The organism is Undibacterium sp., assembly GCF_030683615.1.
GTDB classification, from domain to species: domain Bacteria; phylum Pseudomonadota; class Gammaproteobacteria; order Burkholderiales; family Burkholderiaceae_D; genus Undibacterium; species Undibacterium umbellatum.
Window position 1 is genome coordinate 1 of sequence record NZ_JAUXQE010000021.1, and the last position, 57,671, is coordinate 57,671.

The following is a 57,671-nucleotide window of genomic DNA, read 5'->3' on the forward strand; positions in this document are numbered from 1 at the left end:
TATCGCCTTCCAGACCAATATCCTGGCCTTGAATGCGGCAGTGGAGGCCGCCAGGGCAGGTGAGCAGGGCCGCGGCTTTGCCGTGGTGGCGGCAGAAGTGCGCAACCTGGCGCAGCGTAGTGCCAGTGCTGCGAAAGAAATCAAATCGCTCATCAGTGATTCAGTAGACAAAGTCGATCAGGGTAGTAAGCTGGTAGATGAGGCTGGCAAGACCATGGATGAAATTGTCACCAGTGTCCAGCATGTGGCCGACATCATGAGCGAGATCACCGCAGCCAGCCAGGAACAAAGTTCAGGTATAGAACAAGTGAACCTGGCGATTACGCAAATGGATGAAATGACGCAACAGAATGCAGCCCTGGTTGAACAGGCGGCGGCTGCGGCAGAAAGCATGGAAGAACAGGCTGTCGCACTGGCCCAGGCAGTAAGCGTGTTCAAGCTGAACATTGCTGGAGGGCATGTCTCACACCAGTCAAAACCAGTGGTCAGCAAAGCAGTGAGCAAACCTGCTGCACCTGCCAGATCTGAGCTAAAAGCATTGCCAAGAGCAGCACCAGCAGGTACTTCTGGTGCTGGTGCCAGAGCTAGTAAGCCCGCAGTCGATGCAGGAAAGCAAGACGACTGGGAAGAGTTTTGACAGCTGCAGGATGATGGTAATTATGCAAAATTGGTGTTTGACTCATATTGCTAAGACTTGCATCAGCTTATTAAAGTGTTGTGAATCACGGATTTAGTTTAACTTAATTAACAGCAAATATTTTTTAGTCTGGCAAAATGCCTGTGTAGATATTGGTTGTCTGGATTTTTATTTGAAATCAGCTTTCGTCTCTGAAACAGGATGGGGAAAGTTTAGGAAAGCATTGAATGACAAAATCCATCGATAAAACCAGGTCGGATACTTCAAAAGAGTTTTCATTTAACTCAAGAGATTTTGACCGTGTCAGAGACTTGATTTATAAAAGAGCCGGCATTTCATTGGCTGATAGTAAGCAGGAAATGGTGTATAGCCGCTTGGCGCGTCGTTTGCGGGCGACGGGCATCAGTTCGTTTTCTGAATATCTTGATGGTTTGGAAAGTCATCAAATTGAGTCTGAATGGGAGGCGTTTACGAATGCGTTGACAACCAATCTGACTTCGTTTTTCAGGGAAGAGCATCATTTCCCTATCCTTGCTGAACATATTGCAAAAAAGCATGAAACAGTAAATATCTGGTGCTCAGCCAGTTCGACAGGGGAGGAGCCTTACTCTATTGCCATGACGCTTTGTGAGGCATTTGGAACGCTGCGTCCCCCTGCCCATATTATTGCAACGGATATAGATACCAATGTGCTCGAAACAGCCTCGCGAGGGGTCTATAACTTGGATCGCATAGAGAAATTGTCTGCAGAGAGAACACGCAAATTTTTTCTTAAAGGCAAAGGTGCGCAAGATGGCTTGGTCAGGGTGCGGCCCGAATTGAGGGATTTGATCACATTTAAGCAATTGAACTTATTGGAAGATAATTGGCCTTTGAACGGTGAGTTTGATGCAATTTTTTGTCGGAATGTCATGATATATTTTGACAAACCAACGCAAGGCAAAATTTTGAAGAAATTTGTTCCCTTGATGAAGCCGGATGGCCTCTTGTTCGCGGGTCATTCAGAGAATTTTCTGTATGTCTCGGATGATTTCAAGTTGAGAGGCAAGACGGTCTATGAACTGGCTAAATCCCATTCTTCAGGCACCAGACCGACATTGCGCCATTTGCAAAAGGGTAATCCATGAGCCAGCTAAGTGAAGAGCATTTTGCAACGAACGTCTATTACGACCGAACTTTCGATTGTGATGCTGCCAAAATATTGCCTGGTGAATTTTATTTCACTAACAAGGACATGCTGATCGTGACTGTTTTGGGATCTTGTGTTTCTGCATGCATACGCGATCGTGTGTCAGGCGTGGGCGGAATGAATCACTTCATGTTGCCCGATTCTGGTGGTGATGCAGATAACCCAGTGTCAGCATCCATGCGTTATGGAACCTATGCCATGGAAGTACTGATCAATGAATTGCTAAAGGCTGGTGCCAAGCGAGAAAATATGGAGGCGAAGGTATTTGGTGGTGGCAATGTCTTGCGCGGCTTTACAGCGATCAATGTCGGTGAGCGCAATGCGAAATTCGTGCTCGACTATTTGCGTGCAGAGAGAATGCGCGTCATTGCTGAGGATTTGAATGATATTTATCCGCGCAAAGTTTATTTTTTTCCTCGGACTGGCAAGGTTTTGGTCAAGAAACTCAAAGTGGAACATAACGATACCCTCAGAAGGCGTGAGCAGGATTATGCCAGCAGGCTCAAAACGACTTCAGTTGGTGGTGAAGTGGATTTGTTCTAGTTAATTAAGGTGTGGTGTCAGTATCTGGACAGCACACGGAGTAATTTTGAATGAAAATAAAAGTATTAATTGTCGATGACTCTGCGTTGATACGAAGTGTCATGAGCGAGATTATCAGTAGTCAGCCAGACATGGAAGTGGTCGGCGTGGCACCTGATCCATTGGTTGCGCGCGAATTGATCAAGCAGACTAATCCAGATGTGCTGACTTTGGATGTGGAAATGCCAAAAATGGACGGTTTGGATTTCCTTGAACGTTTGATGCGCTTGCGGCCCATGCCTGTCATCATGGTATCTTCTTTGACTGAGCGAGGCTCGGAGATCACTATGCGCGCGCTGGAATTGGGGGCGGTTGACTTTGTCACCAAACCCAAACTGTCCATACAAAGTGGCATGCGGGAATATACTGAGCTTATTGCCGACAAGGTTAGAATCGCCTCCAAGGCCAGAATTAGGCCAAGGAGTGTACCATTGGCAGGTTCTTCGCAGGCAACTGTTGGTGTATTGCCACAGGTGCGCAATCCACTGACCAGTAGTGAGAAACTCATTATTATTGGCGCGTCTACAGGAGGAACTGAGGCGATAAAAAATTTCCTGGTGCAGATGCCTTCTGACTGCCCGGGAATACTGATCACTCAGCATATGCCGGAAGGCTTTACACGCTCATTTGCAAAGCGTCTGGATGGTTTGTGCAAGATTTCAGTGTCTGAGGCAGCAGGTGGTGAGCGTGTCTTGCCTGGTCATGCCTACATCGCTCCAGGTCATTCTCATTTGTTGTTGGGGCGTAGTGGAGCCAACTATGTGACACAACTCGACCAGGGAGAGCCGGTAAATCGCCACAGGCCTTCGGTAGATGTCTTGTTCAGATCTGCTGCAACTTATGCAGGTAAGAATGCTGTTGGGGTGATTTTGACTGGTATGGGTAAAGACGGTGCGGCTGGAATGCTGGAAATGAAAAACGCCGGCGCATACAATTTTGCCCAAGATGAGGCAAGTTGTGTAGTATTTGGTATGCCGCGAGAAGCAATTGCAATTGGCGCGACACATGAGGTTGGCCCTTTGAATGAATTGCCCGCAAAGGTGCTGCATTATCTTGCAACGCATGGCAGTAGAGCCTTGAGGGTGTGACGTTTTGATAGAATTTAATGTGTTACAGTAATTTCAGCACCGTTTTATCTCAATTTGTCCGATAATGCTAATAACTGTCCTTAAAGAAATAGTGGAGTAATTCATGGCCGATCAAAATCTCAAATTTTTAGTAGTCGACGACTTTTCTACTATGCGTCGCATAGTGCGGAATTTGCTGAAAGAATTGGGATATTCCAATGTCGATGAAGCCGAAGACGGTGCAATGGGACTGGCAAAACTCAAGAATGGTGATTTCGATTTCGTCATTTCAGACTGGAATATGCCTAACATGGATGGACTGACGATGTTGCAGCATATCCGTGCAGATCCAGCTTTATCAAAAATGCCGGTATTGATGGTGACTGCTGAAGCCAAAAAAGAAAATATCATTGCTGCTGCCCAGGCGGGTGCCAATGGTTATGTGGTGAAGCCATTCACTGCAGCCACTCTGGATGAAAAACTGACGAAGATTTTCGAAAAACTTGGTAAATAGCAGGACAATCAGTTTTGCCTGGAGAGGAAAATGAGTCAGTGTATCAATCCAGATACTCAAGCAAAAAATCTCCCAGACAGAACAGGGTGTATCGTCAGGTTGTTGCGTAATAATTTTGCCATTTTGTAAATGGGCAAAACATTTCGCCGGAGATGCGCCGGATGTATATTGTCGCCTTGGTTCTGCTGCCAAAATAATGGAAATAACCGTGTAGGCATCCATCATGTTGTTAGCAATTCAATGCACGATTTATTGGGTGCTTGATGATGGCAACTGACAGTAAATGAGTAGATTGCAGGAGCCGTCTTGAATGGCACGCACATTAATCGACAACGCAATTCCGGGCTGCTTTAAATCAGAATTAACTTGATGATTTGCGTGGTAGCCTTGGAGGCTGAATTTTTCAATCATATTAATCCAACATAAATAATACTAAGATGATAGAAGAAAGCTTCATCGTAAGAGAACCCTTACTCGATCCTAAGCAGAGAGTTATTGGTTTTCAAATTTCCTGGCAGCAGCCAGATCAGAATGCAGAAGCAAGCACGGAAAGCCTGAGTGCTTTGCTTGAGTTTGTTGCTGTGCAATTGCATGATGACGACAAAGGTTTCTTGCTCGGTGATAGCCTGCTGTTCCTGGAAGCGGTACCTGAGTTATTGCATGCAGAGGGCTTGAAACTTCTTCCTGCCAAGAATACCGTATTGATACTTCATAAAAAATATTTTGCTGATCCTGAAACACTGGCGGCAGTGACAGAATTGCGCCAACTTGGTTATGGCATATGTTTGCGCGGCGCTGAAGTAACTACGCTGGAGCGCGCTTATTTTGCACAAATTACCCATCTCGAAGTTAAATTGAACGCGTCCAATTTTGCATCTCAGGCCAAGGTGTATGCAGCTCTGAAGCAGTCAACTGTCCGTATGGTGGCGCGCGATATCACTGCCTGGCAGGATTTTGACGCTTGCTCAGCATTGGGACTGGATAGCTTTGTCGGTAAACTGCATTTGACACCAAGGCCAAGCACTGCACCCAAAACTTTAAATACCTCGCAAACGACTATTTTGCAATTAATGGAAATGGTTAGAAAAAATGCGGACATCCAGCAGCTAGAAGCAGTAGTCAAGCGCGATGCGACTCTGGCGTATAAGCTTTTGCGTTACATTAATTCTGCTGGTTTTGGTTTGCGTTCTGAAGTGCAATCCTTGAAGCATGCGGTCCAGATGCTGGGCTATAGTCCCTTGTATCGATGGCTGACACTGTTGTTGGCTACTGCCAGTACCAGTGGTTATTCCCCGGTATTGTTGGAGACTGCCATCGTTCGTGGTCGTCTTGCCGAGATTCTGGGGCAAAGCAAAATGTCCAAGAGTGAAGCGGAAAATCTGTTTGTGGCGGGCATGTTCTCTTTGTTGGACAGGCTCTTGGGCATTCCTATGGAAGAAGTGCTGTCATCCATACAATTGCCTGAGGTTGTTACCGAGGCGCTAATATCTCGCGGCGGCACTTACGGCCCATTCCTGGCGCTGGCTGAGGCATGTGAATTGAATAGCATGTTGGTTGGTTCTTTGGCTGAATCTTTGAAGATTACTCCACCGGACCTGAATGCGGCACACATGGCGGCCTTGGTGTGGGCAAAAAATGTTGCATCCGTAGCCTGAATAAACTGTACACCTCCAAAAAGACAAGCATATTGCTTGTCTTTTTTTTGCTTTATTCATCAAGAATGGATACAGTTCGCTACTTGAAAAAAATTCGCCAATTCTCTCTTTGAATTGTCCTTAGGGAATCATTCTTTACCAACATGAGTGCTGTACAAGCTGAAATTGAAGTGCATCAAACAAGCATACCGGTCTGGCTGGTGTGGTCAGTGACGTTCTTCTTTTTGGCTTATGGTCTGGGCTGTTACCCTATACTGGACAATAATGAAGGTCTTTACGCGGAAATTCCAAGGGAAATGCTGGCATCAGGGGATTGGCGCCATTGGATCATCCCTCATCTTAATGGCTTGGCGTATATGGAGAAGCCACCCCTGTTATATTGGTTGACAGCGATTTCCTTTGCTATTTTTGGTGAAAATGAATGGTCTGCCCGACTAGTACCAGCATTTTCAGCACTCTCATGTGTGGCTATGATTCTATGGTTTGGTCGGCAGATTGAGCGGGTTACTGCTGCCAGACTAGCTGCATTAATGTTTATTACTGGCTTTGGCGTCATGGCCATGTCGCGCACCCTGATGTTCGATATGCTCTTGACAGTGTTTTTTACGGGCGCTGTGATGAATGGCTATTTATTTAGTCGATCTGGGGCCAGGGAAAAACTCAATTGGTCTTTGGGCTTGCTAGCTTTTGCGTTGTTGGCCAAGGGTTTTGTGGCGATTATTTTATTTGTTGCCGTCACCTTCACCTACACCGCGCTGTTTTCCAGTTCGGTGTCAGATTTTCTAAAAAGAATTATTGCCTGGTTTAATCCTAAGGCACTAGGTATTTTCTTGCTGATAGCCTTGCCCTGGCATATTGCTGCGATACTAGCTGAGCCTATATTTGCCTGGTTTTATTTTATCAATGAACATGTGCTGCGTTTTTTGGGTAAGCGTGAGCCGCATGATTATTATGCTGGTGCCTGGTGGTATTACTTGCCTCGGATGGTGATTTATCTTTTTCCCTGGTCTTTCTTTTTGCCGGTGCTTTTGTTTGTCAAAACCAGGAATCCATGTCAAAGAATGCTGCATATTTTCCTGGCATGTGCATGGATCATGCCAGTGCTGTTCTTTTCTGTATCCAGTGCCAAAGCGAACTACTACCTCGTCGTAGTCATGCCTCTCGTCGCCCTGCAACTTGCAATAGCCCTGGAAGACAGGCAATTTGGGCGAGCATGGGGCAGGGGGCTGGTTGGCTTGGTCATGGCGCTATTGTTTGGGGCGCTCGCTTGGCTGGCAAGCAAGCAAGGTACGTCTCAATTTTCTTCTTTGCTTGTCTTCGGTATGCAAAGCATGCAATTTTTTCAGGCATTTATGATTTCTGCGTGCATAGTAAGTCTATGCGTCGCGCTTATCGTGTGGCGTTTGCCACGCTTAGGGATTTTCCCTTTTGCGGCATTGCCTGCGCTGATTCTGGTTGGATTGATTGGTGTCCTGCAGGCGGCAGCGCAATGGACATCGACCCAACCCCTGGTAGCGGAATTGTCTGCAATGAAAATCAAGCGCGAAGTGTTTTTGTTTAGAGTCTTTGAACATCAGTCTTCTCTGCCATTTTATTTGAGGCAGCCAGTGAGGGTAGTTGAAAGTCGAAGTAGTGATTTGTTCTGGGGTAATAAATTGCACAAAAATAATATTGTTATTTCAGACATGATTTTCGACAAGATTACAGACCAACAATTGGTTAGCCTGATTGTGCTAGACGAGGATATGCCTAGTTTTATTGATAAAAAATATGTATCAAAATTCAAAAACAGTAAAAAAATTGGTCGTAGCACCCTGTTTATGAATTGAGTTTGGCTGACAAGACAATTTCTTCCTGCTGGCGTCTGGAGTCGGGTAGGTCATCAAGGTATAATCACGCTTTCTGATCCAACCAGCACTTGTGCACGGCAGGTTTTGTGTACATTGCTTCAACTACCTCGCTCACCATGTTGATATTGCCAGGCTCCAACGCCCTGTCTGCTTTTCGTACCTCCGGTCTTCTTTCTCGCTTACAAGCTGTCGATGCCAATATTGTTGGCGTCAGTGGTCGCTATGTTCATTTTGTCGATACTACATCTGAACTGGTCAAGGAAGACGCTGATCGCCTGAATGCTTTGCTGGTGTATGGCGATGCATTTGCCGCTAGTAGTGAAGGGGATGTGTTTGTTGTCATTCCGCGCTTTGGCACGATCTCTCCATGGGCCAGCAAGGCCACAGATATCGTCCACAATTGCGGTATGACGCATATCCATCGTCTCGAACGCGGCATTATCTACTATGTGCAGGTAAAGACTGGATTGCTCGGTGGTGCCAAGAAACTCGCTGATGGCAGCCGTGAGCAAGTAGCCGCACTTTTGCATGATCGCATGACAGAAATGGTGCTGTCCGATGCGCAGCAAGCACAGGCGCTGTTCTCTGAACTGGTTGCTAAAGATCTGGAGCATGTTGATGTATTGCATGGTGGCAAGGCTGCCCTGTTGCAAGCCAATACTGAACTGGGTCTGGCCTTATCTGATGATGAGATTGATTATCTGGTTGATGCCTTCACCATAGCGAAACGTAATCCTACTGACGTTGAACTGATGATGTTTGCCCAAGCAAACAGCGAACATTGTCGTCACAAGATTTTCAATGCAGACTGGACTATCGATGGTCAGAAACAGGATAAATCCCTGTTCCAGATGATCAAGAATACCCACGAGCTTCAACCTAAGGGCACCATCGTTGCCTATAGCGATAATTCTTCCATCATGGAAGGTGCGGTGGTCAATCGTTTCTTCCCTTCTGGTAAGGGTCAGGTCTATCAGGTCACAGAAGAACTGACGCATACCCTGATGAAGGTGGAAACGCATAATCACCCAACCGCCATTTCTCCATTCTCAGGCGCTTCTACTGGCGCTGGTGGTGAAATTCGCGATGAGGGTGCGACCGGTCGTGGTGCCCGTCCAAAAGCGGGCCTGACCGGCTTTACTGTATCCAACCTGATGTTGCCAGGCGCACGCCAGGCCTGGGAAAATGCTGGTGACAGCTTGACTGCAAAAGTCGATGCGAATGCCTACGGCAAGCCAGACCGCATTGCTTCACCGCTACAAATCATGATAGAGGGCCCTTTGGGTGGCGCGGCTTTCAATAATGAATTTGGTCGTCCTGTTCTTGGTGGTTATTTCCGGACCTTCGAGCAAAACGTCGGTGGCACGGTGTATGGCTATCATAAGCCCATCATGATTGCTGGTGGTATCGGCAATATTTCGGACAGGCACACCAAAAAGAATGATTTGCCAGTAGGCAGTCTGTTGATACAACTGGGTGGCCCCGGCATGCGCATAGGCATGGGCGGTAGTGCGGCTTCTTCGATGGCGACAGGTACTAACACGGCGGATCTGGATTTTGATTCTGTGCAACGTGGTAATCCTGAGATGGAGCGTCGTGCTCAGGAGGTCATCAATTCCTGCTGGCAGTTGGGCGATGATAATCCTGTCTTGTCCATTCATGACGTAGGTGCCGGCGGCCTGTCGAATGCCTTCCCGGAAATCACTAATGATGCCAAACGTGGCGCCTTGTTTGATTTGCGCAAAGTGCCGCTGGAAGAAAGCGGCATGGCCCCGAAAGAAATCTGGAGCAATGAATCGCAGGAGCGATATGTCCTGGGTATTGCACCGGAAAGCCTGGAGCTGTTCCGCCATTTCTGCGAACGTGAGCGTTGCCCGTTTGCCGTGGTTGGTACCGCGACTGAAGAACGCCAGTTGCGCGTCATCGATCCGCTAAACGACACCTCACCGGTGGATATGCCTATGAATGTCTTGCTGGGCAAACCACCCAAGATGCATAGGGATGTTACCCATGTCAGCAATGACTTCCCTAAAATTGATTTGACAGGCATCGATCTGCAAGTTGCTGCTGAACGCGTGCTGAGCCTGCCCACAGTCGCGGACAAGTCCTTCCTGATCACCATTGGTGACCGCACAGTTGGTGCGACTTCAGTGCGTGACCAGATGGTGGGGCCATGGCAAGTGCCAGTAGCAGATTGTGCCGTGACGACCATGAGCCTGGAAGGCTATCTGGGTGAAGCAATGTCCATGGGTGAGCGTACACCGCTGGCCGTGATTGATGCTGCGGCATCGGGCCGTATGGCAGTCGGTGAAGCAATCACCAATATCGCTGCTGCACCAATCAAGGATATTTCGGACATCAAATTGTCGGCCAACTGGATGGCGGCCTGCGGCCAGCCTGGCCAGGATGCTGCCTTGTTTGATACTGTAAAAGCAGTCGGCATGGAATTATGTCCAGCACTGGGCATTAGTATCCCGGTCGGTAAAGATTCTCTGTCCATGCGTACTACCTGGAAGGATGAAGGAGGAAGTAAGGCGGTGACTTCGCCAGTATCGCTGATTATTTCTGCTTTCTCGCCAGTCTATGACGTGCGCAAGTCGCTGACACCGCAGATACGTCTGGATTTGGGCGATACCAGCCTAATTTTGATCGATTTGGGTCGTGGTAAGAATCGCCTTGGTGCGTCCTGCTTCGCGCAAGTCATGCAGCAGTTGGGCAACGACGCGCCTGATGTCGATAGTGCTGAAGACTTGAAAGCTTTCTTTGCTGCTATCCAGCAGTTGAATAGAGAAGACAAATTGCTGGCTTACCATGACCGCTCTGACGGTGGCCTGTACGCCAGTCTGTGTGAAATGGCTTTTGCTGGTCGCGCTGGCTTGTCCGTCAATCTCGATATCCTGACCATGGATAGCGAGCATGCGGCAGACCAGGGTGATGCCAAGAACTGGGCCAGCCAGGTGTCTGAACGTCGTAATGACATGACATTGCGCGCCTTGTTCAATGAAGAGCTGGGTGCCGTGATACAAGTGCGCACTGAACAACGTTCAGAAGTCATGGACGTCTTGCGCAGCTTTAATCTTGGTGCCTGCAGCCATATCATCGGCAAGCCAAACAATAGTGGCGTCATAGAATTTACCCGCGATGCCAAGCAAATCTATACTCAACCGAGAACTGCCTTGCACCAGTTGTGGAGTAAAACCAGTTGGCAAATCGCCCGTCTGCGCGACAACCCGGCAGGTGCTGATGCCGAATATGCACGCATCATCGATGCCAATGATCCAGGCATGCAGCCCAAGCTAAGTTTCGATCCGCAGCAAGACGTGGCAGCGCCATTCATTGCGACTGGCGTGCGCCCGAAGGTTGCCATCCTGCGTGAGCAGGGCGTGAATTCGCATATAGAAACTGCTTATGTCATGCACAAGTCCGGTTTTGAGGCAGTTGACGTACACATGAGTGACTTGATTGCTGGTCGCGCAAAACTGACTGACTTCAAGGGTTTGATCGCCGTTGGTGGCTTCTCTTATGGTGACGTACTTGGGGCAGGTGAAGGCTGGGCAAAAACTATTCTGTTCAATGCCATGATGTCTGATCAGTTCTCGCAATTTTTCCATCGCGACGATACTTTTGGCTTGGGTATCTGTAATGGTTGCCAGATGATGAGTAATCTGAAATCCATCATCCCTGGTGCGCATGCTTGGCCCAAATTCACTAAGAATAAGTCTGAACAATTCGAGGGCCGTTTTGCCATGGTGGAGGTGGCTGAGTCTGCTTCCATCTTCTTCCAAGGTATGGCTGGCACTCAAACACCTATCGCGATTGCCCATGGCGAAGGTTTTGCTGACTTCTCAACGACGGGTGATATTGCCAGGGCACAGGTTGCCATGCGCTTTATTAATAATGCCGGCCTGGCAACGGAAGCTTATCCTTACAATCCAAATGGTTCGCCGCAGGGCATTACATCGGTCACCAATGAAGACGGTCGCTTTACCGTGTTGATGCCGCATGCAGAACGTGTGTTCCGCTCCGTGTTGCATTCATGGCATCCAGATGGTTGGGGCGAAGATTCTCCGTGGATGCGCATGTTCCGTAATGCACGGGTATTTGTTAGTTAGGTTTTTGAAGGCGCAGACTACAGGGCGAAATCATGGAAATGATTTCGCCCGTTTTATTTAATCCATGTCTTGTGAAGTTGCTTTACATTTGGATTAATATGAATGCGTTGGGAGGCGCAGCTTTCCCTATAATGAATCGTCAGGGAAACTTCTCTAGATAAATGCAATATTTGTTATTCTTTACGTTGTTGTTTGCCTTGCATGCTACTGCAGCAGCAGAGCGTTTGCGTGCCTGCGGTGGTGACGGTAACTGGCCACCCATGTCTTATGTCAAGGTGGCTGGGGCGGCTGTTGAGGGGCTGTCCGCCGATGTGATGCGAAGTATCTTTGCCGATCCCAAGATAGAGCTCAGACCCTGGGCGCGTTGCCTGTTTGAAGTGCAGGCACGTGAGGGTTTTGATATCGTAATGTCGATATTCAAGAATCCCGAACGCGAGAAGATTTACCTCTTTTCTCGTAGTTATCACAGCCTCACACCGTCCTACCTGTATTCTGCCAGGCGCTTCCCGCAACCACCCCTGCAAGCGCTCAGTGATCTGGAAAAATACAAAGTATGTTCGTTGCACGGCTCATCCACTTTTTACACTAAACTGCCCGCATCGGCGATTGAGAGTGGGGCGACCAGTTATACTAGTCTGATGCGCAAGATAGAGCGCGGCCATTGCGACATCGTGGTGGATATGCAGGAAGTATTGTGGGGATTTGCGCGCCTGAGCCTTTTGCCTCTGGATATGAGTACTTATAAAATACTCAGTCTGCCGCAGACAGAAAAGTACCCTTTGCATTTCGGCGTCAGCAAAGAGCACCCACAGGCAGCACAAATCATCGAGCAATTGGATAAGGGGCTGGCTGAGTTGCAGCGTAATGGCAAGTTGAACAGCATAATTGGCAAATACCAATAGCATGGTGTGGAAAGCAAAAAAGAGGTGCATATGCACCTCCTTTTTTATCAAGCAGAGCTAGATGGAATCACTGTATCTTGGCTTTTTTGATCAGTGCTTGCTGATATGCCTGGACGCGCTGCTGCTGCAAACCTTCTACAAACTGAGGTTTGACTTCTTCTACGGTAGGAAACTTTGCAGTACGGGTATCATCCAGTTTGATGATATGGAAGCCAGCTTGGGATTTCACAGGTGCTTCAGTGAATTGACCTTTTTGCAGGGCTTTTACAGCTGTTGCAAAAGTTGGATCCCAGTTATTAGGAGTCGACCATTCCAAGTCGCCGCCTTTGGAAGCAGAGCCAGCATCTTTTGATTGCTTGGCAAGTTCTTCGAACTTGGCACCGGCTTTCAGTTTGGAGATAACGGCTTTGGCGTCATCTTCTTTCTCCAGCAAGATGTGGTACAGGTGATATTCTTTATCGCCAGCCTGTGCTTTCAACTTGTCATACTCGGCTTGTACTTCTGCATCGCTAACAGGGCTCTTTTTCAATTGCTCTATCATCAGCGCGCGCACCAGTATGGATTGACGGCTTGCTTCGATGGCTTGCTTTACTTCAGCGTTATTTGCTAATCCTGATTTTTCCGCTTCTTGTATCAATACTTCGCGGTTAATCAGTTCCTGCTTCAACATGGCGCGCAATTGCGGGCTGTCTTGCTGTTGTCCTTGAGCAGTTACTTGTTTGACTAATATTTCAAGGCGGCTGGCGGGGATTGCTTTGCCATTGACCGTAGCCAGATTTTGAGCCATTGCAGGGAGGGCAGTTGCAAGAAGTACTACCAGCAAATGAGCAGGTTTAAAAGTCATTGTCTGTTCCTAAATAACAAAATAAAAAAAACGGATTATAAATAAACTGCTTAGGTCGCTATCTCTGACGGACTTAATGCCACAATATTGAGGGCATGAATTTCCGTTTGCATCATATCGCCAACGGCATCATACACTAGTCGATGGCGGGAAATACGGTTTAATCCGTCAAATTGCTGACAAACTATTCTTACACTGTAATGACCTGCGCCACCGGCAGCACCAGCATGGCCGCGATGTGCTTCGGAGTCATCTGTTAGTTGACATTGCGCAGGCTGCAAGGTTTCCGTCAGGCGCGCTAATATTTTCTCCTGACGTGTCATTGTGCTGGTTCTTCCATGTATTTAGCTAAAAACAGGCTTTGGATGATGATAAATGCTGGCATGATGGCAACAACAGCAAGTAGTTTGAAGTTCGCCCAGGTGTCCGTAGAGAAATTAAACGCTACATACAGATTGACGAATCCCATGAGCAAGAAGAAAAGCATCCAGGCATAGCTGAGGCGTGTCCAGATTTGCTCAGGCAGTTTGATTTGCTCGCCCATTGCCATTTGAATCAGGTTTTTCTTGAAAACAAGCTGAGCCAGGGCAAAAGCACCAAAGTAACACCAGTACAGCACGGTGGGCTTCCATTTAATGAAGGCTTCGCTCTGGAAATACAGGGTCGCGCCACCAAACACCATGATGATGATGAAGGAGATCCACAACATGGCATCGACTTTTTTACGACGCACGACCAGGTAGCCAATCTGGCATATGGATGCGACCAGAGTAAGCGCTGTTGCCAACAATATAGGGGCCAGTTCGGCGCTTGTTACGCCTCCTGATACTACGCTGGAAAAATAATCGGATACCAGGGATTGTGCAGTAGCAGGATTTCTCTCACCCCATTTAAAGGTGACAAAAAATAAAACTACCGGAAACATGTCAAAGAGAAATTTCATTTACAGACAATTAGGTTGCAGGGTCAAATTTCAAGGAGGCGGAATTGATGCAATACCGCAATCTCGTAGGTGGTGGCCCATCCGGGAATACATGTCCCAGATGGGCGTCGCAGATATTACACAATATCTCAGTGCGCGTCATGCCATGAGATGTATCAATTTTCTCACGCACATAGGCTGGATTAATTGCTTTGAAGTAACTTGGCCATCCGCAGCCAGAATCAAACTTAGCATCTGAAGTGAATAAGGGGGTGCTGCAACAGACACAGGTGTAGGTGCCGACCTCATGGTGGTCCCAAAATTTGCCACTGAAAGCACGTTCGGTAGCTGCATGCCGGGTGACTTCATACTCCATGGAGCTGAGCTGCGCTTTCCACTCGGCATCCGATTTGACGATTTTACTCATAATTTCCTCTGAAATTCTTTTTCATATCAGGATGAACAGCTGACTTCCAGATGTTTGGCCCAGTCGGGTGGCAATTCTGCATAGCCGTCATGTTCCACTTGTTCGTCATACGGGTTTTCCAGAATATTCAATAATTTCCTGACTTCTGAAAAATCCTTTTTTTGCGCTTTTTCTATCGCTACTTGGGCAAGATAATTTCTTAAAATATATTTCGGATTGACTGACAACATGCTGGTTTGACGAGTCTGTTCATCACTTTGTTCCATAGCCAGGCGAGCACGATAATTAATCAGCCACATGTCCAGGCCATCTCTATCCAAAAACAAATCACGCAGTAGTTCATCCTTGGTCGATTTATGATCTGAAAGCTTACTTAAATGACGGAAACTCAGGGTAAAGTCGGCATGATTACTTTGCAATAAAGTGAAAAAGCCAGCGAATAAGTCCAGATCACCTTCGTGATCTGTCTTCAGGCCAAACTTTTGATGCATGAGTTCTGTCCATTTCTGTCGATAAACGGCTGGATAATGGCTCAGTGCAGCGTTGGTGTCGTCGACGCTGCCTATGAGCGGGGACAGAGCTTGCGCCAAAGCCTGGCAATTCCAGTTGCCTATGGCTGGTTGCATGCGGTAGGAATAGCGCCCTTGCTGGTCGGTATGGTTACAAATGTGTTTTTCATCGTAAGCTTCCATGAAGCCGAAAGGACCATAGTCCAAAGTCTGACCCAAGATGGACATATTGTCGGTATTCATGACCCCGTGCATAAAGCCAACAGCCTGCCAGTGAGCCATCAATTCAGCCGTGCGTGTGGTGACGGTGGAAAGCAATACCTGGTAGGGATTATTTTCTGCCAGCAGTTCAGGGTAAGACTGTGCAATGACATAATCGGCAAGCAAGCGCAGGTCGTCCATCCTGTCGTTGTAATACCAATGTTCAAAAGAGCCAAAGCGTACAAAGCTGGGTGCTACACGGGCGACGACGGCGCTGCTTTCTGGCGTTTCGCGAAAAACCATTTGGTCTGAACCGATAACGCACAGTGCGCGTGAAGTGGGGATGCTCAACGCCGCCATTGCTTCCGAACATAAAAATTCGCGTATGGAAGAGCGCAATACTGCACGCCCATCACCCATGCGCGAATAAGGCGTCATGCCTGCGCCTTTCAACTGGATTTCCAGATGCTGGTCAGCGTGGGACCTGCCACCTAGTAGCAAGGCGCGGCCGTCACCCAGTTGACCAGCCCAGACACCAAACTGATGACCCGAGTATACGGCTGCCAAAGGCTTGCTGCCCGGCAGGACCTGGTTGCCGGAAAAATAATCGAGAAATTCAGGTGAATTCAGGCTGGCCTGATCCAGGTTTAATTGCGCAGTAACTTCAGCGCTGGCTGCCACCAGATAAGGCTTGTCTATGGGGCTGGCGGAAAGATGGGTATGGAAATGCGGAGGAAGATCAGCAAATTGATTCTCCAGCACGAAATCCTGCAGAGAGAGTGGGGGAGTGGTCATGAGGCGCCGTATGGCTATAAAAAGAATAAACGCATTTTGACAGATTTGGCCAAAATGCGTTTATCAGGTGCTTTGCTACTTAAATTAATACTGCAACTCAGGCGGTAATGCGTTCCCTTGTCTTGCAACCATCAATCAGGAAGGACAGGCTGATTACCAGGACCAGCTCACCTTCAGCAGAACGGGCAGTGCCGGTAATGCCCGGTGTGCTGATGCAGGTTAGTGGCTTGATCACCAGATCTGCTGTGCCATCTACCGCATCTACAGACAGGATGTATGGGCTGGGGGCGGCAATGACAATGCCAACTCTTTCAGATGCTGGCGTATAGCCCAGTATCTTGCCTAGTGACTTGACGGGTAAAGGCCGGCCAAGATCACGCAATACTGGTTGGCCACCGACGCTTTCAAAGGTTTCTGGTAATTCAACCACGCGCTGTACTGTCGCCATTGGCAATGCCAGTGAAGCACCATCGGTGCGAACTAGCATGGTCGGTACGATAGACAGCTCAATCGGCAGACGGATCAGAAAGGTTGTACCTGATCCCAATTGAGAGGCAATTCGTATCGCGCCACGGTGGCGTTCAACGGCGGTTTTTACCACGTCCATGCCTACGCCGCGGCCAGATACGCTGGATGCGACTTCCTTGGTAGAGAAGCCTGGCAAGAACACCAGTTGGAAAGCTTCGTCATCCGTACGGGCATCATGCATATTGATTAAGCCTTTGGAGACGGCTTTATCACGCAGTCTTTGCGCATCCATGCCTTTGCCGTCATCAGTCACTTCTATCATGACGCTGCTGGCTTCCTGCCAGGCTTTCAATGAAATCGTAGCGCGGGGTGACTTGTTGGCATTGATGCGCTCTTCAGCGGTTTCTATGCCATGATCAAGCGCATTGCGCAGCATATGCACCAGCGGGTCGTACAAGCTGTCAACGACAACACGATCCACTTCAGTCTCGGCACCAGCAATGTTCAGGTCTACTTCTTTACCGAGGTCACGTGCCAGTTCCCTGATCAATCTGGGGAACTTCTGGAACAAACGTCCCACTGGTTGCATGCGGGTTGCAAGTGTGGCACGTTGCAACTCGGTTGAATAGCGAGATGCTCGGGTCAGTGTCTCTGTCAAAGCTGACATCAAGGGCGCAGCTTGCCCATCAAACTTGAATTGCGAGAGTTTTTCCAGAAGTACAGCGGCCTGATTTGCGGCTTGCACAGATTCGCCTGCAACTTCGAGCAAGACATTCAACTTGACCGCATCAATACGTATGCTTTCTTCTTTGGCAGGCGCATTTTGCTTGACTTCTCCTCCAGAGAGTGAAGATTTGACAGCTTCTGTTTCTTCTCTTGGTGTTGGAGCGTGTACGTCTTCTGTCTGTGCTTCCTCGGCTTCTGCCTCGACTACATCTTCGGGCAGGGTGCCAGGTGGCGTCACAGCACGGTAGTAAGCATTCCAGTCGACTTCACCGGTTTCAGCTTTTTTAGCCTCCGGAGCTGCAGCTCTTACTTCGGCTTTGGGTGCTTCTGGCGTTTTTGCTTTGGCTGCTGCTGGTTTCTTGCTGACACCCTTCATTTCTATGGCATCAGTCAACATTTTTTCCAGTGACTTGGGCATGGTGGACAATTTGTCCGGCTCAGTACCATTATTCAGCGCAGTCAGCTGGTCAGCTACAAAGCCACTGGCTTCAAGCGCTGCTTCTATGGCTTCTGGCGTGACAGGTACTTGGCCTGTGCGCAAAGCGTCGAAGAGATTTTCGGTCAAGTGGCATGCCGACACCATGGCGCTCAAATTCATGAAGCCTGCGCCACCCTTGATTGTATGGAACGACCGGAATACGGCATTGAGCGTATTCATGTCGCCGGGATTGCGCTCGAGTGACAGTAGATGTTCTTCTACATTGGTCGCCAGATCGAGCGCTTCGACGACAAATTCTTTGAGCATGTCATCCATTAGAAGCCCAGACTATCAAGTAGGTTATCTACATCATCCTGTTCCAAAGCTGCGTTCGGGACGGAAGGGCCTTCCATCAATTCTACTGCTTTTTCTTTCAGATCAGATGGTGCATTATCCAGGAGTATCTGTGCAAGCTCGTGTTCCACACGTTTATTGATGGCGACCACTTTTTTAATTAGCTGGCCAGTCAGATCCTGAAAGTCCTGCGCCATCATGATGTCCAACAGGCGCGCCTTTTCAGCATCTGTAGCAGTCAGTACAACGTTGGCAAAGGCTTTGGAGTCGGTTGCGAGAGACTTGAATTCTTCAACGCTGAGTTTGCCATCGAATAATTCTGTCCAGCGCGCGTCCATGGATTTGGCTTTTTTTGCCAGTTCATCTTGTTCGGGCATGCCCAAGTCTGTTGCATTCAAGACTTTGTTGGCTGCCTGCTCGGTCAGGGTGGCGACATATTCCAGTCTGCCCTGAGCATCCGCGATTTGTACTGCGACATCAGACAGAGATCGGTCATAGCCCAACTCGCGCATGGAGTCGTGCAACATTCTCACCAGCCCGCCCAAACGATCAAACATTGGTAGGCTAGAGTCAGCGTCGCCACCATGAAGATTGAATTTGACAGGAGGGGCTTCCTGCAATGGTGAAGCGCTGCTCGTGGCGGGCGGAGTCTCTTCGGAAGTCGCGGTGGCTACATTGGTTTCCAGGCGCTGATTGGCCATTTCCTCAAACAATGCGTCCAGATCATCTGCTGAATCGGTCATAGTCCTTTGTTCTCCATAATCGCATTGATCATTGTGTAAAACATTCACGAATGTCATGGTGTGTCAGCGAGAGTATGCAGAAATTATCTGATGTAGCTGCCATTCAGATACTAAGATTCCGCATGGACTCCGGTCATTTTCCCAATTTAATTTCAATAAATTCGGGTTTAATTTAATGCATGAACAAGACTGCTTTTTGCTCTCGTTCATAGTAGCAGGACATTACCGAAGAATAACTCAGAGTAATAAAATTTGTCATCCTTTTGTTGGTCACGATGCAGTTTTGTCACATTCTTTTACGTAAGTTCGCAAAAATTGTTCTGGAGTCTCTATCCTGAACATTCCCGCTTGCTTCATTTTTCTGGCGAGCTTGAGTAAAGCCTTGTCTTTGGTGATTAATACATCTGCCTGTGCGTCGCGCGCAATTTCCAGGAACTTCTGGTCATCTTTGTCACTACAGACTGGGAGTTTACATCCGGTGTCAGCGGGCGAGAGGCAATTGATGTTTGCATCAAACACAGCAGTGACCGCTGTTGCGTTTTCGTGTCTGGCCGCTAGGTGGGGGTAATTGAGTACAGCTATCCATTCATCGCGACAGTCTGCGCGTGTTATTGCCTGCAACTGCCCACTGCCGAGGCCCTGGAGCAAAACAGACCATCTGGAATCTTTGAATACAAATAAATCCAGGCATACATTGGTGTCAATCACTACGCGCTTAGGTATGATGTCGGTCATTTTTGTCATTTATATTCAATTTATGCTCATTGTATTATCTCCAGCCAAGAGCCTGGACTTTGACACAGTTGTAAAGTCCAGAACGGTGACCACTCCCCATTTTTTGGACGAAGCCGCCGAGCTGATAGCCATTGCGAGGACCTATAAGCCCGAACAATTGGCGGACTTGATGGGCATTTCGCCGGCCCTGGCGCAACTTAATGTCCAACGCTTTGCCGATTGGCAGGTGCAAGCGACGCCATTAAATAGCAAGCAGGCAGTTTTCGCGTTTAATGGGGACGTTTACGAAGGGCTGAATGCTGCCAGCCTGACTGCGTCACAGTTAAAGTACTTACAAAATCATGTGCGCATTTTGTCTGGTTTGTACGGTTTGTTGAGGCCGTTTGATGCCTTGCAAGCATACCGCCTGGAAATGGGAACAAGACTCAATAACGTTCACGGTAAAAATTTATATGCCTTTTGGGGAGATAAAATAAGTTTGTTATTGAGTGATGTTATTCAGCAACAAAAATCCAAGAATTTGGTGAATCTGGCTTCGGATGAGTACTTTAAAGCTGTCAAACCAGCTTTATTGGGCGCACCAGTGATCTCTCCAGTTTTCAAGGATTGGAAGAATGGTCAATACAAAATCATTTCTTTCTATGCAAAACGCGCCAGGGGCTTAATGGCCAAGTATAGTGCGCAGCATGCGATACGCAAGGTCGAAGACTTGAAAGCCTTTTCCGAGGAGGGGTATACCTATTGCGAAGAAGAATCGACCAAGCTCAGCTGGGTATTTCGCCGAAAAATTGAAGATTAAGATGCAAAATCAACATCCACCAGACCGTCAGTCGAGCTGGTGGATGCAGAAATTTGCGGATCTACCAGAATTTCCACCATGCGGTGTTTGCCTTACCTTTGCCTGTCAGGTAGTCACTTTTCGGGAAGTTTTGCAGGAATACTCTGTTGGCGTCATCGCGCAACTCTGTCATACCCATGGCATCGTAAGAGCGTATCAGGATAAACATCGCTTCTTCAATGGAAGGTGCATCTGGATATTCCTTGATTGCTGCCTGGGCGCGGTTGGCCGCTGCCAGGTAGGCACCGCGGCGCAAATAATAGCGTGCCACGTGCACGTCGTATTGTGCCAGGGCATTCACCAGATATTTCATGCGCAAGATCGCGTCTGGCGTATACTTACTGTCTGGGAACTGGGTTGCCAGTTGTTTGAAGGCGTCAAAAGAGTCGCGGGAGGCTTTTGGGTCGCGTTCAGTAATATCCTGATTGGCCAAGAAATTCAATAAACCGACCTGGTCATTGAAATTGATGACGCCGCGCAAATAGTACATATAGTCTACGTGGCTATGATTTGGGTGCAACTTGATGAAACGTTCAACTGCCGCCAATGCCTGGGCTTGATCGCCTTGCTTGTAATAAGCGTAGGCAGTTTCCATTTGAGCTTGTTGTGCATACGTACCAAAAGGAAAGCGAGATTCCAGCTTTTCAAAGTACTGAACTGCTCTTTCATAGCTCCCACTAGACATTTCGTCTTTTGCTTCAGCGTATAATTTTGATGCTGACCAGGTTCTGGTCTCATCGCCTTTTTCGCCAAACACCCCGCAGCCGCTTAAACTTAAGGACGCGGCAACAGCCAGAACCAGCAATTTCAAAGATTTAATGTGCATAAATTTGTGCGTGAGCATGAAAACAATTTACGGATTATAGCCGATGGCAAAAAATGTGAAACAAACTACTACAGTGATTTTGTCAGATTCCGACCTGGAGACTGAATTTGAAGAGCTGAATGATAGCGCCGAAGCGGACGAAGATTTTTCGCCGGTAGTCGAAAACATAGAATTAAAGCTCACATCAGAAGCCTGTGGTGAGCGTTTGGACAAGACTTTGTCCAAACTGGTTCCCCAATATTCCAGAAGTCGCATCCAGCAATGGATAGAGGCAGGCTTTGTCAGTGTTGATGGCAAACCAGGTCGTGGCAAAATGACCATGTTGGGTGATGAAAAAATCATTATTGAGCCGCAAGCAGCGCCTGACGAAGGTGCTTATGCGCCTGAAGACATCGCTTTGAACGTGGTGTATGAAGATGATGACATTCTAGTCATCAATAAACCGGCTGATATGGTAGTGCACCCGGCAGCTGGTAACTGGTCAGGTACTTTGCTGAATGGCTTACTGTATCGCTGGCCTGCTTTGCTGGGCGTGCCGCGTGCCGGCATCGTCCATAGGCTGGATAAAGATACCTCGGGCCTGATGGTCGTCGCAAAAACCCTGATTGCCCATACTGAACTGGTGCGCCAGTTGCAGGACAGGACAGTCAAACGTGAATATAATGCGCTGGTATGGGGTACACCTAATTTGTCAGGTACAGTAGATGCGCCTATGGCCAGACATCCGCGTGATCGCATCAAGATGGCAGTTTCACAAAGCATGCTCGCCAAACCAGCAGTCACGCATTTCCAGCGTGTAGCAGCTGGTATGCTGGAAAAATTTCCTGTCAGTCTGGTGGCCTGCCAACTCGAAACTGGTCGCACTCATCAGATACGTGTGCATATGTTGTCATTAGGTTTTCCTTTGGTTGGCGATCCTTTGTATGGCAAGCAGCATCTGGCGCGTTTCTTTAATCGCCAGGCATTGCAAGCGCGCAAGCTGGGTTTGACGCACCCGACCACAGGTGAGCATGTGGAGTGGGAAATCCCGTTGGCTGATGACTTCGCAGCATTGCTGCTGCAGGCTGGCATACAGACAGTATGAAATCGGACAGCAAGGTCCTAACTGCACTTGCTCCTTTCCCGGTAGTGCTGCCCAACTGGCAGCATGCGCCCGCCGCCGTGCGGGCGTTCACCACTACCCGTCACGGCGGGTTCAGCAATGGTCCCTATGGAGAAGCGGCCGGCAGCGCTGGCCTCAATCTCGGTGACCATGTCAACGACAACCCGGTCGCAGTAAAACATAATCGGGATAAATTAAATCTGCTATTGCCTTCAGATGTCATATTCTTATCACAAGTGCATGGCAATATAATACTTGATGCGGCTGATCTCGCTGCTGGCAATATCGGCGATGCCGTGCTCAGTACGCAAGTTGGCCAGGTCTGCGCAGTGTTAACTGCGGATTGTTTACCCGTCTTATTCACTGACGTTTCTGGTAAGGTGGTTGCAGCAGCGCATGCGGGCTGGCGTGGTTTGGCATCAGGAGTGTTACAAAATACTGTGACAGCCATGCGTGCCAAGGGTGCGCAAGAAATTATCGCCTGGCTTGGTCCGGCGATAGGGCCGCAAGAATTTGAGGTTGGGCGCGATGTATTGGATGTTTTTGCTGCGCAGGTTCCTGATGTGCAGGCTTATTTTGAAGCGGAAGCCAGCCAGGATGGTTCGGAAAAATATCTGGCTGATCTGTATGGGCTGGCAAGAAAATTGCTCAATGACGTAGGCCTTAGTCAGGTTGCTGGTGGTGACCGCTGTACGGTGACCGAAGTTGCGGAATTTTATTCTTATCGCCGTGACAGAGTTACCGGAAGAATGGCCAGCCTGATCTGGATAGCACCAAATTAACAAAATGTTTGGATTAATCTGCTTTTGTTTCTGCTTGTTGATGGTCACCTGAAACTGTTGGAGTTCCAGATTGTTTTTGCAGTGCAGCTTGTTTTTCCCGTTGTTCACGCTTGCGCTGTGGTGTACGCATCAGGTATAAAACTATTGTTAAAGGAAAAACGCAATACAAGAGGAAAGTCATGATGCCTGCAATAACAGAGTGCTCTGTGATTGACATCATCAGTACGACATAAATCCAGGCGATTGCGACGATATACATAAAAAGACCTTATTTATTATTGTGAGTATTGGGTGGGCATTTGCAATAACGGGAATTGTATTGCGGCCTCATTAATCAGGGAAAGAAAGCTTAAAATTATTTCGAAACGATACGCGAAAATCAGGAGGCACGCATGAAGACTTTCGATCCTCAAGCTATGTACTCCGAGTGGATGTCACAGCTAGTGAATCAAGATATATGGCAGGAGTGGATGAAACCTGCCGCAACGATGAACCCTATGCCGGCGGCAGACATGCTGAAGGATTTGGGGGCGCAGATAGACCAAGCCACAATGACGCGCTTGCAAACGGAGTATATGCAAGAGTTTGGCAAGCTATGGCAAGACTTTGCCATATCCAAAATTCCTGATTTGAATGACAGGCGTTTTTCTGCCCCGGACTGGCATAACCATGCCATGCACTCTTATAGTGCGGCTTCTTATCTTTTGAATGCGCGATTTTTGATGGCCATGGCTGAGTCTGTTCAGGCGCCAATCAAGACAAAACAGAAAATCGGTTTTGCAGTGCAGCAAATGATTGATGCCATGTCGCCGGCTAATTTTCTGGTCACCAATCCAGAAGCGCAAAGCAAACTGATAGAGAGTAAAGGCGAGAGCCTGGCCAAGGGCATTACCCAAATGCTGGCCGACATGCAAAAAGGCCGCATCTCCCAGACAGATGAATCTGCCTTTGAAGTCGGTAAGAATGTCGCTACCTCAGCTGGCACGGTGGTGTATGAAAACCGTTTGTTCCAATTGATTCAATATCAGCCAACCACCAAGACTGTTCATCAGCGCCCGTTGCTGATGGTGCCACCTTGCATCAATAAATTCTATATCCTGGATTTGCAACCTGAGAACTCGGTTGTGCGTTATGCAGTTGATCAGGGGCATACAGTTTTCCTGGTGTCATGGGCAAATCCGGACGAAAGCATGGCTGAAGTCAGCTGGAATGACTATATCGAAGATGGTGCCATACAGGCTATCAAGGTCGTGCAAAAGATCAGCAAGCAAGACAAGATCAATACATTCGGCTTTTGCGTAGGCGGCACGATTGTTTCTACAGCCTTGTCAGTATTGGCGGCACGTGGCGAACATCCGGCCAGTAGCTTGACCTTATTGACCACTTTGCTCGACTTTACACAGACTGGTGTGCTGGATGTGTTCGTCGACGAAATGCAAGTCAAGATGCGTGAGCAAACAATAGGTAGCCGCGGGATTTTGCCTGGTAAAGACCTGGCTAGTACGTTCTCCAGCCTGCGAGCGAATGACTTGGTCTGGAATTATGTTCAGTCAAATTACCTCAAGGGTGAAGCACCGCCACCATTTGATCTCTTGTATTGGAATGCAGATAGCACCAACTTGCCTGGCCCCATGTTTTGCTGGTATCTGCGCAATACCTATCTGGAAAACAAGCTCAAGCAGCCAGGTGCGTTGACAGTGGCAGGCAGCAAGGTTGATCTCGGCAAAATAGACGCGCCTTGCTTTGTCTATGGTTCCCGTGAAGATCATATTGTCCCTTGGCAGGCAGCTTACGCTTCCACGGCTTTGCTAAATCCCCGTCATAAAAACAGGAACCGTTTTGTACTGGGTGCTTCTGGCCATATCGCTGGTGTGGTCAATCCTCCGGCCAAGAAAAAAAGAAGTTACTGGACCAATGAGCAAACTGGCCTGGATTCAGAAAGTTGGCTGGCAAGCGCTACCGAACACCCAGGTAGCTGGTGGCCAGAATGGTCGGCCTTTTTGGCGGAACATGGTGGTAAAATGGTAAAAATACCAACGATCCCTGGTAATGCAGATTTCCCGGCGATTGAAGCTGCACCAGGGCGTTACGTGAAGGTAAGAGCAGATTGAAGGTTTGTTGTTAAGTAATAAAAATTTCAATTAGGAGAACAAATATGTCAAAACGTGTTGCTTATGTAACTGGTGGTATGGGTGGTATTGGAACTCCAATTTGCAGACGTTTGTGCAGAGATGGTTATACAGTAGTTGCTGGTTGTGGCCCTAATTCAGCCCGTAAAGATAAATGGCTGGCAGATATGCGTGCTGAAGGCCTGGATATTCACGCTTCTGAAGGAAATGTGTCGGATTGGGAATCAACCAGAGCAGCTTTTGAAAAGGTCAGGGCAGAAATTGGTGAAGTGGATGTGCTGGTGAATAATGCTGGCATCACCCGTGACGGCCAGTTCCGCAAGATGAGCAAGGGAGATTGGGATGCAGTCATGGATACCAATCTGAATTCCCTGTTCAACGTCACCAAGCAAGTCATCGATGGTATGGTAGACCGCGGTTGGGGGCGTATCATCAATATTTCCTCTGTTAATGGTCAAAAAGGTCAGTTTGGACAAACTAATTACTCTACTGCTAAAGCTGGCATTCATGGATTCTCCATGGCCCTGGCGCAGGAAGTGGCGACCAAGGGTGTGACTGTCAATACGGTTTCCCCGGGCTATGTTGGTACTGACATGGTCAAGGCTATACGTCCTGATGTATTGGAAAAAATTGTTGCTGGTATCCCCGTCAAGCGTCTGGCTGAGCCTGAAGAAATTGCCTCTATTGTTGCCTGGATTGCATCTGATGAAGGTGGTTATGCTACTGGCTCAGACTTCTCCATCAATGGTGGTTTGCATATGGGCTAATCACCGCCATCCCTCAGAACCTGTTTCCGATCTTACTGCGCGAGCGTGATCGAGGCTCATGTGTTGCTCAAAATGCTCATGTCCTAGTGTACATTCCGCTTTTTGCGCTACTCTTCGCCCCGCTGAGGCTCGCTCGCTACAGATCGCAAACAGGTTCTTAGAAGCTGCCGGGAATTAGAATAAATTTTTAAATTGGCTTTTTAGCCTCCCTGATTGCTGTCTTTCTTCTGCAGTGCGGTAAAATATGCTCATCCGAGTCGCAAGATTTCGATGGGCATATCTTTTGCAGGCTGCAGAATATAAGATGCAAATAAAAAAGGGGACAAACATGAAAGCTGTTTTGGTCGTGCCAGAACAAGAAATCATGTTTGCGTGAATAGTCTGTGCTGCTTTGGCGAGTGATCCTCATCAAGTGGCAGGATATCGAAGTGTTTAACTGAGATTTCAATGAATAGCGCAAAAAAATCAACACAGCATCTGATCAAGAAATATCCTAACCGTCGTCTGTACGACACGCAAACCAGTAGCTATATCACGTTGGTCGACGTCAAACAGTTTGTATTGGAAAACGATGATTTCGCGGTAGTCGATGCAAAAACTGGCGAAGATTTGACGCGCAGCATACTGTTGCAAATCATTCTGGAAGAAGAGGCGGGCGGTTCACCGATGTTTTCCAGCGTCGTATTGTCGCAAATCATTCGCTATTATGGTCATGCCATGCAAGGCATGATGGGTAATTATCTGGAAAAAAACGTCCAGGCCTTTATCGATATCCAGAACAAGCTGGCCGAGAATTCTAAGGGCATCTATGAAGGCAAGCCTTTCAGCCCTGAAATGTGGACCCAGTTCATGAATGTTCAGGGCCCGATGATGCAGGGCATGATGGGCAACTACATAGAACAGAGCAAGAATTTGTTTGTGCAAATGCAAGAACAAATGCAAAGCCAGACAAAAAACATGTTCAATGTCTTCCCGTTCAATCCTGAAGATGTGAATAAAAAGTAAATAAACAATAAATAAAATACAGCTTGAACAGGTTAGTATTCTGACTTAAGCCCCTGATTCTTCAGGAAATTAATCGCAGATGCGGCAAGTTGGGCTGGCAAAAAGGGTACAATAGCGGATTCGCTTTTGTACCCTTTTTGCTATTAATTATCCCATATGTCTATCTCAGAAATTCGTCGTCAAGAAATGCCTGCTACCCACAAGGTGGGATTTGTTTCCCTGGGTTGTCCGAAGGCTCTCGTCGATTCCGAACAAATCCTGACCCAATTGCGTGCTGAGGGTTATGACACTGCCAAATCCTATGATGGTGCTGACCTGGTCATCGTCAACACCTGCGGCTTCATTGATGCCGCCGTACAGGAATCCCTGGATGCAATAGGCGAGGCTTTGGCTGAAAATGGCAGGGTGATTGTGACCGGTTGTCTGGGCGCTAAAAAAGGTGCTGATGGCAAGGACATGATACAGTCCATACACCCCAAAGTACTTGAGGTGACTGGCCCGCACGCAGTCGGCGAAGTCATGGCGGCAGTGCATAAGCATTTGCCAAAGCCGCATGAACCCTTTATGGATTTAGTGCCTCCACAAGGCGTCAAACTGACGCCCAAGCATTTCGCTTACCTGAAAATATCCGAAGGCTGCAACCATCGTTGCAGCTTCTGCATTATCCCCTCCATGCGTGGTGACTTGGTATCCCGCCCGATTGCCGATGTGATGATGGAAGCAGAAAATCTGTTCAAGGCCGGGGTCAAGGAGTTGCTGGTGATTTCCCAGGACACCAGTGCCTATGGCGTTGATGTGAAGTTCCGTATGGGATTCTGGAACGGCAAGCCGGTCAAAACACATATGACGCAATTGGTAGAGGCCTTGGGTGAATTGGCCAAGCAGTATGATGCCTGGGTGCGCCTGCATTATGTCTATCCGTATCCGCACGTAGACCAGATCATTCCTTTCATGAACAATGGACATGTCCTGCCTTACCTGGACGTTCCTTTGCAGCATGCTCACCCTGACGTGTTGAAGCGCATGAAGCGTCCAGCCAGTGGCGAAAAAAATATAGAACGTATCAAGGCATGGCGTGAAATGTGCCCTGAGATCACGATACGCTCTACCTTCATCGCCGGCTTTCCAGGTGAGACAGAGGAAGAGTTTGAGTATCTGCTCGATTTCCTGAAAGAAGCTGAAATTGACCGTCTGGGTTGCTTTGCCTATTCGCCAGTCGAAGGCGCAACCGCCAATGAAATCGCCAATCAATTGCCAGATGAGGTTCGCGAAGATCGCCGCCGTCGCGTTATGGAATTGCAGGAGGGTATATCCAAAAAACGCCTCCAAGCAAAAATCGGCAAAACTATGCGCGTGCTGATCGATTCACTGGATCGCAGCGGTGGCGTAGGCCGCAGTTCTGCTGATGCGCCTGAGATTGATGGCGTCGTCTATGTGAAGCCACCTTTCGAACCACACCGTAAACTCAAGGTTGGTGAATTCGTTGAAGTAAAAATTACTGCGGCTGATGCCCATGATCTGTGGGGCGAAGCAGTCTGATGAGATTTTTACGTTTAGTTTTATTGCCACTGACTCTGCTGTCAGGGTTTGCAGCTCAGGCTGAAGATAAGTCCGAACCTGTTCCTGCTGTGAAATCAGGCTTTGCGCCCATGTCCAATCCTTTTTTTGCCGGTGCAATTGAATTGCGTGGCACCATGGGGAGTGACAAAATCCGTATGCACATACAGCCCAAACCCGAAGACCGCGACAGTGTCGAAGGCTCTTATGTTGTTGCAGGTGGCAAACGCAATAATGGGAAGAAGATTTTGCTGGCAGGCGAAGTCAGTAAAAACAAACTCAGTATGGAAGAGTCAGAGGACGGCGTAGATGTCTCTGGTCAATGGGATGGCGAGCTCAAGGATAATGTGATACGCGGCGTCTGGCAATCAGACGATGGCAAAGTCAGCAAGGAATTTGTGTTGGAATTGTTGCCACCTTCCAAAACAAGGAAAGTCAAAGCTTCCTCTGCTAAATAAAGTTTTAGGTTTGGTGCTCTAGTCATGCACTGTCATCGAATTCATCGAATGATTGCAGACGTGTAGTACGTCTGCAATGTCCGACCTATCTCTATGTGATTTTTTCCTGACCCATAAAAATGCTTACCATACGAAAATTCTGTGCACTTGCTTTGCTGTCGGCTTCAGTTTCTCAATTTGCACTTGCTGATAGCGCGCCAAATCCTGCATCCTTTGCTACATTTCGCAAGCAGTTCAAGACTCAGGTAAGCTATGACGGCGACTATCGTAGCCCGGTAGGCAACTCGCCGGACAATGTGTTTAAGGCAGTACGCTATCAGTCCGCAGTGGGGCAGCTTGCCGCTATGTTGACTTCAGATCCTAAAGACGGAAAAAAACACCCAGCCGTAATCTGGATTACTGGTGGCGATAGTAATTCAATTGATGGAACATCCTTGTCAAAGGTCAAGCCGAGAGCAAATGATCAATCTGCGGCAGCCTATCGCAAAGCAGGTATTGTGATGATGTTCCCAACTTTGCGTGGCGGTAATGACAATCCGGGCAAACATGAAGCGCACTTTGGTGAGATCGATGATGTGCTGGCAGCGGCCGATTATTTGGCGCAACAACCCTGGGTTGATCCGGCCCGAATCTATCTTGGAGGCCATAGTACTGGCGGTACTCTGGTATTGATGACTGCAGAAGCCAGTAAACGATTCAGGGCAGTTTTTTCATTTGGTCCGGTCGCCAATTTGCGTGACTACGGAAACATGATACCTGTTAATTTCGACAAGATCAGCTATGCAGAGCAGGTGTCACGTGCGCCCTATTACTGGCTACCATCTGTCCAAAGCCCTTTATTCATTATCGAAGGGGTAGATGGCAATATCGATTCTTTGGAATCACTACGTAGCAAATCCAGCAATCCCAATATCCAATTTCTGTCGGTAAAAGGAGCGTCACATTTTACGATTTTGGCTCCAGGTAATGATCTTATTGCCAGAAAAATTTTGCTTGATGATGGTGTTGTCAGCAATATCAAATTGACAGAAAGTGAAATGATTAACGAGCTCTCAAAAAAATAGATCAACTCATTTGCTGTCATAGGCTTGTTCCTTTGAAGTCAGTGATACGCCAAAAAGACGCGGCAAGCGTCTTTTTTGCCATCATGGAGTGATGTGCTACATCTGCGCTAACATGCTCCAGATACAATGAACTCATTTTGAGTTGCTTGCGAATCAGGAATCAGGAATCAGGAATCAGCATGTCAGAAAACACTAAACCAGAGCCAGGGTTCAATACCCGTATTGTTCATAGCGAGTATGAAGCACCGGAAGGCTTTGCTGCTTTTCCAGTCGGCATCCATCATGCATCCACAGTCTTGTTTGACAATGTTGCCACCATGCGCGAACGTAGCTGGCTGGACAAATCGTCTTATACCTATGGCTTGCATGGCACGCCCACTAGTTTTACCTTGGAAGCCAGGCTGGCAGAAATAGAGAAGGGCGAGCATTGCCTGTTGACGCCCAGTGGTCTGGCAGCGATCACACTGGTGAATATGGCTTTCCTGCAAAGCGGTGATCATGTATTGATACCGGATAATGTGTATGGCCCCAGTCGCGATCAGGCTGAATGGCTGTCGCGTAGTTTTGGTATCAGTGTGAGCTTCTACGATCCTTTAATAGGTGCTGGCATCGCCGCTTTGATAGAAGAACGCACCTGCCTGATCTGGGTGGAGGCACCTGGCTCGGTCTCGATGGAGGTGCCGGACGTGCCTGCGATATGCGCAGTTGCCCATGCGCGTGGTGTGCTGGTGGCTCTGGATAATACCTGGTCGGCAGGCATTGCATTTGCAGCTTTTGAGCACGGTGTGGATATCATCATGCAGGCGCTGACTAAATATCAAAGTGGTGGTTCAGATGTATTGATGGGGGCAGTCATTACCCGTGACGAGGCACTCAATGCCCGGCTGCAAATGGCGCACATGCGGCTGGGTTTTGGCGTGGGTATGGATGATGTCTATCTGGTCCTGCGCAATTTGCCGACACTGCAACTACGTTTCAATGCACACGATCAAAGTGCGCGCAAAATTGCTTCCTGGCTGGCAAGTCGCCCAGAAATCAGCAAGGTTTTGCATCCAACCTTGCCAGATTGCCCTGGACATGACATCTGGCAACGTGACTTTACTGGTGCGGGAGGCTTATTTTCTGTGTTGTTTGATGCGAAGTTTAGTGAAGAGCAAACTGACCGCTTTGTCGATAGTCTGAAATTGTTCAAGCTGGGTTATAGCTGGGGTGGGGCGCATAGCCTATGCATACCCTATCGCATACAGCATATGCGTACCAACTGGCCTGAATCCGGGATTTTGGTGCGTTTCAATATAGGTCTGGAAGACACACAAGACCTGATAGCTGATATACAGCAGGCTTTGACTATGCTGAACTAGAGAAAAGGCTGCAAGCCTGCAGCCTTTGTCTTGTCGGCTTATTTGCTGGCACTACTTGCCGCCGCGTCAGACGCTGGTGTAGCTGTCGTACTTGCTTCGGATGCTGCAGCTGGCAAACTAGCCGGGGCAGGTGCTGATGCACTGGCAGAAGCTGAATGGACTTCGGTCGGGTTATGGCCTGCAGCTTCACCTTGCATATCGACTTTATCGCCTCCTTTAAAAATCAGGAACAGGCCAGCAGCTGCAAAAATAATAAAGCCGACGAGAATTTTCCACATAATTGTCTCCAGAGTTAAATTTTTAAGATGAACTAAGCTTAGATGAACTTGCTTACATCATTCTTGCATGCTCATGCATTGAAAGAAAAACCAAAGAAAAAAGGTGAATTTCCTGAGAAATTCACCTTTTTCAATCCATCCCTGCCAGCAGGAATGGATTTGCTTCTATAGCTTAGGCCGCCAGCAATTGACGCAATACAAATGGCAAGATGCCACCGTGTTTATAGTAATCAACCTCGATAGGTGTATCTATGCGCAACAAGACTTTGACATCTTGTTTTTCACCGTTGGCACGGTTGATGACCAGGGTCACTTCTTGCTGAGGCTTGATTTCATCTTCTATGCCTTTCAGGTCGAAAGATTCATTCCCTGTGATGCCCAACGTATCGACGCTGTCAGTGCCGATAAATTGCAAAGGCAATACGCCCATGCCAACCAGGTTGGAACGGTGGATACGTTCAAAAGAACGTGCGATTACCGCTTTGACGCCCAGCAATTGTGTACCTTTTGCTGCCCAGTCACGGGAAGAGCCTGTGCCGTATTCTTCACCACCGAAAATCATGGTTGGTACGCCGTCAGCAACATATTTCATTGCTGCGTCATAGATGGCCATAGGTTCGCCGGTTGGCTGGAACAAAGTTTCGCCGCCTTCAACGCGGGAACCATCTTCCTTGGCCGGGATCATGAGATTTTTGATGCGCACGTTGGCAAATGTGCCGCGCATCATGATTTCATGGTTACCACGACGTGAACCGTAGGAATTGAAATCGGCTTTCAGAACGCCGTTTTCTTTGAGCCATTTACCTGCAGGGCTGGATTCCTTGATGGAGCCGGCTGGGGAGATATGGTCAGTCGTGATGGAGTCGCCGAACACACCCAATGCGCGCGCACCAGTGATGCCAGTCGCGGCCGCTTTTGGTTCCATCGTAAAGTCAGCAAAGAATGGTGGCTCAGCAATGTAGGTGGATGCAGGCCAGTTATATACTTGACCTTCAGCGACACCCTTGATGTTTTCCCACAGCTTGCCTGGTGCGCCTTTAACGTCTGCGTAGTTTTCCTTGAAAGTCTTGGAATTCATCGCATACTTCATCAGTTTGTTGATTTCTGCGCTGGTAGGCCAGATGTCGCCCAGGAAAATGTCCTTGCCTTTGACGCGACCCACTGGCTCTGTCATCAGGTCTCTGGTCATGTTGCCAGCGATAGCATAAGCAACAACCAAAGGAGGGGAGGCCAGGAAGTTGGAGCGGATATTCGGGTGTATGCGTGCTTCAAAGTTGCGGTTGCCAGACAAGATGGCAGATGCCACGATATCGTTGGAGGCAATTGCTTCGTTCATCGCAGGTGTCAGGTCACCGGCATTACCGATACAGGTAGTGCAACCATAGGCAGTGACGCCGAAACCCAGTTTTTCCAGGTAAGGTAAGAGGCCAGCTGCTTCCAGGTATTTAGTGACGACGCGCGAGCCAGGGGCCAGCGATGTCTTGATGTGTGGGGCCACTTTCAAACCAGCTTCAACTGCTTTCTTGGCCAGCAAGCCGGCTGCCAGCAAAACGCTAGGATTGGATGTGTTGGTGCAGGAAGTAATTGCAGCGATCAGTACATCGCCGTTCTTGACTTTGACACCATCAGTATTGGTGTAGACAGCATCCAGGTCTTCTGCTTTTTTGTTGAAACCATTTTCGGAAGTTGGTTTCGAGAACAGGTCTGCAAAAGTGGATTTGACATTGCCGATTTCGATACGGTCTTGTGGGCGCTTGGGACCAGCCAGGGAGGGAGCAACTGTGGACAGATCCAGCGAAATTTCTGTGGTGTAGTCGATGTCACCAGCAGCAGGGATACCGAACATTTTCTGGGCTTTGAAATAGCCTTCGAATGCGTCGATTTCTGCCTTGGTGCGGCCTGTGCCTTTGAAGTAATCAATCGTTGCTTCATCAACAGGGAAGAAGCCCATGGTCGCGCCGTATTCAGGCGCCATGTTGGCGATGGTTGCGCGGTCTGTCAGGGACAGGGAGCGTGTGCCTTCGCCAAAGAATTCAACAAACTTGCCAACTACTTTGGCCTTGCGCAGCAATTCCGTGATTGTCAGCACCAGATCCGTTGCAGTACAACCTTCGCGCAGTGCGCCTGTCAGGTTGACGCCGACTACATCTGGTGTCAGGAAGTAAACTGGCTGGCCCAGCATGCCGGCTTCTGCCTCGATACCACCAACGCCCCAGCCAACTACGCCGATACCATTGATCATGGTGGTATGGGAATCAGTGCCTACCAGTGTATCTGGATAGAAAATTTCATTTTTCTTGGCATCTTTGACTTTGTGGACGCCACGTGCCAGGTATTCCAGGTTAACCTGGTGAACAATGCCAAAGCCTGGGGGAACCACGCCAAAAGTGTCAAATGCCTGCATGCCCCATTTCATGAACTGGTAACGCTCGTTATTGCGTTGGAATTCCAGTTTCATGTTCAGGTCCAGCGCTTTCTTTTCGCGGAAATGATCGATTTGTACTGAGTGATCAACTACCAGGTCAACCGGTACCAAAGGCTCAATATTTTTTGGATTTTTACCTTGTTTGGCAGCCACATTGCGCATGGCAGCCAGGTCGGCCAGCAAGGGTACGCCAGTAAAGTCTTGCAGTACTACGCGAGAAACCACGAAAGGGATTTCGTCAGTACGGGCAGCAGTAGCACTCCAGTTAGCCAATTGTTTGACATGCTCTTCTGTAACTTTTTTACCATCACAGTTACGCAGCACTGATTCCAGCACGATGCGAATGGAGACTGGCAGGCGTGAGATATTTACGCCGAGATTTTTTTCCAGTGCAGGCAGAGAAAAGAACTTGCCTTTCTTGGTGTCTGAAATTTTAAAATCCTTCAGGGTTTTGAATGCATCTTTGTACGCATTTTGGCTCATGGCTCTTCCTCTTATTTACAAAAATCAACGGTCAAAAAAAAATTCTTACTGCAACAAACTCTCAAGTACGAGGTTTGTTGAAAATGCTTACTTAGCTGGGATTGCTGTTCCTGGTATATTTTCAACTTCGGCAATGATAGGCTCAACTGGTTTGCACTCATTGGCAAGTTGCAGACCCCTGCGTGAATCCAGTAATAGTGCTTTTGTAGGTATACCTATCCAGACGAAGCCTGCTTTACGGTTTTCAAAGCGGTGTGCACCAGTTGTGGTCTCAACGCGTGTCAGTCGATACAGGCGTTTTTTCCAGCGCATTGCCATATGCTGATCGTCATCAGGGTTGGTGTACATTGTCAATGAATTGCCAAGTTCGCACTTGTATTCAAAGTTCTTTTGCTGTTGTACGTCCGGTTCTGGCTCATCATCTTCTTTTGGGGCACCGACTTGTGTTGCTGATTTTGCGGTTTTCGCAGAAATCTTGCTCTTACCCTTCTGGGTTTCAGCAGCGTTTATACTAGTGGAAAGCAGGGCACATGCAGCAAATGCCAGGCTGATAAAAGAAAATAGTTTCATAAAAGTCTCCCTAAAGTAATTCTTGTGCTGCTGCTGGTAATACAAATGGCCCTGACTGGGCCCGTTTTAAAATTGTCCAATAATAGCGGTAACTGGCTCTGTCATGTAACTGTCCTTGCCACTGTGTTGGTCCCCAGGCCTGGTTTTTTGCCTGGGTCAGGATGGCGACAGCGTCAAGGATTTCATTTTCACTGGGTGAAAATGCCTCAATGACGGGGCGTATTTGTTCCGGATGTATGCTCCACATGCGGGTGTAGCCGCATTCGCTGGCTGCGCGGCGCGCATCATTTGCTACTACGTTCACATCTCTGATCTCTGTGGAGACATTATGTGAGGCGACTTTGCCATAGCGGTGGCAGGCGGCGGCGATTTCCAGCTTGGCGCGCAAAACCAGTGGGTGATTGAACTGGCCAGGAGAGCGCATCGCGCTCGCAGGTATCGCGCCAAAATGGGAGGACACAAAATCCATCAAACCAAATGACAGGCATTCAACCTGGGGCAGGGCAGCAATTTGCTGCACTTCTACAAGTGCGCCATGGGTTTCTATCAAGACGTGAACCGGTATCAATTGGCCGTTACTTTTTTTGCCAAAGTGATTAATGCGTTGCAGTGCGGCTTGCAACTCGGCAGTGTTATTGATTTTTGGTAAAACCAGGTAGGCAAGCGTGTCTGCGCATGTCGGCAGTATCAGTTCCAGGTCTTGTTCAAATGCCGCATGATGTACGTCGTGTACCCGCGCGCCCAGACGCTGGTAATGATTGTCAGAGCTGGCGACCAAAGCTGCGACCAGCTTTGCATGGGCTATCTCATTGCCAGCGGCTGCGCCGTCTTCGCAATCGAGAGTGATATCAAAAATTCCACCTAGTTCCTGTTGTAGCGCAATCGATTTGCGCATCAATTTCTCAGATCCTGCGTAATGGTCGCAGACCGGCAATATAACCGGTTGAATTTGATCTTGAAAAAGTACTGTAGATGGGTGCATTACTTAAAATATCATCGTGAACCAAGGCAGATTCCAGCGAGTGCCAGAATCTGCCCCCTGACCTGATTAACCTACCAGGTGTTTGACGCCATCACGCTCTTCTTGCAGTTCTTTGAGGGTGATGTTGATGCGTTCGCGGGAGAATTCGTCGATTTCCAGACCTTCAACGATTTTGTACTCGCCATTCTCTGTTGTTACAGGGAAGCCAAACATGGTGCCTTCAGGAATGCCATAAGAGCCATCGGAAGGGATGCCCATGGTAGTCCATTTACCGTTTGTGCCCAGCAACCAGTCACGTACGTGGTCGATTGCTGCGTTCGCTGCAGAAGCCGCAGATGACAGGCCACGTGCTTCGATAATCGCTGCGCCGCGTTTGCCAACTGTAGGCAGGAATATATCCTTGTTCCAGACTTGATCGTTGATCAGGTCTTTGACAGATGCGCCGTCAACTGTCGCAAAGCGATAGTCAGCGTACATGGTTGGGGAATGATTGCCCCAGACGCACAGTTTTTCAATTGCAGCAACTGGCTTGCCAACTTTGGCAGCGACTTGAGACAAGGCGCGGTTATGATCCAGGCGCAGCATGGCTGTGAAGTTTTTCGCTGGCAGGGAAGGTGCCGACTTCATGGCGATGTAAGCATTGGTGTTGGCTGGATTGCCAACCACGAGAACTTTAACATTGCGTGATGCAACTGCATCCAGTGCCTTGCCTTGTACAGTGAAAATCTGTGCATTGGCTTCCAGCAGGTCTTTGCGTTCCATGCCTGGGCCGCGTGGACGTGCGCCAACCAGCAAGGCGACGTCGATATCTTTGAACGCTGTCATTGGATCGCTGTGAGCAGACATGCCTGCCAGCAACGGGAATGCGCAGTCGTCGATTTCCATCATTACGCCTTTCAGCGCTTTTTGGGCTTTTTCGTCAGGAATTTCCAATAATTGCAGAATCACTGGCTGGTCTTTGCCCAGCATGTCGCCATTGGCGATACGGAACAGAAGGGAATAGCCGATTTGGCCTGCGGCGCCGGTTACAGCTACGCGCATAGGGGATTTCGCCATGATGCATCTCCGAAGTGGTGTGAAAACGATGTTCAAACAATTGCAGCGACTGCTAAGCCGACGCTATGAAAAAACTTAATGATACCGTTGAAAGCCCTGTCAGTCAGCCAAAATCCGCTGCAAACATGTTTTCGTCCTTTACATTGAAAGCGTTCGAACTATATTGCTTGGTGTGATAGCTGTGCGTGACAGATTGATAGCTGGTGCTGGCCTGATGCTGACGCCAACTATTTGTACGGGAGTTTAGGTCGTGCAGGGCTAAGTGTCAATCAATATCTTATGTCTTATATAAGACATATCACTTAGTAGTTTGTTCTGGACGTGGTGGGTGGTTTTGTGGTGAAATTGCAGTCTATGAACTCTATCATATCAACCGCGAATAATCCGACTGTTGTACCAACTGCTTCAGGTGCCGGGGTTGGTGCTTCTTCAGCCTCATCCTTGAACGCTTCACCTACCTTCAGTCCGTTATATCAACAGATCAAAGCGCTGATTACCCAGAGTCTGCAATCTGGTGAGTGGAAGCCAGGTGAGTTGATTCCCAGTGAGATGGAATTGGCTAGTCGTTTCAAAGTCAGTCAGGGTACGGTCCGCAAGGCGATTGATGAGTTGTCAGCAGAAAACCTGGTCGTGCGCAGGCAAGGGAAGGGGACTTTTGTCGCTACCCACCACGAGGCGCGTTCGCAATTCCGTTTTTTGCGACTGGCGCCTGATGAGGGTGTGCCGCATTATCCTGAGAACCGCATCATTGAAGTCAAGCGCATGCGCGCGCCAGCAGAAGTGGCGCGTTTGCTGGATATCAAATCTGGTGATTCCGTTGTTTTTATTCGCCGGGTCCAATCCTTTTCTGGTGTTCCGACGATTCTTGATGACCTGTGGTTGCCTGGTTCCATCTTCAAAGGTTTGACGGTCGAACGCCTGAATGAATACAAGGGTCCCATGTACGGTCTTTTTGAAACGGAATTTGGTACGCACATGATAAGGGCTTCTGAACAAATCCGCGCGGTGTGTGCAGATGAGGCGGTCGCAAGTTTATTGGGTGTTGGTGTGGGTATGCCTTTGCTTAATGTTGAGCGTGTTTCCTTTACTTACGGCGATAAGCCGGTAGAGTTGCGTCGAGGTTTGTATTTGACTTTGAATCACCATTACAGGAATGAATTGAGCTAAATCAATAAATCAGATATGTCGACCGTTTTTTTGTTCGACGTGTCCTGACCTTGTGGACGTGTGTTTGCGTGCTCTGCGCCTGCGGAGCTTTAGGTTTAAGATAGCGATATTTTGTAAATTGCGCCGAATTTTGTTGGTGCAATGCACCAAAATGAGCGAAAATTGCAAGGTTTATGTACAGACTAGTTAATGGGGAGATTATTTATGTCTGAAGTAGTAAGAGCCAAGCCACGCTTTGGTGTCATGCGCTTGATAGATGCGACCGGTTACCGGTTGCCGCTAGCAGGCTTCGTTTCCATCTTGCACCGGGCAAGTGGAATGCTGATGTTCCTGTTGTTGCCATTCATCTTGTACCTGCTAGATAAGAGTTTGACTTCAGAGTCGACATTTGCTGAATTGCAGGCTTTGACATCTGGTGTTTTTGTCAAGCTGGTTATTCTGGCTTTGTCATGGGCTTATCTGCATCATTTCTGCGCGGGTGTTCGTCACTTGTTCATGGATTTGCACTATGGTCTGAACAAGGATACTGCGCGTCAATCTGCAGTAAGTGTCTTGGTGATCAGTTTGTCGCTGACAGCATTGGTTGCGTTGAAATTGTTCGGAGTATTCTAAATGGCAAATAATAATATCGGGCCTAAGCGCCTGGTCGTGGGAGCGAGTTACGGTTTGCGTGACTGGCTGGCGCAACGCGTAACAGCCATCGTGATGGCGCTGTATACCATCATTTTGCTGGGCTTGTTTTTGACAGGTAAAAATTTCAATCAGGCTGGCTGGGCAGGCATATTTGCCATGCAATGGTTCAAGCTGGCGACATTCTCTGTTGTTGTCTGCCTGCTGTACCACGCCTGGGTTGGTATGCGCGATGTCTGGATGGATTATGTGACGCACAATGTATTTGTTCGTCTGGTATTTCAAGTTGCCACTATTCTGTGGCTGATTGCTTGTGCTGGCTATGCTGCACAGATTTTGTGGAGAGTATAAAGTGGCTGCAATTAAATCCACAATCCCTAGCCGCCGTTTTGATGCGGTCATCATTGGTGCTGGTGGTTCCGGCATGCGTGCTTCGCTGCAACTGGCTGAAGCTGGCCTGAATGTTGCTGTACTGTCGAAAGTATTTCCTACACGTTCTCATACTGTAGCGGCTCAGGGCGGTATCGGTGCTTCACTCGGCAATATGTCGGAAGACAACTGGTACTGGCATATGTTTGACACGGTCAAGGGTTCTGATTACCTGGGTGATCAGGATGCGATCGAATTCATGTGTCGCGAGGCGCCAAAAGTTGTATACGAACTTGAGCATTTCGGCATGCCTTTTGACCGTAATGCTGATGGTACGATTTATCAGCGGCCATTCGGCGGTCATACTGCCAACTTTGGTGAGAAGGCTGTGCAACGTGCTTGCGCTGCGGCTGACCGTACTGGTCATGCTTTGTTGCATACACTGTATCAGCGCAATGTGCGCGCCCGCACCCATTTCTTTGTTGAATGGATGGCAATCGACCTTATCCGTGATGCGGATGGTGATGTGCTGGGTGTCGTTGCGCTGGAAATGGAAACTGGCGAAGTCATGATGCTGGAAGCCAAAACCACGATATTTGCTACTGGTGGTGCAGGTCGTATCTGGGCTGCCTCCACCAATGCCTTTATCAATACCGGTGATGGCATGGGCATGGCGGCGCGTGCTGGTTTACCACTGGAAGATATGGAATTCTGGCAATTCCACCCAACCGGTGTTGCTGGTGCGGGTGTGTTGATTACAGAAGGTGTGCGCGGTGAGGGCGGTATTCTGATCAATAGTCAGGGTGAGCGCTTCATGGAGCGTTATGCGCCTACCTACAAAGATTTGGCTCCACGTGACTTTGTTTCCCGCTCCATGGATCAGGAAATCAAAGAAGGTCGTGGCTGTGGTCCGAATAAAGATCACGTCATGCTGGATTTGCGTCACATCGGTGCTGACACCATTCAAAAACGCTTGCCGTCAATCCTCGAAATCGCCCACAAGTTTGCCAACGTGGATGCGACCAAGGAGCCGATTCCTGTCGTTCCTACCATTCACTATCAGATGGGTGGTATCCCGACCAATATTCATGGTCAGGTTGTTGCACCTAAAAATGGTGGTAGTGAAGTCGTCAATGGCCTGTATGCAATCGGCGAGTGCGCCTGCGTATCCGTACACGGTGCCAATCGTCTGGGTACTAACTCTCTGCTCGATTTACTGGTGTTTGGTCGTGCAGCTGGCAACCATGTTGTTGCCAGCAAGCTCAAAGAACGCAGCAACAAGGATTTGCCTGCTGATGCAGCGGATCTCGCGTTGTCACGTTTGTCCAAGCTGGAAACTAGCACTGGTTCCGAGCGTGTGCAAGACGTTGCCAATGATATTCGTGCCAGCATGCAGCAATACTGCGGCGTATTCCGTACTGATGAATTGCTGCAAACTGGCTACAAGAAAATTATGGAGCTTGATGAGCGTCGCAAACATGTGTCTTTCAAGGATAAATCCAAAGTCTTCAATACAGCACGTGTAGAAGCGCTGGAGCTGGATAATCTGATTGAAACAGCCAAAGCAACGATTACATCTGCTGCCGCCCGTAAAGAATCCCGTGGTGCTCACGCCCACCGTGATTATGAAGAGCGCGACGACGTTAACTGGATGAAGCATACCTTGTGGTATTCCGAAGGCAATCGCCTTGACTACAAGCCGGTCGTGACCAAACCACTGACCGTAGAACCCTTCAAGCCGAAACCACGTACATTCTAAAGAGATATCGATATGGCACGTACATTAAAATTTAAAATCTACCGCTACGATCCGGACAAGGATGCCAAGCCTTACATGCAAGACTTGACCGTAGAACTGCAAGACACTGACAAGATGTTGCTGGATGCATTGCAACGCATTAAATCTGACGTTGATGACTCTTTGGCACTGCGCCGCTCATGCCGTGAAGGCGTGTGTGGTTCTGATGCGATGAACATCAATGGCAAAAATGGCCTGGCATGTACCACCAATCTGAATGAATTGAGTGAGCCTATTGTCTTGCGTCCTTTGCCTGGCTTGCCTGTCATCCGTGATTTGATCGTGGATATGACGCAATTCTTCAAGCAATACAATTCCATCAAGCCCTACCTGATGAATGATTCTATTCCTCCGGAAAAAGAACGTCTGCAGTCTCCTGCGGAACGTGAAGAGCTCGACGGCTTGTATGAGTGCATCCTGTGCGCATGTTGCTCTACATCATGCCCATCTTTCTGGTGGAATCCGGATAAATTCGTTGGCCCGGCAGGTTTGTTGCAGGCTTATCGCTTCATTGCTGATTCACGTGATCAGGCAACTGGCGAACGTCTTGATAACCTTGAAGATCCGTATCGTTTGTTCCGTTGCCACACCATCATGAATTGTGTGGATGTCTGTCCTAAAGGTCTGAATCCTACCCGTGCTATCGGTAAGATTAAAGAACTGATGGTTCGTCGTGCAGTCTAATTCTGTAATCTAGATTCGCAGTCTAGGTTTGCAGTTCAGTTTGCATTTCAGCGATGTCTCAGGGCATCGCTGCTATTTCATGCGGTTTTCCAGGCAAGCTGAGAGCCGCATGAAATAGTCAGTATGGAAGAGAATTAATTATGTCTGAGTCACAAGCTATATCCCATCAAAACGACCCGGTAAAGCGTGCACGTTTGCGATGGCGGGCAAGGCGCGGTTTGCTTGAAAACGATTTGATCTTGACGCGTTTTCTGGATGCCAATGAAGAATCACTGACAGATGAGGAAGTGGATGCCTTCAGCCGCCTGATGGAATTGCCAGACAATACATTAATGGATCTGATTATGGCCAAGAAACAAGCCGAAGCCGAAGTCGATCTGCCTCATGTTCATGCATTATTGCTGCGCCTGCAAACGGCGTAAGTCAATTTGATTTTTGTGTTTTTTTGATTAACGACTCACCTCTTATCTGAAGGAAGAGCCATGACAAATTCTGAAACAAAAGCCACCCTATCATTCTCCGATGGCTCACCAGCCCTGGAAATGCCGATTTACAAGGGCTCAATTGGTCCCGATGTCATTGACATCCGTAAATTGTATGGTTCTACCGGCATGTTCACCTATGATCCAGGTTTCATGTCCACGGCAGCCTGTAATTCTTCTATTACTTATATCGATGGCGACAAGGGTGAATTGCTGTATCGCGGTTACCCAATTGAGCAACTGGCTGTTAATGGCGGCGACTTCCTGGAAACCTGCTATCTGTTGCTAAATGGCGAATTGCCAAATGCTGCGCAGAAAACTGAATTTGTTGCGACCGTCACCAATCACACCATGGTGCACGAGCAGATGCAATTCTTCTTCCGTGGCTTCCGCCGTGATGCGCATCCTATGTCAGTATTGGTCGGTACAGTCGGTGCTCTGGCATCTTTTTACCATGATTCGCTGGATATCAATGATCCGCATCACCGCGAAGTATCAGCGATCCGCCTGATCGCCAAGATGCCGACGCTGGTAGCAATGGCCTATAAATATTCTATCGGTCAGCCTTTCGTGTATCCACGAAATGACTTGTCGTATAGCGCGAACTTCATGCACATGATGTTCTCTACACCATGCGCGCCGTACAAAACCAATGAAGTGCTGGTACGTGCCTTGGATCGTATCCTGATCCTGCATGCAGATCACGAGCAAAATGCTTCTACATCGACAGTTCGCTTGGCTGGTTCTTCTGGTGCCAATCCATTTGCCTGTATCGCTGCTGGTATCGCATGCTTGTGGGGTCCTGCTCATGGTGGTGCAAATGAAGCTGCATTGAGCATGCTGGAAGAAATCGGCAGTGTCGACAATATTCCTACCTTTATCGCTCAGGTCAAAGACAAAAACTCTGGCGTGAAGCTGATGGGCTTTGGTCACCGTGTTTATAAAAACTATGACCCTCGCGCCAAACTGATGCGTGAAACCTGCTATGAAGTGTTGCAAGAGCTGGGTCTGCAAGATGATCCATTGTTTAAGCTGGCAATGGCACTGGAGAAAATTGCGCTGGAAGACGAATACTTCGTGAGCCGGAAACTGTATCCTAACGTCGATTTCTATTCTGGTATCGTACAACGCGCGCTGGGTATCCCAACTGCATTGTTCACAGGTATTTTTGCTCTGGCGCGTACAGTAGGCTGGATCGCTCAATGGAAAGAAATGATTTCTGATCCTGAGCAAAAAATCGGTCGCCCACGTCAATTGTTTGTTGGCGCAGCTAAACGTGATGTGCCAGCGATAGATAAACGTTAATCTTTAACTATTATATGTTGTTGTAAAAAGCGAGTCTTCAAGACTCGCTTTTTTTTTCTTCAGTAATTATGCTATGCTTCGCCACGAAAGTAATTTTCACAGATAACTTTCGTGATTCAATCAAAAATCATATCCAATTAACATGTTTTTTGATTTGATCTCGAGGATAGTTTGAACTAAGCCCTTCCCCACAACTTGATGTGCAATCCGCTAACCGGTCAGGCCGTGTCGCGGAAGGTTAGATTAACCCGCTAATCTCGCGAAACGCGAAGAAAGGTGAGCAAGATGATGCAACAATATAACGCTAACTCGTACTTGTTCGGCGGCAATGCGCCGTATGTAGAAGAACTGTATGAAGCGTACCTGAATAATCCCGGTTCTGTTCCTGACAACTGGCGTGCATATTTCGACGCCATGCAAAACGTGCCTGCCGTCGACGGCTCTGCCAAGCCAGACGTTGCCCACGCACCTGTTATTGCATCGTTTGCCGAACGTGCTAAACAAGGCCCGATACGCACAGTCAATGCGACTGCTGATGCTGAGATGGGGCGCAAACGCGTCGCCGCCCAGCAACTGATCGCTGCCTATCGCTTCCTTGGTAGCCACTGGGCCAATCTGGACCCGCTGCAACGCCAGGAACGTCCAAGTATTCCTGAACTGGAACCAAGTTTCTATGGTTTTACCGATGCCGATATGGACATACAGTTCAATATCAGCAATACCTATTTCGGGCCAGAAACTGCATCATTGCGCGACCTGCTGAATGCTCTGCGTGATACTTATTGCCGTTCCATCGGTGCTGAGTTCATGTACATCAGTGACCCTACAGAAAAACGCTGGTTGCAACAAAAGCTGGAGGCAATTCGCTCCACACCATCTTTCTCTCCTGAAAAGAAAAAACACATCCTTGACCGCCTGACTGCGGCTGAAGGCCTGGAACGCTATCTGCATACCAAATATGTTGGTCAGAAGCGCTTCTCCCTGGAAGGCGGCGAAAGCTTTATCGCTTCCATGGATGAAACCATCCAGCGCGCTGGTGAGCGCGGTGTGGAAGAAATCGTTATCGGTATGGCCCACCGTGGTCGTCTGAACGTACTGGTCAATACACTGGGCAAAATGCCTCAGGATCTGTTTGCTGAATTTGAAGGCAAACACGGTGACGATTTGCCAGCTGGCGACGTTAAATACCACCAAGGCTTCTCGTCTGATATCTCTACACCAGGCGGCCCGGTCCACTTGTCCCTGGCGTTCAATCCTTCCCATCTGGAAATCGTTAATCCAGTGGTTGAAGGTTCTGTTAAAGCACGTATGGATCGTCGCGGCGACAAAGACGGCTCTCAAGTCTTGCCTATCCTGGTACACGGCGATGCCGCGTTTGCAGGGCAGGGCGTAGTCATGGAAACCTTGAATCTGGCGCAAACACGCGGCTACGGCACAGGTGGTACTGTGCATATCGTCATCAATAACCAGATCGGTTTTACAACTTCTGATCCACGCGATTCACGTTCAACCCTGTATTGCTCCGACGTTGTCAAAATGATCGAGGCACCGGTACTGCACGTCAATGCAGATGATCCAGAAGCCGTTGTCCTGGCTACCCAGATCGCTCTGGATTACCGTATGGAATTCAAGAAGGATGTCGTCGTTGACATTATTTGCTATCGCAAACTTGGTCACAACGAGCAAGATACGCCTGCACTGACACAGCCTTTGATGTACAAGAAGATTGCTCAGCATCCAGGCACACGCCGTATGTACGCTGACAAGTTGGCTGCGCAAGGCACTATCCCAGCGGATGGCGGCGATCAGATGGTCAAGGCTTACCGTGATGCAATGGATGCAGGCAAGCATACCCATGATCCGGTCATCTCCAACTTCAAAAACAAATACGCTGTTGACTGGATTCCTTTCCTCAATCGTAAATGGACAGATGCTGCTGACACAGCCGTACCAGCAACTGAATTGAAGCGTCTGGCCGAGCGCATTACTACCGTTCCAGAAGGCTTCAAGCCGCATAGTCTGGTAGAAAAAGTCCTGGGTGACCGCGCAGCCATGGGGCGTGGTGACATGAACCTGGACTGGGGGATGGGCGAGCATCTGGCATACGCATCCCTGGTATCTTCCGGTTATGCGATTCGCTTGACAGGTCAGGATGCAGGCCGTGGGACTTTCGTTCACCGTCACGCTGTTTTGCATGATCAAAACCGTGAACGTTGGGATGCCGGCACTTATATTCCTCTGCAAAACATTTCTGATAAACAGGCACCATTCACTGTCATTGATTCCGTTTTGTCTGAAGAAGCGGTATTGGGCTTTGAATATGGTTACTCCACTGCAGAACCAAATACGCTGACTATCTGGGAAGCACAATTCGGCGATTTCGCCAACGGTGCCCAGGTTGTTATTGATCAGTTCATCAGTTCTGGTGAAGTGAAATGGGGCCGTGCATCTGGTCTGGTCATGATGCTGCCACATGGTTATGAAGGTCAGGGCCCAGAGCATTCATCTGCACGTCCAGAGCGTTTCCTGCAACTGTGTGCTGACAACAATATGCAAGTGGTTCAGCCTACTTCTGCGTCCCAGATTTTCCACCTGTTGCGTCGTCAGATGATACGCATGTTCCGCAAGCCTCTGGTCATCATGACACCGAAGTCCTTGCTGCGTAACAAGGATGCAGGTTCACCTTTGTCCGATCTGGCCAAAGGCAGCTTCCATACGGTAATTGGTGAAGTTGACGAGAAGATCGATGCGAAGAAAGTCAAACGTGTCATCGCTTGCTCAGGCAAGGTTTATTATGACCTGGTCAATGCCCGTAAAGAGCGCGGTCAGTCTGATACGGCGATTGTTCGTGTTGAACAACTGTATCCATTCCCGCATAAGAGTTTTGTCGCTGAATTGAAAAAATTCCCGAATATGACGGAATTGGTCTGGGCACAAGATGAGCCGCAAAATCAGGGACCATGGTTCCAGATTCAGCACAATATTTTTGAAAGCCTGGAAGAAGGTCAAAAACTTGCTTATGCGGGTCGTCCAGCCAGTGCATCGCCAGCTGTCGGTTACTATGACAAGCACTATGCACAGCAAAAAGCATTGCTGGAAACGGCATTTTCCAAACTCAAAGGCTTTGTCCTGACCAAATAATGACGCGATGCGACATCAGAAGCTGATGTCGCATTTGGCTACCCGAATCGGAGAGTAAAAAATGGCAATTATCGAAGTAAAAGTTCCTCAGTTATCTGAGTCTGTCGCAGAAGCAACCCTGTTGTCCTGGCATAAAAAAGTTGGCCAGGAAGTCGGCCGCGACGAAAACCTGATCGACGTGGAAACCGACAAAGTCGTACTGGAACTGCCAGCGCCTGACGCTGGTGTGATCACGCAAATCATCAAGGGCGATGGCAGCACTGTCGTTGCTGGCGAAATCATCGCGATTATCGATACTGATGCATCTGCAAAAGTAAGCCCTATGGAAGTATCTGCTGCTCCAGTAGCAGTTGCTGCTGCCACATCTGCATCTGCTGATGCAAAATCTTCTGCTGGCGTAGCGATGCCTGCAGCAGCGAAAATACTGTCAGAAAACAATCTGACTGCTGCACAAGTTGACGGTTCCGGCAAAGATGGCCGTGTTACCAAAGGTGATGCACTGGCAGCCGTAGCCGCCAAACCTGCTGCAGCACCAGTAGTTGCTCCTCTGGCTGCTCCTGCAACTGGCAAGCCAGCACTGCAACAAGTGGCTGCCCCGACTATCGCCAGCCTGGGTGACCGTCCTGAAGAACGCGTACCGATGAGCCGTTTGCGTGCGCGTATCGCTGAACGTCTGGTGCAATCGCAATCCACTAATGCAATTCTGACGACATTCAATGAAGTCAACATGGCTCCTGTCATGGACTTGCGTAACAAGTACAAAGACAAGTTTGAAAAAGAACATGGCGTGAAACTGGGTTTCATGTCCTTCTTCGTCAAGGCTGCCGTAGCTGCATTGAAAAAATACCCGATTATCAACGCCTCTGTTGATGGTAACGACATCGTCTACCACGGTTACTTTGATATCGGTATCGCTGTTGGTTCCCCACGCGGCCTGGTAGTGCCTATCCTGCGTAATGCGGACCAAATGACGATTGCTGAAATCGAGAAGAAAATCGGTGAATTTGGTGCCAAGGCAAAAGACGGTAAACTGACACTGGACGATTTGTCTGGTGGTACTTTCTCCATCTCGAATGGCGGTACTTTCGGTTCCATGTTGTCTACACCTATCATCAACCCACCACAATCCGCCATTTTGGGCGTGCATGCGACCAAGGACCGTGCAGTGGTTGAAAATGGTCAGATAGTGATCCGTCCTATGAATTACCTGGCTATGTCTTATGACCATCGTATTATTGATGGACGTGAAGCAGTTCTGGGGCTGGTGGCAATGAAAGACGCGCTGGAAGATCCAGCACGCCTGTTGCTTGATCTGTAATTCTGGTTCAACCTACAAAGCGAGAATCATTTCGTGAATATCGCTGACGAAATCAAACGTCTGCATGAACTGCATCAGGCAGGAGCCCTGTCTGATGCAGAATTTGCACAGGCCAAGGCCAGATTGCTGGCAACCGGCGACACTTCTGCGTCTGGCAATCAACAAGGCCAGGGATTTAACCATCTGAACCAGTTCCGCAGGTCTAAAAAAGACCAATGGCTGGGTGGTATCTGTGGTGGTTTGGGACAATTTACCGGACTGGATTCCTGGATCTGGCGTTTGATGTTTGTCTTCTTCAGTCTTTACTTTGGTGCCGGCGTAGTGGCTTATCTGCTGGCCTGGATATTCATCCCCGAAGAGAGCTGAAAAGCACAAAGCGAAGAGTGAACTTCACGGCTAAAGTCATGGCTGGATTCAGCGCTAAATTCATATACACAAAATCAGGATATTTTCATGAGCAAACAATTTGACGTTGTCGTTATTGGTGGTGGTCCCGGTGGCTATATTGCAGCAATCCGTGCTGCCCAACTGGGGTTTTCTACTGCCTGTATCGACGCATGGACCAATGAAAAAGGTGGCCCGGCTCCAGGTGGTACTTGCACCAACGTAGGTTGCATCCCATCCAAGGCACTGTTGCAGTCTTCCGAGCACTATGAGCATGCTGGCCATGCTTTCGCTGACCACGGTATCAATGTACAAGGTCTGGGGCTGGATGTTGCCAAGATGCTGGGTCGCAAGAACACCATCGTCAAGCAAAACAACGACGGTATCATGTTCCTGTTCAAAAAAAACAAAGTCACTTTCTTCCATGGTCATGGCTCTTTTGTAAAAAACGATGCTGCTGGTTATGAAATCAAGGTCGCTGGCAAGACGGAAGAAACCATCACTGGCAAACACATCATCGTGGCGACTGGCTCCAATGCACGTGCATTGCCAGGCGCAGCATTTGATGAAACGACTATCCTGTCGAATGATGGCGCGTTGAAGATTGCTGAAGTGCCGAAAAAACTCGGCGTTATTGGCGCTGGTGTGATTGGTCTGGAAATGGGTAGCGTCTGGCGTCGTCTGGGTGCTGAAGTGACAGTGTTGGAAGCATTGCCAACTTTCCTCGGTGCTGTGGATGAGCAAATAGCTAAAGAAGCGCACAAGCTATTTGTCAAACAAGGTCTATCCATCAATCTGGGCGTCAAGATCGGTGAAATCGTCAATGGTGGCAAAGATGTGACTGTCAACTACACCGACGACAAAGGTGCTGAACATAAAACTGTTTTCGACAAGCTCATCATTTCCATCGGTCGTACACCTAACACCAATGGTTTGAATGCAGAAGCAGTAGGCCTGCAACTCGATGAACGTGGCTTCATCGCTGTTGATGGTGATTGCAAAACAAACCTGGCAAATGTTTGGGCAGTGGGTGACGTGGTACGTGGCCCTATGCTGGCGCACAAGGCAGAAGAAGAGGGCGTAGCCGTGGCTGAGCGTATCGCTGGTCAGCATGGTCATGTTAACTTCAATACCATCCCTTGGGTCATCTACACATCACCAGAAATCGCATGGGTAGGTCGCACTGAACAGCAATTGAAGGCAGATGGCGTGGCATATAAAGCCGGTACTTTCCCATTCATGGCGAATGGCCGTGCTCGTGCTTTGGGTGATACCTCAGGCATGGTCAAGTTCCTGGCTGACGCAACGACAGATGAAATCCTGGGCGTGCACATTGTTGGTCCTATGGCGTCTGAATTGATTTCCGAAGCAGTGGTAGCGATGGAATTCAAGGCGTCGGCAGAAGACATCGCGCGAATTTGCCATGCACATCCATCCCTGTCTGAAGCAACCAAAGAAGCAGCATTGGCAGTTGACAAGCGTTCACTGAATTTCTAATTCAGCTTGTATGTTTGAACTTGGGGCGCAATATCGCGCCTCTACTGGCAACGCACTCTGTCCTCAGTTTAATTGGGGTGGAGTGCGTCGCTTTTTACCCACTTGCCTCGTACAGGCAAGTCAGCAAAGATAGTATCCCTCGCCCATGAATGTCATAGAGTATTATCAGGATGCCTTGAGTCAACGCGGTTTTCAGGCCGACGAAGCACAAAAGCGTGCGGTTGACCGTTTGCAGACGGCCTATGAAGAATGGGTGGAGTATAAGGGTAAGCGCGCAAATAGATTTACGCGCTTGATTACCCGCCCTGAAGTGCCACGTGGCGTTTACATGTGGGGTGGAGTAGGGCGCGGCAAGTCATTTTTGATGGACAGTTTTTTTTCCGTTGTGCCCGTCGTCAGGAAAGCCCGTCTGCATTTCCACGAATTCATGCGTGCCGTGCACAGGCAGTTAGATGAGCTCAAAGGAGTGGCAGATCCACTGGATGAAGTCGCCCGCAGAATCGCAAAAAAATACCGTCTGATTTGTTTTGACGAATTCCATGTCTCAGACGTGGCAGATGCGATGCTGCTGTACAACCTGCTCAATGCCCTGTTTGAAAATGGGGTGTCCTTCGTCATGACATCCAATTACCAGCCTGATACTTTATATCCTGATGGCTTGCACCGTGACCGCATGTTGCCGACCATCGCCTTGCTGAAAGAAAAGCTTGATATCCTGAACGTGGATTCTGGTAATGATTATCGCAAGCGCGCACTGGAGCAAGTGCAGGCTTACTTGACGCCACTCAATGCCGCTACTGACAAGGCATTGCGCGACAGTTTTTCACGTGTTGCAGAAACCAGCGATGAAGATCCGCATGTTGATGTTGAAGGCCGTAATCTGAAGTCACTGCGTCGTGCCGGCAGCGTTATCTGGTTTGATTTTGCCACGCTTTGTGGTGGTCCGCGTTCACAGAATGATTATCTTGAAATCGCAAGTCGCTTTCATACAGTGATATTGTCTTCAATTCCGCGCATGTCAGCAGCCATGTCGTCCGAGGCCAGGCGGTTCACCTGGTTGATAGACGTGTTTTATGACAACAAGGTCAAATTAATTATGTCCGCAGAAGTGCCGCCTGAGGAACTTTATACCAACGGTACCTTATCTAATGAATTCCACAGAACAGTGTCCCGCATTATAGAAATGCAATCAAAAGAATACATGGATGCTGATCAACGCCAACTTGCGGAGAGTATTGTTTAATGAATCGTCTATTGTCTGTCACTCTTGCATTGCTCGTGCAAATGATGCTTGCTGCACATGTGCTGGCCATGCCAGGTAGTAATGAGTTGACGTTAATTGCCAATTTGACTGTCAGTCTGGATCAAAAATATGCAGCAGGTAGCATCACTACCTCAGAACAAGCAGAGATCGCATTGAAAGAAAGTAATGCAGCGCAACTGCGCTTGCAAAGCTGGTATGAGCAGTCAGAACGAGCTTGTCATCAGACTTTTTTTGTCAACGATTGCCTTAGTGATGTCAAACTGCAGCGTCGCCTGTACATCGTGTCCCTGCAAAGAATTGCTCTGGAAGCCAAGGCACTGCAGCGCAAATTACGTATCGATCAGTTGGATAAGGAATTGGCGCAAAAACAGATCAAGCCGTAAGCTATACAATGTTTGTAACTGACTGTAAGCCCATATGCCAGTTCATTTCCAAATGCCTGGATGTATTTGTTCTGTATTCGGATGAACTGAAAATACGGCACATGTATTTTAGTAACGATTCCCCAATGCAGACAGCGATATAAGTATTGCAAGTCTTTAGAAATTTCCTTACAGTCTGTCGTTAGCCTCATTGGCATTGTGTATTCAAGGAAATAATCTATGTGGTTTGTTGGCGCAATCATAGGCTTTGTGTTGGGGGTGGCGACCGGTTCAGGTGCGGCCATGTTCTTTTTTGCAGTAATCGGCGGCTTTGTTGCCCATCTGATTGGGCGTTCGCGCAAAGTCGATGCTACTGTCCATCAATCACCACCTCCCTCAAATCAACATACCGGGACTGACGGATTGGCGGAAATGCGCCAAAAAATCTTTAAGCTCGAACACCGCTTGCAAACGCTAGAGCGCGAAATGGCAGAGCTTAAAGCTGGTGGTGTCGTCAGCAAAAATGCAGAAGTTGCTAATGAGCGATCTCATGAGCCATTTGTTGAAGAGAAAACTCAGCAATCCTTGGCTGCAACAAAAATCAATGATGCAAGTTTGAGCCTGCCTGCGCCACCGGCTATAGAACTCAGCGCACAGCCAGATTTGGTTCTGCCTGTTGCCAAAGAGCAGGTGGATCTGGATCCTCTGGATTTGCAACTGACATCTCTTGACGATACTGTCTCTGCACAAAATCCTCCAGTCATATCCGAGGCTGGTCCGCCTGTTGTTGCTACCAAGGTTGAAGTGCCAGTTAATACCGTTGCCACGAAACCTGAAGTAGTAAAGCGTCCACCTCCGCCGCCACCCAAGTCTTTGCAAGAAAGTTTGCCAGCGCCTTTGGCGAAACTTATTTTTGGTGGTAATGCCCTTGTCAAGGTCGGGGTATTGATCTTATTCCTGGGCCTGGCTTTCTTGCTGCGCTATACCGCTGAACGGGTTACTGTACCTGTGGAATTACGTTATGCTGGAGTGGCTCTGTCTGGCGTGGCATTGCTGGCGCTGGGCTGGTTCTTACGCAACAAGCGCAGAGACTATGCCTTGATCTTGCAGGGTATGGCGATAGGTGTGTTTTATCTGACCACGTTATCAGCGATGAAATTACATACCTTGATTTCTCCTGAAGTCGGTTTTGGTTTCATGTTCATGGTGTCGGTGTTGAGTGCCATATTGGCGGTGCTGCAAAATGCTCCTGTGCTGGCCATTGTTGCGGCTATCGAAGGTTTTGCTACGCCTGTTTTGATTTCCACCGGTGAAAACCGTCCGCTGGGTTTGTTCACTTATTTGGCGGTGCTGGATATCGGTATCTTCGTGGTTGCCTGGTTCAATGCTTGGCGTGTGCTGAACCTGATCGGTTTTGTCGGCACCTTCGCTTTGGCATTGGGTTGGGCAGAGCGAAGCTATACCGATAGTCAGTACGGCATTGTTCAGCCATTCCTGATTTTCTTCTTCGTCTTGTTTGCCTTGATAGGCTTGCTGTTTGCCCGCCGGACACTGAAAGAAGCAGAAGTTGAAGAAGGACCGCTGGCTACCCTGAAGCGGGTAGGGCGGGTCGATAGTGCTCTGGTATTTGGCAATCCCATTACCGCCTTTGGCATGCAATACATGCTGGTCAGGCATACAGAGTTTGGCGCGGCCTTTTCTGCACTGGCGGTCGGATTCTTTTACCTGCTGCTGGCCAGGTTCGTGTTTTCAAACGCCAGGCAGGGTTTGGCTTTGCTGGCTGAGGCTTATGTCATTGTTGCCGCCATCTTTGCCACGCTGGCGATCCCGCTGGGGCTGGAGGGTACATGGACAGGTGCGGCCTGGGCAATCGAGGGCGCAGGCATGTACTGGCTGGGCATACGTCAGCAACGCCCCTATGCGCGTGGCTTTGCTTACGTGGTCATGGTCGGTGCGGCTTACAAGCTCTTGCACGGTATTTACGTCAATCCCGAGGCTAGCGGCCCGCTGTTGCAGGGCGGTTTGCTGGGGCCAGTCTTACTGGCAATAAGCTGCTTTGTCGTCTGGAATTTGCACAGAAAAGCAAAGCCAGAGAATATTTCAAGCTGGGAAACCACTCCAAATGCCGCTTTACCCTGGCTGGGCGTTGCGTCGCTGGCCTTATTGCCATGGATACTCTTGACACCGCAATTTGCAGCTGCGGCGTTGGCTGTCATGGCCTTGCTGGTATCGGCAATTGCCCATCGCTATGCGTTGAAGACGTTTGAACATATCTCTGCCACTTTGCAGGCAGCTGGGCTGCTGTCATTCATGATGACTCTGCATGTCGCCGCCAGTGGTAATGCTGCGCTGGAAGATGGCTGGAAAGGTGGCCTGGCAGCCATTATCATCGCTGGCAGCATCCTGTTTAGTGCGGGTCGCTCCATGGTGGCGACCAAACGGGCGGCACAAGTGCAGTCCTTGCCACCTGACTGGTCAATCTGGAACCAATTGGCCATTATTAGCGGTAGTGCGCTGCTTCACCTGGCTATGTTGTTTGCTATTAACCTGACGCAGGCATCATTGATCTGGCCATTAACTTCCTGTCTCTTGCTGTGGGTGGGATTGCGCATGTCGCATGGCGCCTTGGCGGGTTTTGCTGCAGTCTTGCAAATTATTTCTGCAGGTTTGTGTTTGATGGAGCCTGGCAAGTATCAGGGCACTGCCTTTGGACATCTGGGCTTTTTTGTACCTTTGTCTCTGGCTGTGTCCGCCTGGTTCAGCGCTGATGCTATCCGCGCCGAGGTTGCCAGAATGCGAGCGGTGTTACTGGAGTTGAGTGGATTTGGCAATGCGGCGAATGCGACCAATTCAGACACGCCCGTACAAAGACGTCCATCTGTCTGGCTTAACCCTTGGTGTAACAGTAAGCTGGCTTTGGGCTTGCCTATTGTGTGGGGTTTGGCATGGTGGTTAACTGCCTGGTTCCCAGAAAGCCTGGAAACTCTGGTACGTACAGATGACCGCAATTATTCTTCAACTGTCGCTATTGTGATAGGTCTTGGCAGCTCAGTTCTGATGGCGGCACTGGCTGCATGGCGCAAGTGGCCGCAAATGGGTTTTGCCACCATCGTCACTTTGCCACTATTGATTTTTGCTGGCCTGATAGGTGCGGTGAGTGCGGATGGTCTCTACTTGCCGTCGGCAAACCTGGGTTGGCTGGCTTGGCCGTTGGCACTGGCCTGGCATTTGCAAATACTGAAAAAGCAGCAAAGCTGGATGACAGCATGGCCGCGACTCTTGAGCCTGACGCATATAGTCGGTTTCTGGTTCTTCCTGTTATTAGCTGCCCGCGAAGGGCAGGCACGCCTTGCGCCACTGGCTGACACCTGGTCAAGTTGGCCATTGCTGGGTTGGGTGCTGGTTCCTGCCATGGTCTTCTGGTTCATTGGTGCGAAACCGCTGGCAGTCAGATGGCCGCTAAATTCTTATCGTAAAGCTTATATAGAACAGGCCTGCGCGCCCGTTGCCCTGTATTTGCTGGCCTGGTGCTGGATGACCAATGCCTTCAGTGCCGGTGATGCCAGTCCCTTGCCTTATCTGCCTTTGCTGAACCCGCTGGAATTGGGGCAATGGCTGGTGCTGGCGTCCTTATTGCACTGGTGGCGCGCTTTACCTGCGGCAGCGCTCAAGACCGATACGAAATATGCTGCGACAGCAATGGCTGCCGCTACTGCCCTGGCTTTGTTGACGGGCATGGTCTTGCGTAGCTGCCACCATTTCGCTGGTGTACCGTGGGATGCCGATGCCTTGTTTGCATCACGCCTGAGTCAGGCTGCTGTTTCCATTACCTGGGCAATTTGTGGCGTGGCGGTCATGTTGTTTGGTAATCGCCGCATGTCACGCGGTATCTGGATTGCCGGTGCAGCCTTGCTGGGTGTTGTGGTCTTGAAGCTGTTCCTGATAGAGCTGGCTGATCGTGGCGGCTTGTACCGTATCGTCTCCTTCATCGGCGTCGGCATTTTGTTGCTGGTGGTCGGTTATTTTGCGCCAGTGCCAGTGAAGCCCAAAGAAGCGCAATCCTCAGAGCCGGACCAAGTAAAAGATCAGGAGCAGGCGCAATGAGTATGATTCGTGCAATCGCAAAATTGTCAATGCTGGCAGCAGCGAACCTGACCGTTGTCCTGGCTGTGCAAGCCGCCAATTCGCAGGTACTGCATGCCACCATCGATAGCAAAGGAATTGGCCCCTATTTTTTGCTGGACATACCTCTCAGCATTTATCCAGGCAGCCAGCATCCTGACTTGCATGACGTCAGGGTACGCAATGCTGAGGGTGATTTTTTGCCTTTCGCCTGGACAGATATAGCCACCACCAATGCACAGCTAGAAAGCAATGTGATAAGTGCCTTTCCTTTAAAAGATATACAAAGCAGCAGCTTTAGCAGCTTCAGGCAAAACAGGGATGGTACGCTGACACCTTTGTCGAATTGGCAAATCAGTAAACAAAACCCGGTTCCTGCCTGGATACTGGATGTCAGCAAGGTCAAGGGGCGTTTATTGCAAGCCAAGTTCAGCATCGTCGACAAGGCAGATGGCATGTTCGCTTTCACGCTGGAAAGCAGCGATGACCTGAAAAACTGGCAGTCAGTCAGTAACGAACAATTGGTGCAGTTGCGTCATCAGGGTTCGCTGTTGCAAAATCTGGATATCAGGCTGCATCATGTCGCTACAAGGTATTTGCGTTTGCGCTGGAGTAATCCAGACACCGCCCCGTGGATAGAAAGTGTATCAGTCGATAGTCAGCAAGAAGTGTATGTGCCGCCGGTGTTGCAATGGAGTAAGCCAATTGCGGCACAGGCTTGTAGCAGCAGTCACTGTGATTATGCCCTTCCTGAAAATACGCCTATCGACAGCTTGCGTTTGCTGGTGAGTGAGGTGAATACCCTGGCTAATGTGACGGTGCTAGGGCAGTTGGCTGCAATTGCACCTGTCTCTTCCTACCATCACAGACATAGTCCTTTGTATCCCTTGCATGTCTTGAGACATCAAAAGCGTGCAGCCCAAGTGCAGGAAGACAGACGTGTCTGGCTCAATGAAAGTCTGGTATACAAAATCAATCTGCCCAATGGTGAAGCAAAGTCACCCGACTTGTTGATGGATGGTGCCAGTTATAAAGCCTTGCGCCTGCAAACCAGTGGCCCTTTCAATATGCTGGGTAAAACTGCACCTGCAATACAAATCGCCAGCCTGCCGCGCCGCTTGGTGTTTCTGGCGCGTGGCAAGCCACCGTATCAACTCCAGTGGGGAGTCGAAAACAAAGAGGGCGCAGCATTGCCACTGACAATCCTGATTCCCAAAATGGATGTGAGTCAACCGGTGCAGGCAGATATCGCCAGTGTTGAGATTGCCGACTATGTCGCACCGCAGGTGGCAAGCAAACCTGCTGAGAAAGTGCCGGCTAAAGAACATAAGCCCTGGCTATGGGCGGCACTCGGTGTTGGTTTGCTTTTGCTGGGTGGGATGGTGTGGTCTTTATTGAAAAACATCTCGGAAGATAAAGCCAAGACTTGAATTGGCTTAAATTTGAGATTGATGCAGCTAAATGTTCTGCAGGCGCTGCAAAGCGTCTTGCAGAGTTGCATCTTGCTTGGCAAAGCAAAAACGCACTATGCCCGATTCTTTGCCTTGCTTATAAAACGCGGATACGGGAATAGCGGCTACTCCAATTTCAGTCGTCAGCCAGCGGGCAAAGTCCAGTTCTGTCATGTTGGAAGCTGCTGAATAATCAACCGACTGGAAATACGTGCCAGCACATGGCAACAGACGCAGGCGAGAGTTGGCCAAGCCCGTCCTGAACAGATCGCGTTTCTTTTGATAGAAATCCGGCAGTTCCAGATAAGGCGCAGGATTGTTCATATACTGCGCCAGCCCGACTTGCATTGGCGTGTTGACGGTA

Annotated in this window: 50 protein-coding genes (1 of these 50 running past the window's edge); 34 read left to right on the forward strand and 16 right to left on the reverse strand. The window is 48.9% G+C overall.

The features are described 5' to 3' along the window. The 9 genes from Q8K39_RS09455 to Q8K39_RS09495 all read left to right on the forward strand — a co-directional run. On the forward strand, positions 1–637 hold a 637-nt coding region (locus Q8K39_RS09455; RefSeq protein WP_305259674.1), incomplete at its 5' end, for a methyl-accepting chemotaxis protein. Positions 638–864: 227 nt separating this feature from the next. Beyond that, positions 865–1,764: a CheR family methyltransferase gene (locus Q8K39_RS09460; protein WP_186951607.1), complete on the forward strand. Its 900-nt coding sequence runs from the start codon at positions 865–867 to the stop codon at positions 1,762–1,764. Then, positions 1,761–2,369, forward strand: coding sequence for a chemoreceptor glutamine deamidase CheD (gene cheD / locus Q8K39_RS09465; protein ID WP_186951606.1), 609 nt, complete (start codon positions 1,761–1,763; stop codon positions 2,367–2,369). The genes Q8K39_RS09460 and cheD overlap by 4 nt, the downstream gene beginning before the upstream one ends. 50 nt (positions 2,370–2,419) lie before the next feature. Next, a complete protein-coding gene (locus Q8K39_RS09470; RefSeq protein WP_186951605.1) occupies positions 2,420–3,496 on the forward strand; it encodes a chemotaxis response regulator protein-glutamate methylesterase in 1,077 nt (358 codons plus the stop codon). A gap of 103 nt (positions 3,497–3,599) precedes the next feature. Beyond that, positions 3,600–3,989 carry a chemotaxis response regulator CheY gene (gene cheY / locus Q8K39_RS09475; protein WP_110253727.1) on the forward strand — a complete coding sequence of 130 codons (390 nt, stop codon included), beginning with the start codon at positions 3,600–3,602 and terminating at the stop codon, positions 3,987–3,989. A 437-nt stretch (positions 3,990–4,426) separates the two neighbouring features. Continuing rightward, positions 4,427–5,644 carry an EAL and HDOD domain-containing protein gene (locus Q8K39_RS09480; protein WP_186951604.1) on the forward strand — a complete coding sequence of 406 codons (1,218 nt, stop codon included), beginning with the start codon at positions 4,427–4,429 and terminating at the stop codon, positions 5,642–5,644. Between the two features lie 143 nt (positions 5,645–5,787). Further along, a complete protein-coding gene (locus Q8K39_RS09485) occupies positions 5,788–7,473 on the forward strand; it encodes a phospholipid carrier-dependent glycosyltransferase (RefSeq protein WP_186951603.1) in 1,686 nt (561 codons plus the stop codon). 137 nt (positions 7,474–7,610) lie between these two features. Continuing rightward, complete coding sequence (purL, locus tag Q8K39_RS09490) at positions 7,611–11,606, forward strand: phosphoribosylformylglycinamidine synthase (protein WP_305260305.1); 3,996 nt, start codon at positions 7,611–7,613, stop codon at positions 11,604–11,606. A 161-nt stretch (positions 11,607–11,767) separates the two neighbouring features. Next, positions 11,768–12,508 carry an ABC transporter substrate-binding protein gene (locus tag Q8K39_RS09495; RefSeq protein ID WP_305259685.1) on the forward strand — a complete coding sequence of 247 codons (741 nt, stop codon included), beginning with the start codon at positions 11,768–11,770 and terminating at the stop codon, positions 12,506–12,508. Between the two features lie 67 nt (positions 12,509–12,575). Here the strand turns inward: Q8K39_RS09495 and Q8K39_RS09500 are convergent, their stop codons facing one another. From Q8K39_RS09500 to Q8K39_RS09535, 8 genes are all read right to left on the reverse strand, one after another. Next, complete coding sequence (locus tag Q8K39_RS09500) at positions 12,576–13,352, reverse strand: peptidylprolyl isomerase (protein ID WP_305259687.1); 777 nt, start codon at positions 13,350–13,352, stop codon at positions 12,576–12,578. A gap of 50 nt (positions 13,353–13,402) precedes the next feature. After that, the gene (locus tag Q8K39_RS09505) at positions 13,403–13,675 is read right to left on the reverse strand and encodes a BolA family transcriptional regulator (protein WP_186951599.1); all 273 of its coding nucleotides are present in this window, start codon (positions 13,673–13,675) and stop codon (positions 13,403–13,405) included. Next, positions 13,672–14,295: a septation protein A gene (locus tag Q8K39_RS09510; RefSeq protein WP_186951598.1), complete on the reverse strand. Its 624-nt coding sequence runs from the start codon at positions 14,293–14,295 to the stop codon at positions 13,672–13,674. Before Q8K39_RS09510 ends, Q8K39_RS09505 begins: the two co-directional genes overlap by 4 nt. A gap of 10 nt (positions 14,296–14,305) precedes the next feature. Beyond that, a complete protein-coding gene (gene msrB, locus Q8K39_RS09515; protein ID WP_222616372.1) occupies positions 14,306–14,701 on the reverse strand; it encodes a peptide-methionine (R)-S-oxide reductase MsrB in 396 nt (131 codons plus the stop codon). 26 nt (positions 14,702–14,727) lie between these two features. Continuing rightward, positions 14,728–16,206 carry a YdiU family protein gene (locus Q8K39_RS09520; protein ID WP_305259689.1) on the reverse strand — a complete coding sequence of 493 codons (1,479 nt, stop codon included), beginning with the start codon at positions 16,204–16,206 and terminating at the stop codon, positions 14,728–14,730. A gap of 97 nt (positions 16,207–16,303) precedes the next feature. After that, on the reverse strand, positions 16,304–18,154 hold the full coding sequence (locus Q8K39_RS09525; RefSeq protein ID WP_305259690.1) for a chemotaxis protein CheA: 1,851 nt from the start codon (positions 18,152–18,154) through the stop codon (positions 16,304–16,306). After that, positions 18,154–18,915 carry a protein phosphatase CheZ gene (locus Q8K39_RS09530; protein WP_305259691.1) on the reverse strand — a complete coding sequence of 254 codons (762 nt, stop codon included), beginning with the start codon at positions 18,913–18,915 and terminating at the stop codon, positions 18,154–18,156. The genes Q8K39_RS09525 and Q8K39_RS09530 overlap by 1 nt, the downstream gene beginning before the upstream one ends. Positions 18,916–19,185: 270 nt before the next feature. Beyond that, positions 19,186–19,659, reverse strand: a complete 474-nt coding sequence (locus Q8K39_RS09535; protein WP_305259693.1) for a putative toxin-antitoxin system toxin component, PIN family — start codon at positions 19,657–19,659, stop codon at positions 19,186–19,188. Between the two features lie 13 nt (positions 19,660–19,672). On the opposite strand from Q8K39_RS09535, the gene yaaA reads away from it, so the two are divergent. After that, entirely contained in the window at positions 19,673–20,449 is a 777-nt protein-coding gene (gene yaaA / locus Q8K39_RS09540; RefSeq protein ID WP_305260308.1) for a peroxide stress protein YaaA, read from the forward strand. A gap of 61 nt (positions 20,450–20,510) precedes the next feature. Here the strand turns inward: yaaA and Q8K39_RS09545 are convergent, their stop codons facing one another. Beyond that, a complete protein-coding gene (locus tag Q8K39_RS09545) occupies positions 20,511–21,314 on the reverse strand; it encodes an outer membrane protein assembly factor BamD (protein ID WP_186951593.1) in 804 nt (267 codons plus the stop codon). A gap of 43 nt (positions 21,315–21,357) precedes the next feature. Here Q8K39_RS09545 and Q8K39_RS09550 point away from each other — a divergent pair, with 43 nt between their 5' ends. After that, a complete protein-coding gene (locus Q8K39_RS09550; protein ID WP_370868586.1) occupies positions 21,358–22,398 on the forward strand; it encodes an RluA family pseudouridine synthase in 1,041 nt (346 codons plus the stop codon). After that, positions 22,395–23,198 carry a peptidoglycan editing factor PgeF gene (gene pgeF / locus Q8K39_RS09555; RefSeq protein ID WP_305259698.1) on the forward strand — a complete coding sequence of 268 codons (804 nt, stop codon included), beginning with the start codon at positions 22,395–22,397 and terminating at the stop codon, positions 23,196–23,198. Before Q8K39_RS09550 ends, pgeF begins: the two co-directional genes overlap by 4 nt. Before the next feature lie 13 nt (positions 23,199–23,211). Here pgeF and Q8K39_RS09560 read toward each other — a convergent pair whose 3' ends face one another. Next, entirely contained in the window at positions 23,212–23,457 is a 246-nt protein-coding gene (locus Q8K39_RS09560; RefSeq protein WP_186951590.1) for a hypothetical protein, read from the reverse strand. Between the two features lie 133 nt (positions 23,458–23,590). Between Q8K39_RS09560 and phaC the strand changes: the two genes are divergently transcribed. The 7 genes from phaC to Q8K39_RS09595 all read left to right on the forward strand — a co-directional run bounded on the left by phaC (position 23,591) and on the right by Q8K39_RS09595 (position 31,539). Next, the gene (gene phaC, locus Q8K39_RS09565) at positions 23,591–25,309 is read left to right on the forward strand and encodes a class I poly(R)-hydroxyalkanoic acid synthase (protein WP_305259701.1); all 1,719 of its coding nucleotides are present in this window, start codon (positions 23,591–23,593) and stop codon (positions 25,307–25,309) included. A gap of 44 nt (positions 25,310–25,353) precedes the next feature. After that, entirely contained in the window at positions 25,354–26,094 is a 741-nt protein-coding gene (locus Q8K39_RS09570) for a 3-ketoacyl-ACP reductase (protein ID WP_305259703.1), read from the forward strand. A gap of 447 nt (positions 26,095–26,541) precedes the next feature. After that, positions 26,542–27,099, forward strand: coding sequence for a polyhydroxyalkanoate synthesis repressor PhaR (phaR, locus tag Q8K39_RS09575; protein WP_186951587.1), 558 nt, complete (start codon positions 26,542–26,544; stop codon positions 27,097–27,099). 156 nt (positions 27,100–27,255) lie between these two features. Then, positions 27,256–28,638, forward strand: a complete 1,383-nt coding sequence (gene rimO / locus Q8K39_RS09580; protein WP_230413544.1) for a 30S ribosomal protein S12 methylthiotransferase RimO — start codon at positions 27,256–27,258, stop codon at positions 28,636–28,638. After that, positions 28,638–29,114 (forward strand): hypothetical protein, encoded by a 477-nt coding sequence (locus Q8K39_RS09585; protein ID WP_186951586.1) that lies wholly within the window; start codon positions 28,638–28,640, stop codon positions 29,112–29,114. Before rimO ends, Q8K39_RS09585 begins: the two co-directional genes overlap by 1 nt. 119 nt (positions 29,115–29,233) lie before the next feature. Then, positions 29,234–30,178, forward strand: coding sequence for a S9 family peptidase (locus Q8K39_RS09590; RefSeq protein ID WP_222616371.1), 945 nt, complete (start codon positions 29,234–29,236; stop codon positions 30,176–30,178). Between the two features lie 179 nt (positions 30,179–30,357). After that, on the forward strand, positions 30,358–31,539 hold the full coding sequence (locus Q8K39_RS09595; protein ID WP_305259712.1) for a cystathionine beta-lyase: 1,182 nt from the start codon (positions 30,358–30,360) through the stop codon (positions 31,537–31,539). A gap of 38 nt (positions 31,540–31,577) precedes the next feature. Here the strand turns inward: Q8K39_RS09595 and Q8K39_RS09600 are convergent, their stop codons facing one another. From Q8K39_RS09600 to Q8K39_RS09620, 5 genes are all read right to left on the reverse strand, one after another. Beyond that, positions 31,578–31,817, reverse strand: a complete 240-nt coding sequence (locus Q8K39_RS09600; protein ID WP_186951584.1) for a hypothetical protein — start codon at positions 31,815–31,817, stop codon at positions 31,578–31,580. A gap of 172 nt (positions 31,818–31,989) precedes the next feature. Beyond that, positions 31,990–34,725, reverse strand: coding sequence for an aconitate hydratase AcnA (acnA, locus tag Q8K39_RS09605; protein ID WP_305259714.1), 2,736 nt, complete (start codon positions 34,723–34,725; stop codon positions 31,990–31,992). An 87-nt stretch (positions 34,726–34,812) separates the two neighbouring features. Beyond that, complete coding sequence (locus Q8K39_RS09610; protein WP_305259716.1) at positions 34,813–35,295, reverse strand: hypothetical protein; 483 nt, start codon at positions 35,293–35,295, stop codon at positions 34,813–34,815. 10 nt (positions 35,296–35,305) lie between these two features. After that, positions 35,306–36,277 (reverse strand): CoA ester lyase, encoded by a 972-nt coding sequence (locus Q8K39_RS09615; RefSeq protein ID WP_305259718.1) that lies wholly within the window; start codon positions 36,275–36,277, stop codon positions 35,306–35,308. Positions 36,278–36,343: 66 nt separating this feature from the next. Then, the gene (locus tag Q8K39_RS09620) at positions 36,344–37,333 is read right to left on the reverse strand and encodes a malate dehydrogenase (RefSeq protein WP_305259720.1); all 990 of its coding nucleotides are present in this window, start codon (positions 37,331–37,333) and stop codon (positions 36,344–36,346) included. 354 nt (positions 37,334–37,687) lie between these two features. Here Q8K39_RS09620 and Q8K39_RS09625 point away from each other — a divergent pair, with 354 nt between their 5' ends. From Q8K39_RS09625 to Q8K39_RS09695, 15 genes are all read left to right on the forward strand, one after another. After that, entirely contained in the window at positions 37,688–38,500 is an 813-nt protein-coding gene (locus Q8K39_RS09625) for a GntR family transcriptional regulator (protein WP_186951579.1), read from the forward strand. Between the two features lie 204 nt (positions 38,501–38,704). Beyond that, entirely contained in the window at positions 38,705–39,112 is a 408-nt protein-coding gene (gene sdhC, locus Q8K39_RS09630; protein ID WP_186951578.1) for a succinate dehydrogenase, cytochrome b556 subunit, read from the forward strand. Continuing rightward, positions 39,113–39,481: a succinate dehydrogenase, hydrophobic membrane anchor protein gene (gene sdhD, locus Q8K39_RS09635; RefSeq protein WP_186951577.1), complete on the forward strand. Its 369-nt coding sequence runs from the start codon at positions 39,113–39,115 to the stop codon at positions 39,479–39,481. A 1-nt stretch (position 39,482) separates the two neighbouring features. Continuing rightward, entirely contained in the window at positions 39,483–41,258 is a 1,776-nt protein-coding gene (gene sdhA, locus Q8K39_RS09640; protein WP_186951576.1) for a succinate dehydrogenase flavoprotein subunit, read from the forward strand. A 12-nt stretch (positions 41,259–41,270) separates the two neighbouring features. After that, a complete protein-coding gene (locus tag Q8K39_RS09645; protein WP_162041574.1) occupies positions 41,271–41,981 on the forward strand; it encodes a succinate dehydrogenase iron-sulfur subunit in 711 nt (236 codons plus the stop codon). Between the two features lie 140 nt (positions 41,982–42,121). Beyond that, a complete protein-coding gene (locus Q8K39_RS09650; RefSeq protein WP_186951575.1) occupies positions 42,122–42,403 on the forward strand; it encodes a succinate dehydrogenase assembly factor 2 in 282 nt (93 codons plus the stop codon). A gap of 60 nt (positions 42,404–42,463) precedes the next feature. Continuing rightward, on the forward strand, positions 42,464–43,768 hold the full coding sequence (gene gltA, locus Q8K39_RS09655; protein ID WP_186951574.1) for a citrate synthase: 1,305 nt from the start codon (positions 42,464–42,466) through the stop codon (positions 43,766–43,768). Positions 43,769–44,053: 285 nt separating this feature from the next. Beyond that, positions 44,054–46,909, forward strand: a complete 2,856-nt coding sequence (locus tag Q8K39_RS09660; protein WP_305259729.1) for a 2-oxoglutarate dehydrogenase E1 component — start codon at positions 44,054–44,056, stop codon at positions 46,907–46,909. A 61-nt stretch (positions 46,910–46,970) separates the two neighbouring features. Then, positions 46,971–48,227, forward strand: a complete 1,257-nt coding sequence (gene odhB / locus Q8K39_RS09665; protein WP_305259730.1) for a 2-oxoglutarate dehydrogenase complex dihydrolipoyllysine-residue succinyltransferase — start codon at positions 46,971–46,973, stop codon at positions 48,225–48,227. A gap of 33 nt (positions 48,228–48,260) precedes the next feature. Further along, complete coding sequence (locus tag Q8K39_RS09670) at positions 48,261–48,593, forward strand: PspC domain-containing protein (protein ID WP_305259733.1); 333 nt, start codon at positions 48,261–48,263, stop codon at positions 48,591–48,593. Positions 48,594–48,680: 87 nt separating this feature from the next. Then, entirely contained in the window at positions 48,681–50,108 is a 1,428-nt protein-coding gene (lpdA, locus tag Q8K39_RS09675; RefSeq protein WP_305259734.1) for a dihydrolipoyl dehydrogenase, read from the forward strand. A gap of 145 nt (positions 50,109–50,253) precedes the next feature. After that, positions 50,254–51,351: a cell division protein ZapE gene (zapE, locus tag Q8K39_RS09680; protein WP_305259735.1), complete on the forward strand. Its 1,098-nt coding sequence runs from the start codon at positions 50,254–50,256 to the stop codon at positions 51,349–51,351. Further along, positions 51,351–51,755: a hypothetical protein gene (locus Q8K39_RS09685; RefSeq protein ID WP_186951568.1), complete on the forward strand. Its 405-nt coding sequence runs from the start codon at positions 51,351–51,353 to the stop codon at positions 51,753–51,755. The genes zapE and Q8K39_RS09685 overlap by 1 nt, the downstream gene beginning before the upstream one ends. 219 nt (positions 51,756–51,974) lie before the next feature. Next, positions 51,975–55,838 carry a DUF2339 domain-containing protein gene (locus tag Q8K39_RS09690; RefSeq protein WP_305259737.1) on the forward strand — a complete coding sequence of 1,288 codons (3,864 nt, stop codon included), beginning with the start codon at positions 51,975–51,977 and terminating at the stop codon, positions 55,836–55,838. Beyond that, positions 55,835–57,286 carry a DUF3999 family protein gene (locus Q8K39_RS09695; RefSeq protein ID WP_305259739.1) on the forward strand — a complete coding sequence of 484 codons (1,452 nt, stop codon included), beginning with the start codon at positions 55,835–55,837 and terminating at the stop codon, positions 57,284–57,286. Before Q8K39_RS09690 ends, Q8K39_RS09695 begins: the two co-directional genes overlap by 4 nt. A 27-nt stretch (positions 57,287–57,313) precedes the next feature. On the opposite strand, the gene Q8K39_RS09700 is transcribed toward Q8K39_RS09695, so the two are convergent. Continuing rightward, positions 57,314–57,671: the 3' end of a pyridoxal phosphate-dependent aminotransferase gene (locus tag Q8K39_RS09700; RefSeq protein ID WP_305259741.1), read on the reverse strand. The gene runs 809 nt beyond the window's last position; the window shows 358 of its 1,167 coding nt (coding positions 810–1,167); its start codon lies beyond the right edge, outside the window — the gene reads right to left on this strand; its stop codon occupies positions 57,314–57,316.

Coding starts and splice junctions, on each gene's coding strand:
- Q8K39_RS09470 (WP_186951605.1), top strand. CDS start 2,420: ATGAAAATAAAAGTATTAATTGTCGATGACTCTGCGTTGATACGAAGT.
- Q8K39_RS09660 (WP_305259729.1), top strand. CDS start 44,054: ATGATGCAACAATATAACGCTAACTCGTACTTGTTCGGCGGCAATGCG.
- Q8K39_RS09615 (WP_305259718.1), bottom strand. CDS start 36,277: ATGCACCCATCTACAGTACTTTTTCAAGATCAAATTCAACCGGTTATA.
- Q8K39_RS09495 (WP_305259685.1), top strand. CDS start 11,768: ATGCAATATTTGTTATTCTTTACGTTGTTGTTTGCCTTGCATGCTACT.
- Q8K39_RS09480 (WP_186951604.1), top strand. CDS start 4,427: ATGATAGAAGAAAGCTTCATCGTAAGAGAACCCTTACTCGATCCTAAG.
- Q8K39_RS09530 (WP_305259691.1), bottom strand. CDS start 18,915: ATGACCGATTCAGCAGATGATCTGGACGCATTGTTTGAGGAAATGGCC.
- zapE (WP_305259735.1), top strand. CDS start 50,254: ATGAATGTCATAGAGTATTATCAGGATGCCTTGAGTCAACGCGGTTTT.
- cheY (WP_110253727.1), top strand. CDS start 3,600: ATGGCCGATCAAAATCTCAAATTTTTAGTAGTCGACGACTTTTCTACT.
- Q8K39_RS09685 (WP_186951568.1), top strand. CDS start 51,351: ATGAATCGTCTATTGTCTGTCACTCTTGCATTGCTCGTGCAAATGATG.
- Q8K39_RS09610 (WP_305259716.1), bottom strand. CDS start 35,295: ATGAAACTATTTTCTTTTATCAGCCTGGCATTTGCTGCATGTGCCCTG.
- odhB (WP_305259730.1), top strand. CDS start 46,971: ATGGCAATTATCGAAGTAAAAGTTCCTCAGTTATCTGAGTCTGTCGCA.
- msrB (WP_222616372.1), bottom strand. CDS start 14,701: ATGAGTAAAATCGTCAAATCGGATGCCGAGTGGAAAGCGCAGCTCAGC.
- Q8K39_RS09460 (WP_186951607.1), top strand. CDS start 865: ATGACAAAATCCATCGATAAAACCAGGTCGGATACTTCAAAAGAGTTT.
- Q8K39_RS09595 (WP_305259712.1), top strand. CDS start 30,358: ATGTCAGAAAACACTAAACCAGAGCCAGGGTTCAATACCCGTATTGTT.
- Q8K39_RS09620 (WP_305259720.1), bottom strand. CDS start 37,333: ATGGCGAAATCCCCTATGCGCGTAGCTGTAACCGGCGCCGCAGGCCAA.
- Q8K39_RS09570 (WP_305259703.1), top strand. CDS start 25,354: ATGTCAAAACGTGTTGCTTATGTAACTGGTGGTATGGGTGGTATTGGA.
- Q8K39_RS09645 (WP_162041574.1), top strand. CDS start 41,271: ATGGCACGTACATTAAAATTTAAAATCTACCGCTACGATCCGGACAAG.
- cheD (WP_186951606.1), top strand. CDS start 1,761: ATGAGCCAGCTAAGTGAAGAGCATTTTGCAACGAACGTCTATTACGAC.
- phaR (WP_186951587.1), top strand. CDS start 26,542: ATGAATAGCGCAAAAAAATCAACACAGCATCTGATCAAGAAATATCCT.
- Q8K39_RS09485 (WP_186951603.1), top strand. CDS start 5,788: ATGAGTGCTGTACAAGCTGAAATTGAAGTGCATCAAACAAGCATACCG.
- Q8K39_RS09690 (WP_305259737.1), top strand. CDS start 51,975: ATGTGGTTTGTTGGCGCAATCATAGGCTTTGTGTTGGGGGTGGCGACC.
- Q8K39_RS09520 (WP_305259689.1), bottom strand. CDS start 16,206: ATGACCACTCCCCCACTCTCTCTGCAGGATTTCGTGCTGGAGAATCAA.
- Q8K39_RS09560 (WP_186951590.1), bottom strand. CDS start 23,457: ATGTATATCGTCGCAATCGCCTGGATTTATGTCGTACTGATGATGTCA.
- acnA (WP_305259714.1), bottom strand. CDS start 34,725: ATGAGCCAAAATGCGTACAAAGATGCATTCAAAACCCTGAAGGATTTT.
- Q8K39_RS09525 (WP_305259690.1), bottom strand. CDS start 18,154: ATGGATGACATGCTCAAAGAATTTGTCGTCGAAGCGCTCGATCTGGCG.
- gltA (WP_186951574.1), top strand. CDS start 42,464: ATGACAAATTCTGAAACAAAAGCCACCCTATCATTCTCCGATGGCTCA.
- phaC (WP_305259701.1), top strand. CDS start 23,591: ATGAAGACTTTCGATCCTCAAGCTATGTACTCCGAGTGGATGTCACAG.
- Q8K39_RS09625 (WP_186951579.1), top strand. CDS start 37,688: ATGAACTCTATCATATCAACCGCGAATAATCCGACTGTTGTACCAACT.
- Q8K39_RS09545 (WP_186951593.1), bottom strand. CDS start 21,314: ATGCACATTAAATCTTTGAAATTGCTGGTTCTGGCTGTTGCCGCGTCC.
- Q8K39_RS09500 (WP_305259687.1), bottom strand. CDS start 13,352: ATGACTTTTAAACCTGCTCATTTGCTGGTAGTACTTCTTGCAACTGCC.
- Q8K39_RS09650 (WP_186951575.1), top strand. CDS start 42,122: ATGTCTGAGTCACAAGCTATATCCCATCAAAACGACCCGGTAAAGCGT.
- rimO (WP_230413544.1), top strand. CDS start 27,256: ATGTCTATCTCAGAAATTCGTCGTCAAGAAATGCCTGCTACCCACAAG.
- purL (WP_305260305.1), top strand. CDS start 7,611: ATGTTGATATTGCCAGGCTCCAACGCCCTGTCTGCTTTTCGTACCTCC.
- pgeF (WP_305259698.1), top strand. CDS start 22,395: ATGAAATCGGACAGCAAGGTCCTAACTGCACTTGCTCCTTTCCCGGTA.
- sdhC (WP_186951578.1), top strand. CDS start 38,705: ATGTCTGAAGTAGTAAGAGCCAAGCCACGCTTTGGTGTCATGCGCTTG.
- Q8K39_RS09550 (WP_370868586.1), top strand. CDS start 21,358: ATGGCAAAAAATGTGAAACAAACTACTACAGTGATTTTGTCAGATTCC.
- yaaA (WP_305260308.1), top strand. CDS start 19,673: ATGCTCATTGTATTATCTCCAGCCAAGAGCCTGGACTTTGACACAGTT.
- Q8K39_RS09535 (WP_305259693.1), bottom strand. CDS start 19,659: ATGACAAAAATGACCGACATCATACCTAAGCGCGTAGTGATTGACACC.
- Q8K39_RS09695 (WP_305259739.1), top strand. CDS start 55,835: ATGAGTATGATTCGTGCAATCGCAAAATTGTCAATGCTGGCAGCAGCG.
- sdhD (WP_186951577.1), top strand. CDS start 39,113: ATGGCAAATAATAATATCGGGCCTAAGCGCCTGGTCGTGGGAGCGAGT.
- Q8K39_RS09600 (WP_186951584.1), bottom strand. CDS start 31,817: ATGTGGAAAATTCTCGTCGGCTTTATTATTTTTGCAGCTGCTGGCCTG.
- Q8K39_RS09590 (WP_222616371.1), top strand. CDS start 29,234: ATGCTTACCATACGAAAATTCTGTGCACTTGCTTTGCTGTCGGCTTCA.
- Q8K39_RS09505 (WP_186951599.1), bottom strand. CDS start 13,675: ATGACACGTCAGGAGAAAATATTAGCGCGCCTGACGGAAACCTTGCAG.
- Q8K39_RS09585 (WP_186951586.1), top strand. CDS start 28,638: ATGAGATTTTTACGTTTAGTTTTATTGCCACTGACTCTGCTGTCAGGG.
- lpdA (WP_305259734.1), top strand. CDS start 48,681: ATGAGCAAACAATTTGACGTTGTCGTTATTGGTGGTGGTCCCGGTGGC.
- Q8K39_RS09510 (WP_186951598.1), bottom strand. CDS start 14,295: ATGAAATTTCTCTTTGACATGTTTCCGGTAGTTTTATTTTTTGTCACC.